This window comes from Clostridium sp. (genome assembly GCF_026168755.1).
Taxonomy (GTDB): domain Bacteria; phylum Bacillota; class Clostridia; order Clostridiales; family Clostridiaceae; genus Clostridium.
This window is the reverse complement of record NZ_JAPFDR010000013.1, coordinates 1-57,671: the sequence shown is the minus strand read 5'-3', so window position 1 is coordinate 57,671 and position 57,671 is coordinate 1. Positions and strand designations below refer to the sequence as shown.

The following is a 57,671-nucleotide window of genomic DNA, read 5'->3' as shown; positions in this document are numbered from 1 at the left end:
TGTTGGCTTTTCAACAAGTGTATAATAAAGTCCTACTTGATATATTTGACTCCCATTTTCCTCAACTAATTTTGGTGTTACAGTAATATTTTCTTTATTTCCATTTCTATCTACTACTAAATCTACTGAACCACCTTTTGACATTTGAATTCCCATTGAAACATCAGTAGTAGTAAATACCTTTGACCCATCTATACTTAATATTCTATCTCCAACCTCTAAACCTGATTCAATAGCTGCAGAGTTTTCAACTAATTTACTTATTACTGGTTCTGAATATCCCCTATTACTTATTATAATTGCAAATGCAATAATTGCAAATATAACGTTCATTGTAACACCAGCTATTATAACACTAATTCTTCTTAATGGTGATTTGCTAGAAAAACTTCTTTCATCATCACTAGCCTCTTCTTCACCAAGCATCTTTACATATCCTCCAATAGGAAATAACCTTAATGAATATTGAGTTTCCTTCCCTTTTTTAGAAAGAATCTCAGGTCCCATACCAATTGAAAACTCTTCTACTTTTATTCCATTAGCCTTAGCCATAATAAAGTGTCCTAATTCATGAACAATTATTAATAAACTAAAGCCCAATATTGCCATTATAATATACACTTACTTCACTCCTAACTCCAATTTAGTTCTTATATACTCTCTAACCTTTTTATCTAACTCTATAATATTATCTAAAGTTAATTCATCATAATAATTTTCTTTAAATACGCTCATACATTCTTCTATTATTTCTGCAATTTGTAAGAACTTTATTTTTTCTTTTAATAATAAGGCTACAGCTTCTTCATTTGCACCATTTAATATGGTAGGAGCAAGCCCTCCTATTTTACCTGCTTCATATGCAAATCTTAAACATTTAAATGTTCCTAAATCTGGTTTTTCAAATGTTAATGCACCTAATTCATAAAAGTTAACTTGCTTTGCTATCATACCTTTTCTTTCTGGATAGTTTAATGCATATTGAATAGGTAGTCTCATATCTGGAGAACCTAACTGTGCAATAACACTAGCATCTTTATATTCAACCATAGAATGAATTATACTTTGTGGATGAACAATAACTTCAATATTATCATAATCACAATCAAATAAAAAATGAGCTTCTATAACTTCTAAACCTTTATTCATTAATGTAGCTGAATCTATAGAAATTTTTTGCCCCATATTCCATTTTGGATGTTTAAGTGCTTCTTTAACTGTTACATCTTTTAAATCTTCAATAGTTTTCCCTCTAAATGGCCCCCCAGATGCAGTTAATAATATCTTATTTATATCTTTATTTTTATATCCACTTAAACTTTGAAATATAGCACTATGTTCTGAATCTACAGGCAATATTTTTACGTTATTTTCCTTTGCCTTATTCATAACAAGTTCTCCAGCAACAACTAATGTTTCCTTATTAGCTAAAGCTATATCCTTTTTTGCCTCTATTGCTGCTATTGTAGGTTTTAAACCTATCATTCCCACAACAGATGTAACTACAGTATCAATTTCTTCTAAGGTTGCAATTTTAACTAATCCATCTATACCACTAAAAACTTGTATATTAGGATATTCCTTATTACAAAACTCTTCAATAATCTTTGAAGAATTTTCATCCATCATTGCTACATATTTAGGCTCAAACTCTCCTATTATTTCTTTAATCTTATCAACTGAAGAATTTGCTGTAATTCCTATAAGATTAATTTTCTCATCTGAATTTCTTATTACATCTAGAGTCTGCGTTCCTATAGAACCCGTTGCCCCTAAAATCGAAATATTTTTCATTAATACCTCCTATAATGTTCCTTCATATATTATATCTTTTGCAATTAAACAGTATATAGGCCCTATTAATAACCCTATTATTCCAAATACTTCTGCACCTATATACATTGAAAGCATTACTACTAACGGGTGAATATCTAATTTAGAACTAAGAAACTTAAGTTCTAATATTTCTCTTATTACTTGCAATAACAAATATAACGCTATTAATCCAACTACTAGTAAGTATTCTTTCATTATTATATTGTATATTATAATTGGAATAAATACAATTATAGTTCCCACATATGGTAATATATCTAACATACCACATATAAATCCTAAAAATATAGCACTAGGAATTCTTAAAATTTTAAATCCTATAATAGTAATAATCATACACATAATTACCAATTGTAATTCAATTTTTACTACTTCTCTCAAATTATTCTTTTTCACCCTTATAGTATCTACAATATCATAAGGTAATAAACAATTTAATAATCTTAAAAACAATTTTTTATCAACTAAAACAAAATACACACAGATATTTGCAATTATATAAGACAAAATACTTTGTCCTGTTACTGCTAATCCACTTTTAAAAGTTAAAGAAGTTAAACTATGTGAATTATTTGTTATAATTTTTTCCATATCAATATTAAATACTTCACCAATATTTTCTATAAATTCTTTTATTCCATCTATATGCTCAACATAAAAACTTTGTACTAAGTCTATTATAGAGTTTCCAAAATAAAATATAAAACAAAATAATAATATATTTATTATTAAAATAGTTAGTGCTCCAGCAATCTCTTTTTTATTAACTATCTTTTTTATAATATCATATACTGGTGTTGATATAACTATCAAAACTAAAATAGTCATGAAAGGCTTAAAATAATTTTTTATTATAAATGTTAAAATTACAAATATTAATAATAAAAATAATAAATAAACTAATGTCTTATATTGATAATGTTTTTTATATCCATTATATAACCTCATTTTCCTCTCCTATTTTAAATTAATCTTTCAACATATTACATTATTAATTTATTAATATAACTTATAATTTAGACTATATTTCAATTATAAAGCAAAAAGGATACAACAGTTAAACTATTGTACCCTACTTATTAAATTCCTACTATAAATGTTAAGTAGTAAAAAACAACTACTGCATTAAACAAAATTGAATCAAATCTATCTAATATACCACCATGTCCTGGAATAAGATTACTGTAATCTTTTAATCCAACAAATCTTTTAATAGATGATGCAACTAAATCCCCAAATTGCCCCATTATTCCACATAATGCTCCTATTAAGAAGAAATGAATTATATTTACCTGTGGAACATATGCACTAACTGCAATCCCAAACAATCCACATCCAATAGTAGAACCTAAAAATCCCCCAATTGATCCTTCAATAGTTTTCTTAGGACTTACTTTTGGAGAAAGTTTATGCTTACCTAAAAATCTTCCAAAATAGTAAGCTACTGTATCAGAAAGCCATGATCCAATAAATATTAACCATACTAAATATTCTCCACCAACTTTTCTATTAACTAATGGAATAAAACTGAATAATATTACAACATAAATAAATCCTAAAAAGGTTATAGCTACATCTACAAAAGAATACTTCAAATCAATTATAGGTATTATTAATGCTATTACCATTGCTATAACTAAAATATACATCATCTTCTCAAAATCATTATTAAATGCATAATAAATAACAAGTAATATATAACTAATTATAGGAATACTTTTTATTTCCTTTGTCTTTAATGCATTATAAAACTCATATAATCCACATACAGATAATGCTATAGTAAATAACTTTAATGGTAATCCACCTAAAAGTACAAAAATCAATAATGGAGCAAGTACAACAGCTCCTAAATATCTACTATTTACTTTCAAACATCTAACCTCCTTTAACTATACTCCACCATATCTTCTATCTCTATTTTGATAATCATATATTGCCTGTTGTAAATCTTTTTCGCTAAAATCAGGCCAATTCACATTTGAATACCAAAATTCTGAATATGCACACTGCCATAATAAGAAGTTACTTATTCTTTGTTCGCCTGAAGGTCTTATTATTAAGTCTGGATCTGGGCAATTTTTTGTATATAAATATTCTGAAAATCTTTCCTTTGTAATATCATTCTTATTTATATTCCCATTTTCAATATCTGTAACTATATTTTTCACAGCTCTTACTATTTCATCTCTTCCTCCATAATTGAAGGCAACATTTAATACTAATCCTGTATTATTTTTTGTTAACTCTATAGAATCTTCAATTTCTTTTCTACATTCCTCTTGAAGTTCACTTATATCACCTAAAACCCTTAATATAACTCCATTCTTATGAAGTTCTCCAACTTCACTCTTTAAATACTGAACTAATAATTTCATTAAAGCATTAACCTCATCCTTTGGTCTTTTCCAATTTTCAGTTGAAAATGCATATAAGGTAATAAATTTTATTCCTAACCTATCAGCTTCCTTTACTATTCTTCTAATAGTTTCAACTCCAGCTTTATGTCCCATACTTCTAGGCATATTTCTTTTTTTTGCCCATCTTCCATTTCCATCCATAATTATTGCTACATGTTGAGGAATATTTTTTTCATCTAATTCTATATCTAATTCTTCATTATTTTTAGTAGCTTTAAAAAAACTAAACATTGTTTCCCTGCCTCCAATTTACTTTATATAAAACCCATATGCTAAAGTATTCTTTATTAATTAAAGTATTAGTTAAAATCTAATATTTGATTTAATAAAAAAACCTGCTAAATAGCAGGTTTTAAATTGACATAATCTCTTTTTCCTTAGCTACAACAAGTGAATCTATTTCTTTTACAAATTGATCTGTCTTCTTTTGAACAGCCTCTTCACCTTTTTTAACTTCATCTTCTGAAATATGTCCATCCTTTTTTAATGCCTTAATCTTTTCATTGGCATCTCTTCTTATAGATCTAATTGCTACCTTAGCATCTTCACCTAACTTTTTAACATTCTTTACAAGATTCTTTCTTGTTTCTTCTGTTAATTCAGGAACTAATAATCTGATTATAGATCCATCATTAGATGGATTAATTCCTAAGTCAGATTTTAAAATTGCTTTTTCAATCTCCTTTAATAATGACTTATCCCAAGGAGTTATAACTAACATTCTTGGCTCTGGAGCAGAAATATTACCAACTTGCTCAATTGGACATAATCCGCCATATGCTTCTACTTGTATTCTATCAAGCATCTTTGGATTAGCTCTACCAGCTTTTAATGTTGTTAAATCTGAAGTTAAAACAGAAATAGTCTTTTGCATTTTAGACTCTGCTGTATTTAATAATTCTTTTATCATATAATCCTCCTTATTATTTAGATACTATTGTACCTATTTTTTCTCCTTCCATTACTTTTTTGATATTACCTTCTTCACTAATACCAAAAACTAATATTGGAATGTTATTATCCATACATAATGTAGTTGCTGTTGTATCCATTACCTGTAATCCTTGTTCGATTACTTCCATATATGTTAGTTTATCATATTTTTTAGCATCTGAAAACTTATTTGGATCTTTATCATATACACCATCAACATTTTTAGCAAGTAAAATTACATCTGCTTCTATTTCAGCAGCTCTTAATGCTGCAGCTGTATCAGTTGAGAAATATGGATTTCCTGAACCAGCCCCGAAAATTACAACTCTTCCCTTTTCTAAGTGTCTAACAGCTCTTCTTCTTATAAAAGGTTCAGCTATTTCCTTCATTTCTATAGCAGTTTGTACTCTTGTTTTAACTCCTATACCTTCTAAAGCATCTTGAAGTGCTAATGCATTTATACAAGTAGCTAACATTCCCATATGATCTGCTGTAGTTCTGTCCATACCTTCACCAGTTCTACCTCTCCATATGTTTCCACCACCTACAACTAAACCAACTTCAACATCCATATCTACTAAAGTTTTAACTTCTCTTGCAATTCTTCCTACTATATCAAAGTCAAATCCAAATCCATTTGCCCCTGATAAAGCTTCACCTGATATCTTTAACATTACTCTCTTATATTCAATATTTGCCATTGTAATCCCTCCTGCTATATATGTACTCTTTTCCTTAAAAAAAGAGAACACCAAAGTGTTCTCTTGATATTACATACCCATAGTCTTAGCAACTTCTGCAGCGAAGTCTTCTTCAACTTTTTCGATACCTTCTCCTCTTTCGAATCTAGCGTATCTTGTAACAGTTATTGGAGAACCAACTTCTTTAGATTTTTCTTCTAAGAATTTAGATATTGACTTATCTCCATCTTTAACCCATGCTTGATCTAAAAGACAAACTTCTTTGTAGTACTTTTGAATTCTTCCCATTACCATTTTTTCAACGATATTTTCTGGTTTTCCTTCATTTAATGCTTGAACTCTGTATATTTCTTTTTCTTTTTCTAAAGCTTCATTATCTACTTGTTCTCTGCTTAAGAATAAAGGATTTGCTGCAGCAACTTGCATACAAACTTCTTTAGCAACTTCTTCTAAAGCAGCAACATCTGTAGATTCACTAGCAACTTCAACCATAACTCCAATTCTTCCGCCACCGTGGATGTAGCTAGCTATCGCTCCGTTTTCTATGTTGAATTTAACAAATCTTCTTACTGTCATGTTTTCGCCTAATTTTGCGATCAAAGCTGTTAAAGCTTCAGTTACAGTAGATTCACCATCAAATTTTTCAGCAACTAATTCTTCAACTGTTGTAGCTGAAGTGTTAGCAGCCATTTCTGCAACTTTTGTTGCGAATGAAACGAATTCTTCGTTAGCAGCAACGAAGTCAGTTTCACAGTTAACTTCTACCATAGCAGCAGTTTTCTTATCAGCTGAAACGAAAGTCTTAACGATACCTTCAGCAGCAACTCTACCAGCTTTTTTAGCAGCAGCAGCTAATCCCTTTTCTCTTAAAAATTCAACAGCTTTTTCTATATTTCCTTCAGTTTCAACTAAAGCCTTTTTGCAGTCCATCATTCCTGCACCAGTCATTTCTCTTAATTCTTTAACTGATTTAGCAGTTATCATTATTAAATTCCTCCTTAACATTAAATGTAAACCATATTTTAGGTTAAAAGGTAAATGAAGTTTCCCTCACCTACCTCTTAAAATTATTATTCAGCTAATTGTTCGCCTTGTCTTCCTTCGATAATTCCATCAGCTAATTTAGCAGTTATTAATTTAACAGCTCTGATAGCATCGTCGTTTCCTGGAATTACGTAATCAACTTCTTCTGGGTCACAGTTAGTATCAACGATAGCTACTACTGGGATTCCTAATATTTTAGCTTCTGATATAGCGTTCTTTTCTTTTCTTGGGTCAACTACAAACATAGCTCCGATATTGTTAACATCTAAGTTAGTGATACCTCCAAGGTTAGTTTGTAATTTTTCCATTTCGCCTTTTAACTTGATTACTTCTTTCTTAGGTAAAACATCAAATGTTCCATCTTGTTCCATTTGTTGTAATTCTTCTAATCTCTTAATTCTAGTTTTGATAGTTTTGAAGTTAGTTAACATACCACCTAACCATCTGTTGTTTACGAAATGCATGTTTGATCTTACAGCTTCTTCTTGAATAGCTTCTTGAGCTTGTTTCTTAGTTCCAACGAAAAGAATGTCTTTTCCTTCAGTTGATACTTCTCTAATGAAGTTATAAGCTTCTTCTACCTTCTTAACTGTCTTTTGAAGATCTATTATATATATTCCATTTCTTTCTGTGAATATATATGGAGCCATCTTAGGGTTCCATCTTCTTGTTTGGTGTCCAAAGTGAACGCCTGCTTCTAATAATTGTTTCATTGATATTACTGACATTTTGTTACCTCCTGGTTTTTCCTCCACAACCTTCATTCTTATAAAGCTTCCCAAAATTGGGCACCAACTTTATAAATTGGGCTGTGTGTGTATTTATTTACCTAGGTTAGTATATCATAAGCTTTATATCCTAGCAACATATTTTTTGTATATTTTATATTTAACGTCATAAAACTATAAATTTATTATATATTATTAAAATAAAAAACTCATTAAATACTAACACTTTTACATGATTCAAAATATTCACTATATATTATATCCTAATTTAAAAATATAAAACTAATTAAATTGTTGTTTATTTTATTTAGCTACTTCTTTTTATATTATAAATCTCTATTATACACAAAATAAGCTATACTTTTTGTATAGCTTATTTTTATCTTATCTTCTTTAATTCTTCTACTAATTTTTCATTTAAAATCTTAATATGAGTTCCCTTCATCCCTAAAGATCTTGACTCAATTACACCAGCACTTTCAAACTTTCTTAAAGCATTTACAATAACACTTCTTGTTATTCCAACCTTATCTGCAATCTTAGATGCAACTAATAATCCCTCATTTCCTTCTAGTTCATTGAATATATGCTCTACAGCCTCTAATTCTGAATAAGATAAAGTACCAATAGCTAATTGTACTACAGCCTTTTTTCTTGCTTCCTCTTCTAATTCATCTTGTTTAGCTCTTAACATTTCCATCCCAACTATAGTTGCGCTATGTTCTGCTAACACTAAATCTTCATCTGTAAATTCTTCTCCAAATCTTGCTAAAAGTAATGTTCCCATTCTTTCACGATTACCTATAATAGGTACTATAGTAGATATTTTATTAGAGACTTCACAAACGCCCTCTCCTTTAAATACACAATTACCATTGCTCTTAGAGTTTGCTAAAGTTTCTGTAATCTTTAATAAACCTTCATTATAACCTAATGGGAATCTCCCTTCTTCTAAAACATACTTTTTCATTATTCCACACTCAAAATCTATTGAAAAAGTATGTCCTAAAACTTTTCCCTTTCTACTAATTATATATACATTACATGCTAAAACTTCACTCAAAAGTTTGCATATATCATCAAATACTACTGGGTCTGCACCACCCTTTTGTAATATTTTATTTAATCTCCTAGTTTTATTTAATAATGATGACAACTAAATACTCCCCCCATCATAAGCTTTATCATTAAATTGTTAATTTTCAAAATTGTCAAAATTTTAAGATATCACTTCTTAATCTTATACTATCATATAAGACTTTTTTTTACAACAATTTTTACACTCTTTCGACAAAGCCCATGGGAAATATTCATTTACTTATCATCCTTCTTTTCAGTGTTATCTTTTAAAGGCATTGTATTTCCACATTCAGTATTTGAACATATAGCATATTTGCCTTTAGTTTTTGAATACTTAATAGTCATATAGTTACCACATTTTGAACATGGCTCTTTTATAGGCTCATTCCAACTTACAAAATCACAATTTGGATAATTAGAGCATCCAAAGAATTTCTTTCCTTTTTTGCTTCTCTTAGCTAATATTTTTCCTCCACACTTTGGACATGGAACATCTATCTCCTCAACAATCGGTTTAGCATTATGACATTCAGGATATCCTGGACATGCTAGGAAAGTTCCATATCTTCCACGTTTTATAACCATCATTCTCCCACATTTATCACATGGAACATCACTTACTTTATCTTCAATTACAACTTTTGAAATTTCTTTTTCAGCTTTATCTATAGCTACTTTAAGTGGTGCAAAGAATTCACCAACTACTTCTTTCCATTCTTCGCTCCCTTCTTCAATATAATCAAGCTTTCTTTCCATATCTGCTGTAAAATCTACATCCACTATTTGTTTAAAATAATCTGACATTATATTATTAACTATAAAACCTAATTCTGTAGGTATTAAATTTTTCTTTTCTCTTGAAACATAATCTCTACTTAATAATGTAGATATTGTTGGAACGTAAGTACTTGGTCTTCCTATTCCTTTTTCTTCAAGTAATTTTACAAATGATGCTTCTGTATATCTTGCTGGTGGCTGAGTAAAATGTTGCTTATCTTCTACAGATGCAGGTAATAATATTTCACCTTCATCTAACAATGGTAATGTTACATCATTATCATCATCTTCTGTTGTATAATCATAAACTTTCATAAAACCATCAAACTTAATAGTTGAACCAGATGCTTTAAATGAATATTCTCCATTTACTATATCAATACTATTTGTATTTAATGAACATGATGCCATTTGACTTGCAATAAATCTCTTCCATATTAAACTATATAACTTATATTGCTCTGCTGATAAACTTGCTTTTGCTATTTCTGGAGTTATTTCTATATGAGAAGGTCTTATAGCTTCATGAGCATCTTGTATATTTTTCTTTCCTTTATATACTCTCGGATTTTCTGGAACATACTCATTTCCGTAGCTTTCTTTTATAAAGTCAATAGCTTTTTCTTGTGCTTCTTCAGAAATTCTTACAGAGTCAGTTCTCATATAAGTTATTAAACCTACTGTACCATATCCTTTTATATCAACCCCTTCATAAAGAGCTTGAGCTATAGACATAGTTCTTTTAGTCATAAAATTAAGTTTTTTAGAAGCCTCTTGTTGCAAAGTACTTGTTGTAAATGGTGGCAATGGATTTTTCAATCTATTACCCTTTTTAACTTTATCTATTCTATAATCATTTTCTTCTAATTCACTTATTATTTTCTTAGCTTCTTCTTCTGTTGATATCTCTATTTTTTTATTTTTATACTTTGTTAATTTTATTGGGAATTTTTTTCTTTCCTTCTTTAAAACACAATCTACTGTCCAATATTCTTTTGGTTCAAAAGCTTTTATTTCTTCCTCTTTATCACAAATAAGCTTTAATGCAGCTGATTGAACTCTTCCAGCACTTAGTCCCCATTTAACATTTTTCCAAAGTATAGGACTTATTTCATATCCAACAAGTCTATCTAATACTCTTCTTGCCTGTTGCGCATCAACTAAATTTAAGTTTATTTTTCTTGCTCCTTTTATAGATTCTTTTACAGCACCTTTAGTTATTTCATTAAATACTATTCTACATGTTTCATTTTCTGAAATTTTTAATATATTTGCTAAGTGCCAAGATATAGCCTCTCCCTCTCTATCGGGGTCGGTTGCAAGATAAATTTTATCTGCTTTTTTAGCAGCTTTTTTTAATTTAGTTATTAATTCACCTTTGCCTCTAATAGTTATATATTTTGGATTAAAATTATCCTCTATATCAACACCTAATTTACTTTTAGGTAAATCTCTAACATGCCCCATTGAGGCTTCAACTGTATAATTTTTCCCTAAATATTTACTAATTGTCTTTGCTTTTGCAGGTGACTCTACAATAACAAGATTCTGACCCATACCATCAACTCCTATTTATCTCTTAGGAGCTTTTACCCCCCTAAAATTCTAACTAATCTTTACGTAATAATTGCCCGGTAGGCAAATAATTTCATTTTCATTTTGCATTTCAAATAATAACTCAAACAAAGCTATTCTGTCAATATTTACACTTCCAATTATTTTATCTATATGTATAGGTTCTTTACCTATTACATCTAACAAACATTTTTTAATACTATTTTTACTACTATTTTTACTATCTTTTTTAACTATATTAAGAAACTCATATAAATCATCTTTTCCTAAAAAAGGACGTGCACCTTGATGAATTAACAAGTTACATCCCTTGCTAGATTCATTAAAAATCGGACCCGGAACCACCATAACATCTTTAGATTGATTTAATGCATAATCAACAGTTATTAGTGATCCACTTCTACTTGATGCTTCTATAACAATTACCCCATTGCTTAAACCACTTATTATTCTATTTCTTCGTGGAAAATTATACGCCATTGGTTTTGTTCCAGGCAAAAACTCTGATATTAACAAACCTTTTTCAGAAATTTTATCATATAAATATCTATTAAATCTTGGATATATAATATCTATCCCACATCCTAAAACTCCTATTGTTTTTCCACCCCTACTTAAAATTTCTCTATGTGCTATTGAGTCTATTCCAGCAGCTACACCACTTACAACACCATATGAAATATTATATAATTCAGATGTTATAAACTTAGTAACCTGTTCTCCATAACTAGTATTTTTTCTTGATCCAACAATAGAGACCATATTATAATCTAATAATGATATATCTCCCTTATAAAATATAACATATGGTGGATTTGTAATACATTTTAACTTTTCAGGATACAAACTAGAAGAATATGTTACATAATTTATGTTGTTTTTAAATAAATATTCCTCTAATTTTTCTTCTTCTATATTATTTTTAACACTTAATTGCATTAGAAAATTTTTATACAGCAATTTATCTTTAACTATATTATCAATATTATTATAAATATTTTCTTCATTATTATACTTTTCTATTAGCTTTATCTTGGATGAATCAGATATTTTTAGTGATATAAACCATATTTTATACTTATCCATATCTTAAATCCTTTCTATATTATTTCGCCAAAAACATTTTTTCTAAATCCTATAGCTTCAATAATATGATAGTCCATAATTTCAACACTACACTCTAAATCTGCTATAGTTCTAGCTACTTTTATTATTTTAGTATATCCTCTAAGTGTTATATCATATCTACGATAATACTCTTCTAAAACTCTTTTTGCACTTTTATTGATATTACATAAATTCAATACATCCTTTCCTACAATCTCTGAGTTATATTTATATTTTGTTCCCTTAAATCTTTCTTTCTGAATTTCCCTTGCCAAAATTACATTATGTCGCATATTGTCAGAATTAATTTTATCCTTTTTCCCAACTATTTCATCTACTTTTATTCTTGGAACAAAATTTAATATATCAATTCTATCTAAAAGAGCTCTAGACATTCTATTTATGTATCTTCTCCTCTCTAATTCAGTACACGTGCAAGTTGATCCTGAATCATAATCAAGCATCTTTCCACAAGGACATGGATTAAAAGTTCCAACTAATATAAAATTACTGGGCAATGTATAGCTTTCCTTTAATCTTGAAATATTGATTTTCTTATCTTCCAAAGGCTGTCTTAAAAGTTCTAATACTTCTTTTTTAAATTCTAATATTTCATCTAAAAATAAAATACCATTATGAGCTAAAGTTATTTCTCCAGCTTTTACATCCTTTCCACCGCCAATTAATGCCGTTTTGGTTATAGTATTATGTGGTGATCTAAAGGGCCTTGATATATCATACCCATCACCCCACAATCCTGATACACTATATATTTTTGCTACCTCTTGTTGCTCTTCTATAGTCATAGGTGGTAATATAGATGGCAGAGCTTTTGCCAACATTGTTTTACCTGAACCTGGAGAACCAAATAACATTATATTATGATTACCAGCAGCTACAATTTCCATAGCCTTTTTCGATGTATATTGGCCCATTATATCTTCAAATCTATTAACAAATACCTCTTTATTTTTCTCCTTTTTTTCCCCCTTATATGGGAGTAAATCTTCATTTTGTATATATGATATTACTTGATTTAATGTTTTAAAAGGAAAAAAGTTTCCTAAGACAAAACTTCTCATTTCTTTCAAATTTTCAAGTGGAAAAATGAAATTTTGCTTTTTCTTATTATCACCCTCAAAAATAATTGGTACCGCCCCTTTAACCCCCTTTAATTCTCCATTTAAAGAAAGCTCTCCAAACACTATATAATCATCTAATGACTTTTCTTCAATTTGTCCTGATACCATCAATATTCCAAGTGCTATAGGTAGATCTAAAAGGCTGCCTATTTTTTTTACATCTGCCGGAGCTAAATTTATAGTAATTCTACCTAACGGAAATTCATATCCACTATTTACTATTGCTAATCTAACCCTTTCCTTAGATTCTTTAATTGATGTATCTGGCAATCCAACAATACTGAAACTGGGAATTCCCCTAGTTATATCAACTTCAACACTTATCAATACTCCATCCAAACCTCTATGTGTAGCACTAGTTATTTTTAAAGCCATTTCTTATATCAACCCTTTCCTTTTTTCCATATTTCCTTTTTCATTATTGACATAGATTTACTTCTTTAACCTAATATGAATAAAAAAAATCATAAAGTCTATCCTTATTATTAGAGGTGAAAATATGAAAAAGTATAATAAAGCAATTGGAAATTATGGTGAGACTCTTGCTAGTGATTTTCTTATTAATAATGAATATAATATTTTAGATATGAATTATAGAAATAGATATGGTGAAATAGATATAATATGTAGAAAAGATAATCTTATAATTTTTTGCGAAGTAAAAAGTAGGTATACAAACTCCTTTGGAAACCCAATAGAATCTGTTACCTACTATAAACAAAAACAAATTATAAAATTATCTCAAATTTATTTATTATATAAAAAATATCACAATTACAATGTTAGATATGATATTATTGAAGTTGTTTTCAATAACACAAATGCATCTTTTAAAGTAAATCACATAAAAGATGCATTCAGATTATATTAATTAAAATTAGTTATTTATGAGCTTCAAATTATCAACTTAAATTATTAATAACTACTAGTTGTTAGATAATATATTAGTTAAAAATGACATTCTATGTATTTCTGTAGTACCATATGCTTTTATTCCTTCTATATGTTTTGTGGTTCCATAGCCAACATTTTCTTCAAACCCATAATAAGGATATTTTTCAGCATATTCCTTCATTAAATTATCTCTATAAACTTTAGCTACTATAGATGCAGCTGCAATACATGCAGACTTTGTATCTCCTTTAATTACAGATTTATTAGGAATTTGTATCCCCTTTACTGTATATCCATCAGATAATACTAAATCAGGCTTTACTTTTAAGTTAGTACAAGCTTCAAAAAAAACTTCATTATTACAAACACCTATTCCTCTTTCATCAATCTCTTTAGAATCACGAGATGCTATATAATATGCTAATGCTTTTTCCTTTATTATAGACGCTAACTCTTCTCTTTTTCTTTCATTTAATTTTTTTGAATCATTAATCCATAAAATTAAATCTTCATCTATAACATTTAAATCTAATACTACTGCACATGAAACTATAGGCCCTGCTAAAGGCCCTCTTCCAACCTCATCTACACCTGCAATAATATTATAACCCTCAAATGATTTATCAAAGTTATACATATTTCTAACTCTTTTAATTTCATTTTCTATTTTCTCTTTAGATTTTTGAAGCTTATCACCTAAACTATTAATATTTTTTCTTTTATCACTTTTTAATATATTTATAATTTCAATTAACTCTTTAGAATTATAAGCTTCATTTATGTTTATTTCATCTACTTTTTCTTTAACAACTTTAAAACTTAAACTGCTAATATCTGTAGTTAATATATCCATTATCTTTTTTCCTTTTTCTTTTCGTTTCTCTTTTCTTTTCTTATTCTTCTTTTTCTTTCTTTTTCAGTTTCTTCCTTAACTATTACTTCTTCTTCATCAAAAACATCGTCTGGACGTTCTAAAGAAATTTTCCCAAGCTTTCCACCTCTAAATTCATCAATAAGCATAACAGCAATTCTATTATAATTAATTTCATTACGTGCCATTATACACCCTCTTTTTCTAGCAATAGCATCAAGGTTATCTAATGGATTCTCTTGTATTTCTTCAATTCCAAATCTTTCTATCAATCTATCTGGATAATATTCTTGAAGTCTTTCAACAAGCTTATATGCTAATTCTTCTATATCCATTATTTCATCCTTAATAGCACCTGTAAATGCTAGGTTTAAAGCTGTTCTCTCATCTTCAAATTTAGGCCATAATACTCCTGGAGTATCTAACATTTCCATATCAAATGATGTTTTTATCCATTGCTTACTCTTTGTAACTCCAGCTCTATCTCCAGTTTTAGCAATATTATTTCTTGCCATCTTATTTATAAATGTAGATTTACCACAGTTTGGAACACCAACTACCATTACTCTCATCATGAACTTAACTAATCCTTTTGCTTTAGCTCTATCATGTTTTTCTTTTAATAACTCTAATAGTGCTGGTTTTATTTGTTGTAATCCTTGACCTTTTAAACAATTAACTTCTAAAACTTTAACAGTTTCACTAGATAATGTATTTATCCAATCTTTAGTTACCTTAGCTTCTGTTAAATCACTTTTATTTAATAAAATCAATCGTGGCTTACCTGCACAAAGTTTATCTATATCTGGATTTGCAGAACTTCTAGGAATTCTAGCATCTCTAATTTCTATTACAGCATCAACAAGTTTTAAATTATCTTGTATTTCCCTTTTTGTTTTTTTCATATGCCCCGGGAACCAATTTATAGTAGCCATAATTCATCCTCCTTTTTACTTATATGTTATTTATCTTTACTAATTATTTTTATATGAAACAACTCTTCATAACTTCAGAGTTGTAAGTTCGGTTAACTAAATTAAAATTTAGAATCTCACTTATATTATTGCAAACAAAAAGGGACTTAATACTAAGTCCCTTAATATCTTTATTAACTTTAAATTATCTAGTTAATAATTCCTTAACTTTAGCAGCCTTACCTACTCTATCTCTTAAGTAGAATAACTTAGCTCTTCTTACTTTACCTCTTCTTGTAACTTCCATCTTTTCGATGATTGGTGAGTTAACTGGGAAAGTTCTTTCAACTCCAACACCGTAAGCAACTCTTCTTACTGTGAAAGTTTCTCTTAAACCACCGTTTTGTCTCTTAATAACAGTACCTTCGAACATTTGAATTCTTTCTCTGTTACCTTCTTTAACTTTAACGTGTAATTTAACGTTATCCCCAACATTGAAGTTTGGTAAGTCATTTCTCATTTGTTCTGCTTCTATAGCTCTTAATATTTCGTTCATTGTGCATTCCCTCCTAAATTGATAATTGACGCTCTTAACAAATTCTTTGACAGAGGAACGCCCGTACTAGCACAAAAGTTATTGTAACATAAGTTTTTTTATATTTCAAGTTATTATTTTTTGCCATTTAATAATTTCTTATCTTCTTTTGTAAGTACTATATCCTTATATAAATCCGGTCTTCTTTCCTTTGTTATCTCTAATGATTGAAGTCTTCTCCACTTTCTTATATTCTCATGATGTCCTGATAATAATACTGATGGAACACTTTCCCCCTCAAAAATTTCTGGTCGTGTATATTGAGGATATTCAAGTAATCCTTCAGAAAATGATTCATCTTCATGACTTTCAGATTTATTTAATACTCCTGGTACTAATCTTAAAATAGAATCAATAACAGGAATAGCCGCCATTTCCCCACCAGTCAATACAAAATCACCTAGAGAAATTTCCATATCAACTTCTTTAAAAGCTCTTTCATCTATACCTTCATAGTGTCCACAAAGAAAAATAAGATTTTCTTCTTTCGATAACTCTTCTGCCACTTTTTGATTAAAAGTTTTACCCTTTGGTCCTAAAAAAATCACTTTCCCATTATTTTTTTCTTTGCAAGCTCTTATAGAATCTACAACTGGTTGTGCTGCCATTACCATACCAGCACCACCACCATAAGGATAATCATCAACCTTTTTATGCTTATTTAATGTATAATCTCTTATGTTTAAAGTATCAATTGATATTAATCCCTTTTCTTGAGCTTTCCCTATTATACTATGATTAAAAATATCAAACATTCCTGGGAATAGAGTTAGAATACTAATCTTCATCCATCCATTCTCCTACTGGTCTTATTGTAATTTTTCTTTCATCTATATTTATATCCACTACTATACTCTTTAATACAGGTATTAATAGCTCTTTTGGTTTTCTAATCCAATATACATCATTATTTTTAGTCTGTATAACATCATAGATCTTACCAAGTTCTTTTCCTTCAGTATCAAAAACTGTACATTCTCTTAAATCAGCTAAGAAATAACAATCCTCTTCAAGTTCAACTGCATTTTCTCTTTCTACTTCCATAAACTTTTCTTTAAGTCTTTCTGCATCTTCTATTTTATCTACTCCTTTAAGCTTAACTATAACTCTATCTTTTTGATATTTACACTTTTCTATCTCAACTTCTTTATCTTCAATTAAAACATGCTCTAAATCATCAAATCTTCTCATATCATCCGTTAATGGGATAACCTTGACTTCACCTTTTAAACCATGAGTATTTACTATCTTACCTACTTTTAAATTTTTACTCACTAAATTCACCTCTTATGTTAGTTTAATTTTTTCCTATATTATTTATATCAAACTTTTTATATTTTAGCAAAATAATTATTACTTCTCTCCAGATTAATTCCAATATATGTATCTTCCCCGGAGGCACGCCAGTTTTTGTCGAAAAAAAGAGTTAGGAAAATCCTAACTCTTTACATCGATAATTTCAACTACTACTTTTTTATTTTCATTTAGTGCTGCGGCTTTTACTACGGTTCTAATAGCTTTCGCTACTCTACCTTGTTTACCGATTACCTTACCCATATCTTCAGGAGCAACCCTTAACTCAAGAATTAAGTCCTGCTCTCCTTGAATTTCATTTACATGAACTTCATCTGGATTATCCACTAAGGATTTAGCAATTATTTCAACTAAATCTTTCATAAGAGTCTGCAAATACTATGTACTAATTTGTATATGTATTTTGCAGAGTTCACCTCCTAAAAATTACTTGTTAAGTCCTACTGTGTTGAATAGTCTCTTAACTACGTCTGTAGGTTGTGCACCATTATTTATCCACTTTGTAGCTTTTTCTTCATCGATTTTGATTTCAGCTGGTTCAGTTATTGGATTGTAGTACCCGATTTCTTCGATGAATCTTCCATCTCTTGGGCTTCTAGAATCAGCAACAACAACTCTGTAGAAAGGAGCTTTCTTAGCACCCATTCTTCTTAATCTGATTTTTACTGCCATTAATTTCACCTCCTTTAAATGGTTATATATATAAACTCTTAAAAAGGTAATTTACCAAATAGACCTTTCTTGGACTTTTTAGTTAATGATTTCATTTGCTTCATTTGCTTTCTCATCATTTCATGTCCTTTTATGAGTTTGTTAACTTCTTGTAATGATGTACCAGAACCATTAGCTATTCTCTTCTTTCTTGAAGAAGAACCAACTATAAGTTTTGGATTTTTTCTCTCCTTAGGAGTCATTGAATAAATTATTGCCTTTACTCTTGCTAATTGTTTTTCACCAGCATCAAAGTCAATTTCCTTCATCTCCTTAGGTACTCCTGGTATCATGTCTATGATTTTACTTAGTGAGCCTAACTTTTTCATTTGCTCCATAGCTGTTAAGTAGTCATCATAAGTAAAGTCATTTTCCATCATCTTTTGACCTAACTCTTTAGCTTCTTTTTCATCAATTGCTTCCTGAGCCTTTTCGATTAATGAAAGTACATCACCCATACCTAGAATTCTACTAGCCATTCTATCCGGATGGAATACTTCAAAATCATTCATCTTTTCTCCAACACCAATAAATTTAATTGGTTTTTGAGTCATATGTCTAATTGATAAAGCAGCTCCACCTCTTGTATCTCCATCGAGCTTTGTTAATATAACTCCTGAGATATCAAGGGATTCATTAAATGTTTCTGCAACATTTACAGCATCTTGTCCTGTCATTGAATCAACAACAAGTAAGATTTCTGAAGGATTAACTTCAGCCTTTACATCTTTAAGTTCAGTCATTAGTTCTTCATCTATATGAAGTCTACCAGCTGTATCTATAATTACAACATTATTTCCGTTTTCCCTACCGTATTTTATACCTTCCTTGGCAATTTGTACAGGGCTAATTTTATCCCCCATTTGGAAAACCGGAATGTCAATTTGCTTTCCTACTACCTCTAATTGTTTAATTGCCGCTGGTCTATATATATCACAAGCAACTAAAAGAGGTCTCTTATTTTTATCTTTTCTTAATTGTAGTGCAAGTTTACCAGCCATTGTGGTTTTACCAGCTCCTTGAAGTCCAACTAACATAATAACAGTTGGTCCAACACTAGAGAAGTTGATTTTACTTTCACTACCTCCCATAAGATCTGTAAGCTCATCATTAACAATCTTGATGACTTGCTGAGCAGGCGTTAAGCTTTCTAAAACTTCACTACCAACACATTTTTCACTAACATTTTTAACAAAAGTTTTTACAACTTTAAAGTTAACGTCAGCTTCCAATAACGCAAGTTTTACTTCTCTCATGGCTTCTTTAATATCTTTTTCGCCTAATTTACCTTTGCCTCTAAGTTTCTTAAACGTTTCTTGTAACTTATCAGCTAAACCTTCAAAAGCCATGTTAACCCTCCTATGCCTATAAATTTTCTAGAGTTTCTTTGTAATTTATGTAGTCCTCATCCATCAAAGAATATTTCTCATTAACTTCATCTAAGAATTTTGAAATCTTCTTTTCTTTTTCTAAAGACTTTTCAAGTAAATTTAATTTACTTTCATAGGCTAGAAATTGTTTGTAGCATCTTTTTATTAGGTCATGAATCGCTTGGCGACTCGTATTGTTTAATTCAGCAATCTCAGCTAAGGATAAATCCTCATTGTAATATAGCTCCATGATACTCTTTTGTTTTTCCGTAAGTAATGGACCATAATAATCCATTAACAAGGAAATCTCAACTCTATCTTCCATGCATATCACCTTACCCACACCTGAGATTCTAACAGAATAATAATTAGGTGTCAAGTATTTTTACTTAACACTTTTAAATTATTTTTTAATCCCTAAATTTAAGGTGCTAAACTCTTACTATTCCTATTAAGTTTTAATATATCACTTGGGTATCTATAGATATTTTAATGACTAATATAAATTTTCGCAACAAATTTTTTAATTAATATTTATAAATTTTATAACTTATTACAATTTATTTTTATTACTTAAAAGTTAATAGTTAAGAACTAAATTCAATATATACCTAATTTACAATATATATTTTTTATAAACAACAACTCTCTCATTCCTAACTATTAACTACTAACTAAAATAACGCTTCTACAAAGCTTTCTGCATCAAACTCTTGTAAATCATCGATACCTTCTCCTACCCCTATATATTTAACCGGTATCTTAAGAGTATTCTTAATAGAAATTACAACTCCACCTTTAGCTGTTCCGTCAAGTTTAGTTAATACTATACCATCAATAGGACAAACCTCCATAAATTGCTTAGCTTGAATTACTGCATTTTGTCCAGTAGTTCCATCTAAGACTAATAATGTTTGCTTATTAGCATCACTAAGCTCTCTATCTATTATTCTATTAATCTTTCCTAATTCATCCATTAAATTTTTCTTGTTGTGTAATCTACCTGCTGTATCACAAATAAGTAAGTCTACACCTCTTGACTTTGAAGCATTAATTGCATCAAATACAACTGCTGCTGGATCTGACCCTTCTTCATGTTTAACTATATCAACCTTTGCCCTTTCACTCCAAACAACTAATTGATCTATAGCTCCAGCTCTAAATGTATCTGCAGCTGCTAGTAAAACTTTTTTCCCTTTTTCTTTATTCATAGCGGCTAATTTACCTATGCTGGTAGTTTTTCCAACTCCATTTACACCTATTACTAAAATAACTTCTTTTCCATTTTTCTCTTCATAACTTTCTTTAGTGTCATCTATCATCATTTCAGCAATTACACTCTTTAAAGCCGGTCTAACTAATTCAACATCATTGATTTTTTCTTTTCTAATCTTATCTTTTAATCTTTCAATTATCTCCATTGTAGTATCCATACCTATATCAGCCATAATAAGTATTTCTTCTAACTCTTCATATAAATCTTCATCAATTGTTACTGCTAAATTTAAAGCCTCATTTATTTTATCAGTTAATGCATTTCTTGTTTTTGTTAATCCACTCTTAAGATTATTAAATAATTTACCAAACATATTACTACCTCCTAATTCTCCGACAAGTCTACTGATACTACTTTAGATATCCCCTTTTCTTCCATGGTTATACCATACATTACATCACTAGCTTCCATTGTTCCTTTTCTATGTGTTATTACTATAAATTGAATATTTTCTGAGAAAGACTTTAAAAACTCTGCATACCTATAAACATTAGCATCATCTAGTGCCGCCTCTATTTCATCAAGTATACAGAATGGAGTTGGTTTCATTTTCAATATTGCAAATAATAAGGCAATTGCAGATAAAACCTTCTCTCCCCCAGACATTAAGTTTATATTTTGAAGCTTCTTACCTGGCGGTTCAACATTTATTATTATATTAGAACTTAAAACATCATCTCCACCTAAAATAAGCTCTGCACTTCCGCCCTTAAACAACTCTTTAAATGTTTCTCCAAAGTTTTCATTTAATATTTTAAAATTCTCTTTAAACAACTCTTGCATTTGAACAGTCATTTCATTTATAACTTCAATAAGCTCTTCTTTAGCTTTTTGTAAATCTAATTCTTGTGATGACATAAACTCATATTTTTCACATACTTCGTCATACTCTACTATTGCAGATAAATTTACAGTTCCTAAAGCTGCTATCTTTGATTTTAATATAGAAATTTCATCTTTAAGTATATTTATATTTTCAACACTAATAGCTATCTCCTTAGCTTCAGCAAGAGTTAAATTTAATTCACTATTTAATCTATTATAAAGAGCTTCTTGCTCACTTTCTATTTTAGCATGTTGTATTGCTCTTTTGTTTAACTCATTTTCTTCAACTCTTATTATTTCTATTATCTCACTAGTTATACTTTCCTTAGCTTTATGGCTTTCTTTAAGTTCAACCTTAATAACTTCATCTTCTCTAAAGGAATTTTCTAGCTCTAAAACTCTTTTTTCTATTTCTCTTAATATACTTTCTTTATTTCCAATACTTTCTGATAAAGAATTAATATTATTATGCTTAATAGAAATTTCGTTTTGTAAATGCTTTATCTTATTTTCTTTTTCCCTTATCTCTAAATTCTTAGAAGACAATTGTATTCTTTGCCCTTGAAGGCTTTCCTCTAAAGTTGCACTATTAACCTTTAAGTTAACTAACTTTTCTTTTAAAGAATCTCTTTCTTTATTATTGTTAGCAAGTTCTTCTTCAATTAATTTAACTTTTTCTTTTCTCTCTGCACTTTTAACATCTAATTTATTAAGTTCTTCTTTTTTATTTTCTAATTTTTCTAGTAATAATTTAATTATATTGTTATTTTCTTCTCTTTGCCTCTTAGAGTTTTCAATATTTTTGCTTAACTTATCTCCATCATTTACGAGATTTTTTATTTCACCTTCTAATACTGTTAACTCTATATTTTTACCATGAATTTCTTCTCTCTTATTTAATATCTCCTCATCTAATTGCTTTATTTTTAGCTTTATTTCATTAAATTTAGAGACTTCATTATTATACTCTTCTTTTAGTTTTAGTATATTTTGAGCTAATTCTTCAATTTCTCTTTTTCTCCCTAAAAGATTAGCATTTTTACCTTGGATGCTACCTCCAGTTAAGGCTCCTCCAGGATTAATTACTTCACCAGTCAAAGTTACTATTTTATAATTATGTCTACCAATTTTTGATATATTAAGTGCGCAATCCATATTTTCTGCAATTATAGTTCTACCTAAATTATATTCTATCACACATTTATATCTCACATCATATTTTAAAATCTCTGAAGCAATTCCAATATAACCATTAGCACTTTTAATATCATTAGGTACATCTAGCTTCTTCCCTCTAATAATATTTAAAGGTAAAAATGTAGCTCTACCTAACCCTCTACTTTTTAAGTATGAAATTAAATTTTTAGCATCAGTATCATTAACTGTTATTACATTAGATATTGATCCTCCTAAAGCTATTTCAATGGCAACTTCATATTTCTTTTCAACTTCAAAAATTTCCCCTAATACTTTTATATCTTTTATTCCTTGAACTCTTCCTTTTTCAACATGGTCCATTAAATTCTTGACAGTTCTATTATATCCTTCATAATGCTTTTCCAAATTTTCCAAAGTATTATGTGTAGCCTCTGATTCATTAATTTTTTTTGATAACATTTTAAGCTTATTATCTTGATTATTTAAAATAGAATGTGTTTTAGATAATTCTCTCCTTACTGATACTACTTCCTCTTCTAACTTGGAAATATTATCCTTTGTATGTATTAGTTTTAACTTAACTTCATCTATAGTACCTATATTAATAGCTAAGTTTCCTTCTAAAGTAACTATTGATTTATCTAAATTTTCTAATATATTATTTTTATCATTTATTTCTTTCTGCAAAGTTTGAATTCTATTATTAATATCAGAATTTTTAGATATAATTTCAAATTCATTATTTTTCAAAATATTAAGCTCTTTTTCTATTTTATCAATTTTTATATTTATCTCATCAATTAATTGCTCTACATTTCTAATTTCAGCGCCTTTATCTTTACTTTCCTCACTCTTTTCATTTAACTGATTTTCTAAATCTTTCTTTTCTAAGATAACTTTTTCTAAATTATCTCTTAAAATCTCTATTTCCTTTTCTTCTTTCTCAATTAACTCTTTAAAGTTATTAACTCTTTCTTTAAAAAGTTCAATATCTCTTATATGATTAGTAGCTTCTTCTTTTTTTGTATAATACTCTTCTTTTTCTAACTTATTTTTCTTTTCTATATTTTCTATTTTTCTTTGTAATTCATCTAGAACGTTTTTATGAGATTTAAGCTTCTCTCTTTTCTCATCTATTGACTCTTGTCTTTTTTCAATTTCATTTGATAAACCTTCTATATCCCTTGAAACTCTATCAATATGATTAACTAATATAGAAATTTCCTTAACATTTAATTCTTCTGCTAAAGCTTTATATTTTACTGCCTTTTCTTTTTCTATTCTTAATGGCTCAAGTCTCTCTTCATAAGTTGCTATTATATCTCTAATTCTAACTAAATTACTATCAGTATTATCCAACCTCTTTTCAGCTTCTTCTTTTCTAGACTTATATTTAACAATTCCTGCCGCTTCTTCTAATAAAGCTCTTCTTTCCTCTGGCTTACCACTTAATATTGCATCAATTTTACCTTGTCCAATTATAGAATATCCTTCCTTACCTATACCTGTATCCATAAATAATTCAGTAATATCCTTTAATCTACATTTTTGATTATTAATTAAGTACTCTGTTTCGCCAGATCTAAATATTCTTCTAGTTACCGTTACCTCATTGTAATCTGTTGATAATGTTCCATCTGAGTTATCTAAAGTAAGGGATACTTGTGCAAGCCCTAAAGGTTTTCTAAATTGTGTTCCTGCAAAAATAACATCTTCCATTTTACCCCCTCTAAGATTTTTGACGCTTTGTTCTCCAAGCACCCATCTTACCGAGTCAGAAACGTTACTTTTTCCGCTACCATTAGGTCCAACAACTGCAGTTACTCCTTTTTTAAACCTCAATTCAGTCTTATCTGCAAAAGATTTAAATCCACGTATCTCAAGCGACCTTAAAAACATAAATACACTCCTTATCTTTTTATATAAAAGCTGGTAATAAACTTATTAAAAATACTATAAGCATAAAAATAGTAATTCCATACATCATCTTTTCTCTTGTCTTTGCTTTCATAATAACTCACACTCCATTCTTTTTTTAGTTTATAGCAAAGCTAAAGAAATATCAATAAAACAATGACAAGATTCAAAGCTAATAAACAAGAATATTATTTATCTTGATACATAGCCTTTGCCCCTTGTCACCTAATTCTATATCTTTATTTTTTTAAATAACATAGTTTAAATTGCCACAATTATATTTTAAATTCTTCTCTCTTCTCAATAACTGTTAGCTTAATTTTTCCCTTTTTCACCTTATTATTAGTATTAACATATACCTTACCGGCTCTATTAGCTAAGAACGCTTTAAAATACTGCTTTTTATTAGTATATAATTTACTAACATCTTTTTCATTAATTTCAATTATAATATCCTTTTCCTTTGGACATTTTTTATCTAAAGTTTCACAAATTAAGTGCCCTTCTACTAACTCTCTAAAAGCTGGATGGAAAGGTCCATCTACTATATCCTTTCCTGTAGTAATAGTATCTGTAGGTTGTAATCCAATTCTAATTACTTTAATTTTAGCTTCATTATATAATTTAAGCATTTCACCACTAATATATACAGCTTCATTTAAAGAATATGGAACATAATCACCTCTATTATACATATCCTCCATAGGTGTATCCTTAATAACTAATGATGGATATATTCTACATATATCTGGTTTCATTTTAATGGATTTTTTAGTAGTCTCTATATCTATCTCAAAACTATCTCCTGGTAATCCTGGCATTATTTGATGACCTAAAGTAAATCCAGCTTCTTTAATAAGCCTAGATGCAACTATTACATCATTAACACTATGCCCTCTTCCAGCCTTTCTTAAAACTTCATCATCTAATGATTGAACTCCAAGCTCTATTATATCAACTTTATATTCTTTTAAATATCCTAAAATATAAGGTAATATAGCGTCTGGTCGTGTTGATAGTCTTATTTTATGTATTAACCCCTTTTGCTTATATTCTCTAGCAACGCCTAATAACTCCTTTTGCTTATTAACATCAATTGCAGTAAATGTTCCCCCAAAGAATGATACTTCTATAGTAGCTCCCTTGCTATTTATAGTTTCTAAATATTCATCTATAATTTTTCTAACATCACTAGCAAATACTTCTTCATATTTTCCCGCTATTCTATCTTGATTACAAAAAACACATTGATGTGGACAACCTTGATGAGAAATAAAAACAGGAATTATATAATAATTCTTACTCATTCCTTCCCTCCAAAACTTTTAAAGCTGCTTTTGCTGCATTTTGCTCTGATTCTTTCTTACTATAACCTTCTCCACAAGTTAACTCATTATTATCAATTATAAGTTTAGTATAGAATTTTCTTCTATGAGGAGGTCCTTCAAACTTAATAAGTTCATAAATTATAGATATCTCCCCATTTTTTTGAAGATATTCCTGCAATCTAGTTTTATAATCTAATATTATATCATTATTTATTGCACGTTTTATTATGTCCTCAAATCTACCTATAATATAATCTTTTGTAAACTCTAATCCTTTATCTAAATATATAGCAGCTATTAAAGCTTCTACAGCATCAGCTATTAAAGATACTCTTTCTCTTCCTCCAGTTAATTCTTCACCTTTACTCATTCTTAATAAGTAACCTAAGTTTAAAGATTTTCCTATTTCATATAAAGAATTTTCACAAACAATTAAACTACGAATCTTAGTTAATTCTCCTTCGCTTTTTTCCTTATAATTTAAAAATAAATATTCAGTAATACATACTTGAAGAATAGCATCTCCTAAAAATTCAAATCTTTCATTATACTCTTCATCTCTGTGTTGGTTAGCATAAGATGAATGAGTTAAAGCTGTAAGTAATAATTTAGGCTCATTAAACTTAATACCTATTATATCTTCAGCTTCTTTCTGATAGAAATTATTCATTATTTACACTCCTTCAAGTTTATTCTTCAACTTGCTTATATAAACAAATTCAAGAATAAACTATTCCCATTTTTAATTAAAGTATTTATAAATAAAATCCCGCAAATACTGCGGGATTTTATTTATTCCTCAACATGTGACTTTACAAAATTAACTACATCACCAACAGTTACAAAGTTTTCTGCATCTTCGTCTGGAATTTCCATATCTAACTCATCTTCTAAAGCCATTATAAGTTCAACTATATCTAAAGAATCTGCATTTAAGTCTTCTAAAAATGCTGAATCCATAGTTATTTCGTCTTCATTAATGCTTAGTTTATCAGCAATGATTTCTCTAATCTTTTCAAACATTCTTTCACCTCCTAAACACACCCATTTAGATAATAGTATATATTTTGATTGCCGTCAATATACATTACTTATATTTATTATCAAAACAACTAATAAATAAAAATTTTAATTTTACTTAATGTATAATAAAATATATTAAAAATTACAAGTAATTTTAAATACTAAGCTTTTAGTTCTAGTTCTTCCTTAATCTTATCTAAAACTTTGCTATCATAGAACTGTTTACTTTGTCTTATAGCATTTTTAAAGGCCTTTCCATCAGAACTACCATGAGCTTTAATACAAATTCCATCAACACCTAAAAAAGGTGCTCCACCATATTCTTTATAATCAAATTTTTTCTTTATACTTTTAAATACAGGTTTCAATAAAAGGGCTCCAACCTTTGCCTTAACACCAGAAGAAAGCATTTCATCTTTAATTATATTTAAAAGAGTAGATGCTGTACCTTCATACATTTTTAAAATTGTGTTACCAGCAAAACCATCACAAACAAGAACATTAGTATCCCCTGAAGTAACATCTCTCGGTTCTACATTACCTATAAAATTTAGTCTTTCTTCATTCTTTAATAATTGGTATGTATTTTTAGTTAATTCATTACCTTTCTCTTCTTCAGCACCAATATTGACCAATCCTATACTCGGATTTTCTACATTTAATACACCTTTATAATATTCTCTTCCCATATGAGCAAATTGAACTAAATACTCTGGTTTACAATCTACATTAGCCCCTGCATCCACAATCATAAATGGCGCATTTTTACCTGGCATAATAGGCGTTAAGGCTGGTCTCTTAACCCCTTTAATTCTTCCAATAATAAAATTACATCCTGCTAAAAAGGCTCCTGTGCTCCCAGCAGATAAAACCGCATCACACTTTTTCTCCTTAACTAGGTTTAAAGCTTTACACAAGCTTGAATCTTTCTTTTTTCTTATAGCCATAACTGGATGCTCATTAGTTGATATAACTTCTTTAGCATCTATTATAGTTATTTTATCACCTGTATAATTTTCTTTCCTTAATTGCTCTTTTATTACCTCTTCCGGTCCTGTTATATAAAACTCTAAATCATTAAATTCATTAAGAGCTTGCACTACCCCATTAATAACTGCTTGTGGTGCATTATCTCCACCCATACCATCTATAGCAATCCTCATTTCTTTCACCCCTTATTTCTTTATATACAAAGAAAAGAAAGTCATAAGACTTTCTTTTATTCTTCAGTTGAAGCAACTACTTCTTTACCTTTGTAGAATCCACAGTTCTTACAAACTCTGTGAGCCATCTTCATTTCGTGGCATTGTGGACATTCAACTATTCCTGGTAAGCTTAACTTAAAAGTTTGAGCTCTTCTAGAATCTCTTTTTGCTCTATATGTCTTTCTAGCTGGATTTCCCATTATTACACCTCCTTATTCCCCAAACAACTCTCTAAGCTTTGCAAGCCTAACATCAACATCATAATCTAAACAACTACAATTTTCAACATTTTTATTTATACCGCACTGAGAACATAGTCCCTTACAGTCTTCCTTGCAAAGTCTTTTGATAGGTAAGGTTGAAATAATACTATTTTCAATAATCTCGGTAATATCTAATGTATCACCATCTACAAACATAATTTCCTCACAGTCAAGTTCCTTATTGTTTGTAAACCTTTCTTCTATATCAATATCTATTGGATAGATAAAGGTATCTAAGCATCTAGAACAATTTAGCTTTAACTTAGTTTTTATAGAAGCATTTATTACTATGACATCATTTTCTGATATTGCAACACCTTCTACATAAACTTTTTCAACTGCCCTAATTTCTTCTCCTTCGAATTCAAATGGTTCTAACTCGAATGATAAAGATATTTGTTTTTTTCTGTTCTTTTTAGATAGTAAATCTGAAAAATTAATTACCATATCTTAAATTCTAAGCATACTGCTTATTATGTACATAGTATATTATACACTAAGTACAGCTTGAGCTAAAGCAGTATTTCACTCCTCGCTAAAATTTACTGAATTCAAACACAATTTATTATATAAAGGTCCACATTAAAAGTCAAGCTTTATTACATAAATTACTTTTGGATTAATTCTAACGTATCTCTAGCAATCATTAATTCTTCGTTAGTTGGTATAACAAAAGCCTTAACCTTGCATCCTTGCTTAGATATTTCTCTTATCTTACCTCTAACATTATTAGCTTCTCTATCTATTTCTACTCCTAAGAATTCTAATCCTTTTAAGCACTCTTCTCTAGTTTCTGGTCCATTTTCTCCTACACCAGCAGTAAATACTATAGCATCTACTCCACCCATTATAGCAGCATATGATCCGATTGTAGCTCTTACTTTGTATTCAAATACTTTTAGTGCTAATATCGCTCTTGGATCCTTATCTTTGAAAGCACCATCTTCGATATCTCTGAAATCTGAACTTATTCCTGATATTCCAAGAACACCTGACTTTTTATTCATTAAGTCATTAACTTCATCAACTGATAATCCTTCTTCTTTCATTAAGAATGTAACTATAGCAGGATCTATGTTACCACATCTTGTTCCCATTGCAACACCTTCAAGTGGAGTGAATCCCATTGAAGTATCAACAGATACACCATTTTTAACAGCACATAAACTTGCACCATTTCCTAAATGACAAGTGATTATCTTTAAATCTTTAATATCTCTTCCCATAACTTCAGCAACTTTTTGTGAAACATACTTATGTGAAGTTCCATGGAATCCATATTTTCTTATTCCGTGTTTCTTGTATAATTCATATGGTAAAGCATAAATATATGCTTCTTCTGGCATAGTTCCGTGGAAAGCAGTATCAAATACAGCTACCATTGGAGTATTTGGCATTAATTCTTCACAAGCATTAATTCCTATCATGTTTGCTGGGTTATGAAGTGGAGCTAATTTAAAGCATTCTTCTATATATGACTTAACCTCTGCATCAATTATAACAGACTTATTGTACTTTTCTCCACCATGTACAACTCTATGTCCTACTGCTGAAATTTCATCCATTGAAGAAATAACACCGTTTTTCTCATCAACTAACGCTTCTAAAACTAACTTTATTGCATCTTTATGATCTGCCATTGGTTGTTTTACTATATATTTATCTCTACCTTCAACCTTTTGAGTTAAAACAGAACCTTCAATTCCTATTCTTTCAACTAATCCTTGTGCTAGTGATTCTTCTGTTGTCATATCGATTAATTGATACTTAAGTGAAGAACTTCCACAGTTTATAACTAATACTTTCATCTTTGTACACCTCTTAAATTGTTTAATTTTACTTTTTTGTATTTTGTGCTTGTGCTTGCACTGCAGTTAATACTACAACATTAACAATATCTTCTGAGTTACATCCTCTTGATAAATCATTAATTGGTTTTGCAAAACCTTGACACATTGGTCCTATAGCCTCTGCTCCTGCAAATCTTTGAACTAATTTATATCCAATATTACCTGATTGTAAATCTGGGAATATTAATACATTTGCTTTACCAGCAACCTTACTATTTGGTGCTTTTTGTGCTGCAACACTTTCTACTATAGCTGCATCTAATTGTAATTCACCATCTATTAATAAGTCTGGTCTTAATTCTTTTGCAAGTTCTGTTGCTTTTCTAACCTTATCAACCATTTCATGATCAGCGCTTCCCATTGTTGAAAATGATAACATCGCAACTCTCGGCTCTACTTTACAAAGGTTACGCGCTGTATCAGCAGTTGCAATTGCAATAGCTGCTAATTGTTCATAATTCGGATTAGGGTTAACAGCACAATCTGAGAATAATAACATTCCATTTTCTCCATACTTAGATCCTGGTACCATCATTATAAAGAAACTTGATACAACAGATACTCCTGGTGCAGTTTTAATAATTTGTAAACCTGGTCTTAATAAATCTCCAGTTGTGTGAACAGCACCTGATACCATTCCATCAGCATCATCTAATTTAACCATCATTGTTCCAAAGTATAATGGATCTCTAACGATTTTGTCAGCCTTCTCTAAAGTCATACCTTTACTTTTTCTTGACTCATAAAATGCATTTATATAATCTTGAAGTCTATCTGATTTGTCTGGATTGATTATTTCAACACCAGTTAAATCAACTCCAAGTTCTTTAGCTTTTTCTAATATTTTTTCTTCGTTACCAACTAGGATTGGAAAAGCTAATCCTAACTTTTGAATTTTTTCAGTAGCAATGATAGTTCTTTCTTCATCACCTTCAGGTAAAACTATTCTTTGCTTATTTTCCTTAGCCGCATTCCATAATTTATCCATAAGTTCCATATTTAATTTCCCCTTTCGATTCTGTACGGTCTCATCTTCACTATTACTATACTCCTATGACTATATATTTTTCAATACCTAAATTATCAAAAAAATTAATTCTTTATATTATAAATTTTCTGAATTTTACTGTATATTTCATGTTATATAATATAAATATTATATAAACTCTTTTACATTTCCTCCTCTATGCTATAATATTTTTATATTTCCCAAAAAGGAGTTTAAATATGAATGTAACAGGAATAATTACTGAATATAATCCATTTCACAATGGACACCTTTATCATTTAAGTGAAGCTAAGAAAAACACTAATGCTGATGCTATTATTTGTGTAATGAGTGGTAACTTTGTTCAAAGAGGTGGTCCTGCAATAATTGATAAATGGCAAAGAACTGAAATGGCTTTAAATAATGGAGTTGATTTAATTATAGAACTTCCAACATACTACGCAGTTTCATCTGCTGAATTTTTCGCAAAAGGCGCTGTATCAATACTTCATCACCTTGGTGTAGTAAACAACTTATTTTTTGGTTCAGAGTGTGGAAATGTAGATAAATTAACTACAATTTCTAAGGCTTTAGTCAATGAAGATTCAAAATTAAAATCTCTTATAAAAGAACATTTAGCTAAGGGGGATACATTTGCAAAAGCTCGTGAAAAAAGCTTAATTGAATACTTAAAAGATGAGGATATAAACAAAATAATAACTTCATCAAATAATATTTTAGGTATTGAATACATAAAGTCTATTCTTAGATTAGACAGCAACATTACTCCTTCTACCCTTAAACGAGAAGGCTCTAATTACAACGATAAAAATATTTCTAATTCTTTTTCATCTGCTACATCAATTAGAGAATTATTAAAAAATAAAAATTCTTTAGAAAAATTAAAAAATATAATTCCAGAAGAATCTTTTGAAATATTTAGTAAATTGCAAGATAAAAATTATCCTTTTGTCTTTGATGAAGATATGTTTAAATTTATTAAATATAAAATCCAAACAAACTGTATAAATTTTAACAATCTTTACGAGATAATAGAAGGCATAGAAAATAAATTAATAAAAGAAATATCTTCATCAAATTCTTATGAGGATTTTATTTTAAAAGTAAAAAGCAAGCGATATACATACAGTAAAATTTCAAGAATTCTAACTCATATATATATTGGTCTTGATTCTAATAATTTTTTAAATATAAGTGATCAAAATAACCTTTACGCAAGAGTTTTAGGATTCAATAAAACAGGTAGAGAGGTTCTTTCATTAATAAAGGCAAACTCTTCTATTCCTCTTATTACTAAGGTACCTCGTTTTATCGATAACCCTTTATTAAAACTTGATATACAAGCTACAGCAGCTTACTCAAACTTAAATAATAAAATAGATCCTAATAGCGATTATATTATAAGCCCAATAATAAAATATTAATAATACCTTATGTATACCGCATATAAATACTATAGATGGGAGGGACTACCATGTATAGTATTATTTTTTTATTAATAATCATATTTTTTCTACTGTTAATATTATTTAAACTTTTCAACAAAAACCAAAATTATTTTATATGCATTTTAATAACTGGATTTATTTTTATTTTTGTATATAATCTAGAAAATTGTATAGATGCTGCACTAATTGGAGTAAACCTAGTTGTAAAGACAATTATTCCAACGATTTTTCCATTTTCGGTAATATGTAATCTTTTAATTTCTTACGATGGAGTTGGCTTATACTCAAAAATATTAGGTCCAATTCTTTGTAAACCTCTTAAGCTTTCAAAATCCTCTTCATTCCCTATAGTAGCTAGCTTTTTAAGTGGTTATCCTCTTGGTTGTAAATATTGTTGTGATCTTTACTCCCTAGGATACATAAATAGAAGAGAGTTTGAAAGACTTTTAAATATAGCTAGTAATGCTAGTCCTATGTTTATAATAGGATCAATTGGAGCTACAATGTTAGGTGATATAAGATTAGGTTTTATTTTACTTATTGGTAATTATTTATCTTCAATTATTGTAGGTATTTTAACAATGAATAATAGTAAAACTTCCTCAACTTTGAAAGAATTACCTAAAAATAATATCAATACGAACTTTGGTTCTGCTTTAAAATCAGCTTTAGATAATGGAATTAACACCACTTTACAAGTAGGTGCTTTTGTAGTTTTATTTTCCATAATTATAAGCATAATAAAAAACAATACTTATATAAGCATTGTTTTTTATAACATAGAAGAATTTTTAAATCTTCCTAAATATTCAATTTACGGACTCTTTTTAGGCAGTGTTGAATTTACTAATGGTTGCAAACTTATAACTACTTTACCTCTAACACTACCATTTAAATTAGCTATAATAAGCTTTATTTGTTCTTTTTCTGGGTTATCAGTAATAGCACAAATAAGCTCATTTGTCTATAAATATGATATTTCTATAGCAAAATATAGCTTTATAAAGTTTATCCAAGGAGTAATAAGCTTCATAATAACTTTTATCCTAAGCAGTGTTTTCTCACTACAATATACAGCTTATACATCCACTACTACTATTGATAATTACAATATTTCAATAATAATTTCATTATCTCTATCACTTTTACTAATAGGAACTTTAATAATTTTATTATTAAAAAAATTACATCGTTCTTAGCTCAGCTATATTTTCTTTAATTATTGTTCCTGTTTGAGTTAAATTATCATCTATTTCTTTTGCTACTTTTTCAAAAGACTCTTGCATAGATTTAATTAATTGAGCTTTTTGTTTTTCTATTTCAACATCTAACTGCATTAAAATTTCATTTGAATATTCTCTAGAACCTATTCTAATAGCTTTAGCATCTCTTTGTGCTAGAGCTATTATTTCACTTGCTCTCATTTTAGCTTCTCTAACAAGATCATGAGTTTCAACATTTTGTTTCATTATCTCAACTGTTTCTTTTTTAGCATTATCAAATTCCCTTTGAGCTTCTTTAAGAATTCTATCTTTTTCATTAACAACCCATTGCGCTTTTTTAAACTGATCTGGCAAATAATTAATTATTTGATCTATCACTTCATTAAATTCTTTCTTATCAATAATTGTCTTTCCTGTTATAGGCATTTTAGGCGAACTTTCCACCATATCTTGCAGATACTCTAACAATTCAATAACATTCAATTCTACTTTTTCCAAAATATCCTCTCCTATGTTTTATCACTTAATCTTTTTAATAACATCATCAATTATTTCATCTGGAACTAATCCTTTAATATCTCCTCCAAATTTAGCAACTTGCTTAACTGACGAAGAACTTAAAAAAGAATTAGCTGCTGATGTAGTCATAAATAAGGTCTCAACCTCTGAGTCTAACTGTGAATTCATTAATGCCATTTGAAACTCATACTCAAAGTCTGATACAGCCCTTAACCCTTTTAATATGACTTTTGCATTATTTCTTTTAGCCAATTCTACCAAAAGCCCATTAAAACTCACAACCTCAACATTTTCTAAATGGGATGTCACTCTTTTTATAAGCTCTACTCTCTCTTCAATAGAAAATAATCCTACCTTATCAATATTTACTAAAACACCAACTATAAGCTTATCAAAAATCTTTGACCCTCTTGTAATTATATCTAAATGTCCATTAGTAATAGGATCAAAGCTACCTGGATAAATTGCAACTCTCATAATTTTCTCCCTAAGTTATTCTCCTATATATTTATAGTAACAAACAGTTGTATTACCATATTTTTTACTTTTAAATAGCTTTATATCTTCATATCCATCATAAATTTCTTCTATTGAATCTATTTTAGTTATTATTATACCATCTTCAGCTAGCATATTATTTTCCTTAACAATTTTAATCGCTTCTGGAATCATTTCTTTACAATAAGGTGGGTCTATAAAAATAACATCCATAACCTTACCTTTCTTAGCTAAACTTCTAAGAACTTCATATGAATCCATGTTTAAAGGAAAACAATAATCTTCGAATTTTAAATTTTTTATGTTTTCTTTTAATAAAGGAAAAGTTACAGCACTCTTATCAACTAAATATACTTCCTTAGCTCCTCTACTTGCTGCTTCTAACCCCAGACTACCTGTTCCAGCAAATACATCAATTACTACTGCATCTAATAAATAGTTTTGTATTGTACTAAACATAGCTTCTTTAACTCTATCTAGAGTTGGTCTAGTTTCCATGGTTGCTGGAGGTATTAACTTACGTCCTCTTGCTTTTCCTGCTATAATCCTCATTTAATTTCCTCCTTTGTCATTAACATTATAATTCTAACATATAATTAATTTATTAACAATTTTTTTATTATTTTTATAGATGAAACTCATATTCATTTCATTCATAGGAGTAAGTTCATTTAACTAAATTAAAATTTTGGAATTCGATTAATTAAAACAAATATATTTACTCCATCTTTCTAAAGAATTTTTCACTTCATTACAAAACTTAACTTTTTCTTTGTCATCTGAATCTAACAATATTTTTGCTTCACTTTTAGCACATCTTAATATGTTCATATCATCATATATATTAGCTAAAATAAATTCTTCATCTCCGCTTTGTCTTCTTCCAAACATCTCACCTGATCCTCTTAACTTTAAATCTTCTTCAGATATATAAAATCCATCAGTTGAACTAGTCATAATTTCCATTCTCTTTTTAGTATTTTCAGTTTTTGCTTTAGCAATTAATATACAGTAGGATTCATAGCTTCCTCTTCCAACTCTTCCTCTTAACTGATGTAACTGTGCTAAACCAAATCTTTCTGCATTTTCAATTATCATAACAGATGCATTAGGAACATTAACCCCAACCTCTATTACAGTAGTTGAAATTATAGCCTTTGTTTCATTTTTCTTAAATCTACCTATAATCTCATCCTTTTCCTTTGGCTTCATTTTTCCATGTAAAATTTCTATAGGTATTCCTCTAAATACACCATCACTTAATTCATTATATAATTTTTCAACAGAATTTAGCTTCATATCCTCATCTTCTTCAATAAGTGGACATACTATATAAACTTGACGCCCTTTACCTATCTCCCCTAAAGCTAAATCATAAGCAGAAAATCTTTCACTTTCATTAAAAAATCTTGTATCAACCGGTTTTCTTCCTGGAGGTAATTGGTCTATAGCTGATATATCTAAATCTGAATATACATACAATGCTAAGGTTCTTGGAATTGGAGTTGCTGTCATTACCATAACATCTGGACGTCTTCCTTTATTTATAAGTCTACTTCTTTGTTCTACTCCAAACCTATGTTGCTCATCAGTAATAACCAATCCTAGATTTTTAAAATCTACATCTTCTTGAATTAAAGCATGAGTTCCTATTACTATTACAGGTTCCTCTGTAGTAATAAGTTCTTTTATACGTCTCTTCTCCTTTAAAGATGTGCTTCCTGTTAATAACTCAATATGTATATTAAAAGGCTCTAGTAATTTTTTAGCCTCTAAATAATGCTGATTTGCTAATATTTCGGTAGGAACCATCAAAGTTGCTTGATATCCATTTTTAATAACATTAAACATAGCAATTAGTGCAACTACTGTCTTTCCACTTCCAACATCACCTTGAACCAATCTGTTCATCGGCCATGGACTTTTTTGATCTCTTAAAATTTCTCTTACCACTCTTGTTTGTGCATCTGTTAAGCTATATGGCAATGCAGCCTTTAAATCTTTTAATTCTTCTACTAACTTAAACTCTATTCCATTCTTAGTTCTTAGATTCTTTTTAAGCATTAATAATTTCATAGAGTAGGTAAATAACTCTTGAAACTTTAATCTATTTATAGATAATTCAAGTTCTCTTTTCCCTGTTGGAAAATGAATATTTTTTATAGCAAAATCTAAGTTAATCATTTTATATTTTTCTAATAAGTATTGGGGCAAATTATCCTTTATAGTTATTTGTTCCAAACAATTACCTATAAGCTTTATTAATATTTTATCTGTTAAATCTCCTTTTAAACTATATTTAGGAACTATTTCATTTTCCTTAGCTAATTTAACTCCTATTATAGGATTAATAACCTCAAGTCTATTTGTAACTCTTTTAAATTTTCCCATTAAATCATAACTTTGCCCAATTCTAAATGTATTTTTTATAAATCCTTGATTAAACCATTTACCTAGTACTAAATTTCCTAAATAATTAAATCTTATAGTAGTTAATGTTTTTCCTGTTTTAGTTCTAACATCTCTATCTATACCAACACATACACAAGTTAACACCTGTTTATCCTCTTCATCTATTTCATTAAAGGAAATATTACTTCTTAAAAATTCATAATCTCTCGGAAAATATAAAAGTAAATCTAAAACAGTAAATATTCCACATCTATTTAGTTTTTCTAATAATTTAGGTCCAACACCCTTTAGATATTTTACATCTTGTGATATATCCATGTTACTTCTCCTAGCCTTTAAATAATAAGTATAATTTTATAATATTACATAAAAAAATAAAGCACAAGAAATTAAACTTCCTTGTGCCTCTAAAAACAACTATTCTACAGCCATTATAAAGTAGTATAAAGGTTGATCTCCTTTGTAGAATTGAACATCACACTCTTCATACTTTTCTTCTAATTTTTCTGTAAACTCTTCTATTTTACTTTCATCTACATCTTTACCATAGAATATAGTTATAAGTTCACTATCTTCATCAATCATAGACTCTAAAACTTCTTCTGCTACTTGGAAGTAATCTTCTCCAACCTTATTGATTTTTCCTTCAATAAGACCAAGCATATTACCTTCCTTAATTTCTATTCCATCCATTTCAGTATCTCTAACCGCATAAGTTACAGAGCCTGTCTTAACAAGTTCTAATGCTTCCATTAAAGCAGCTTCATTTTCATCAACTTCATGATCTGCATTAAACATAGTTATACAAGTAATACCTTGAGGAATACTCTTAGTTGGTATAACTCTAACATCTTTATCAGATATTTCTGCAGCTTGAGTAGCAGCCATAATTATATTCTTATTGTTAGGTAAAATAAATATGTGGTCAGCATTTAATTTAGATATACATTCCATCATATCTTGAGTTGATGGGTTCATTGTCTGACCACCTTCAATTACGTAGTCAACACCTAAATCCTTAAGAACATGAGTTATTCCTTCTCCCATAGCTACTGAAACAAATGCATATTTCTTCTTTTCTACAGATACTTCAGCTTCTACTTCTTCAGTTTGAGCTTTATCATATTCTTCTTTTGACATTAAAACTTCTCTATGCTCTTCTCTCATATTATCTATTTTAATTTTAGATAATTCACCAACAGCTACAGCTTTAGATAATACTAATCCTGGATCATTAGTATGAATATGTACTTTTATTACATCATCATACCCAACAACAATCATAGAATCACCAAGAGGTTCAATCTCATCTTGGAATGCTTTAGCTTTAGAAGCATCTCCTAATATTATAAATTCTGTACAGTATCCAAATTTAATATCTATATCTTCTATAGCTTGAGCGCTTGCTCCTGTTGAAGCTTTAGCAGATATATCTTTTATTTCTGCTTTTATTCCATCTTTTAATGCATCATACATTCCTTGTAATATAATATATAATCCCATACCACCTGAATCTACAACCTTAGCCTTTTTAAGTGCTGGTAAAAGATCTGGAGTTTTATCTAACATTATCTTTGCTTCAACTACTATTTCATTTAATAGTTCTACTATATCAGTTTTATTACTTTTTATGGCAGCTTCTGAAGCAGCTCTAATAACTGAAAGTATAGTGCCTTCCGTTGGTTTCATTACAGCTTTGTAAGCTGCCTTACTTCCTTCTACAAAAGCATTTGCAAATTCGACACTATCAACGCTTGTTTTTCCTTCTAATCCTTTAGAAATACCTCTAAGTATTTGAGATAAGATAACACCTGAGTTACCTCTTGCTCCCATTAAAGCACCTTTTGCTAATTTCTTGGAAGTTTCTCCAATTGATTCTGAATTTAAATTTTCTATTTCTTTTACAGCAGCCTTAAAAGTCATAGACATATTAGTTCCTGTGTCTCCATCTGGCACAGGAAAAACATTTAAAGCGTTAACGAAATCACTTTCCTCCAATAATCTATTACTAGCATTAACAACCATATTATAAAAATCATGGCCGTTTATTCTGTCATATTTCATCCTGTTACCTCCTAGACTCTTACCGCTTGAACATTAACTGTAACTGAAGCAACCTTTAGTCCAGTATAATTTTCAACACTATAACGCACCTTTTGAATTATATTATTAGCTATTACAGAAATTTTAGTTCCGTATTCAACCATTATTGATAATTCTATTATTAATTTATCTTCATCATTAAATTTTAATTTAACACCCTTACTTAAATTCTCAATTCTCATTAGCTCCCATAAACCTTCAGTAGCATTTTTAGAAACCATACCAACAACACCATAACACTCCATTGTTGATAATCCTACTATTTTCCCTAATACTTCTTCAGAGTAATTTATACTTCCAAGGTCATTTAAATATCCTACCATAGAAAATCCTCCTTTTTTATCTTTCCATATAGATTATTGTATATTAGTTACTATATTAATTCAAGTAAATTTATCCTATTCATTAGCCATTTAATAAAATAATATAAATTTTTTTAATATTTTTTTCAAATATCCTTGCATTTTTGATATGAACTATGTTAAAATCTATTTTGTCCTATTGAAGAGAAATTATCTTCAAACATAAGGAGGTGTTTTCAAGTGGCAAGAAGATGCGAAGTTTGTAATAAAGGTGTAGTATCTGGAACTCAATACTCACACTCACATCGTCAATCTAAGAGAACTTGGGCTCCTAACATAAAGAGAGTAAAGGCTTTAGTTAACGGAACACCAAAAACTGTTCACGTTTGTACAAGATGCCTTAGATCTGGTAAGGTTGAAAGAGCAATATAAGTTCAAATAGAAAAAGCAATTGATTGATTCAATTGCTTTTTTTATTATTAACATTTAATAATATATAAATTAAAGGTATACTATCCTTAATAGCATCTGCTATTTTTCTCCTATGTACTTATTTTTTCCTAGTAAAAAATTTAATTATAGATGATAAAAACTTTGGTAATTTAATAGCAACAATTTTCAAAATTAATCCCCCCATTCATTTCTATTCTTTGAATAATTTTAAATTTAAAATAAAAACACCACTCCTTACTATACATATTATGCAAGCAACTGCTAAGTGGTGATTACTTTTTTAAAATTTTTTTATTTTTTTATTTTAATCCTTTGAATATATTACCAAAATACTACCATTAGAAATTTCCAAACTTATTTCATCTGTTAAGAACTCATTAGATACAGTTCTAGAATCTCCAATTTCTAAAGTATATTTATCTAAATTATATTTAGCACCTTTTATACTAAATTCTTCTACTGTACTATTATATGCTAAAAAGGATATATATTTATATTCATTCTCTCTTTTAACAACAGTATTTTTATTAATTAAAAACATTTTATTTCTATCATCAACTATTTCTGAATATATTCCTGCATTTAAAGCTTTTAATAATAAACCTAAGTTACCTAATGCATGGTCAAACCTTTGTCCTGTAGCTCCTAAAAAAGTAATTCTTTTTACACTCTTAGAAATTGCTAATTCAAAAGCCTCCTCGGAATCAGTAAAATTTTTCTCACATTGATATTGATGTTTAACCACACCTTGTCTAACCATTTCATCTATAACCTCTAAATTAGAAGAATCAAAATCTCCCACAATATAATTCGGTTTTACTTTGGTCTTAAAAAGATAGTCACAGCCTTTATCTACTCCTACCACTAATTCACATTGTTCTGAATAATACTTTATAATTTTATCTTTAGGTTTAACTCCTCCAGCTACTATTAAACAATTCATTACTACCCTCTTAAAGCTTTTATATTTTCTGCTATATTTCCATCACCAAAAACAGCAGATCCTGCTACTATAACATTTGCACCAGCTTGGATAACATCTTTAACATTATTTTTATCTACTCCACCATCAACTTGAATTAAAATATTAAGATTATTAGCCTTTATTGCCATTTCCTTAACTTCTTTAATTTTATCTAGTGAATATGGAATAAATTTCTGTCCGCCAAATCCCGGATTCACAGACATTATTAAAACCATGTCCAAACTTGCAATTATATCTTTTAAAACAATTGTTGGTGTAGCTGGATTTAATGCAACTGCAGCCTTAACACCTTTTGATTTAATATATTGTATAGCTCTATCTAAGTGTCTTTCTGCTTCATAATGTAAAGTTATTATATCTGCTCCTGCTGCTATAAATTCATCAATATATCTTTGGGGATTATTTATCATTAAATGTACATCAAATACTTTATCTGTTTTTCCTCTTATAGCTTTTATTACAGGCATTCCAAATGTAATATTAGGTACAAATTCTCCATCCATTACATCAATATGAATGAAATCCGCTCCTGCATCATGTAGCTTTTCTACTTCCTCTCCTAATTTTGAAAAATCTGCTGATAATATAGACGGTGCTATTTTAACCATTAATACTTCCTCCCATTATTTATTTCTTCTAAAGTTCTTATATAAAATTCATATCTAAATTTATTGATTTCTCCCTCTTCAACTGCAGTTTTAACAGCACAACTAGGTTCTTTATGATGTAAGCAACCTCTAAATTTGCATTGATTATTATATTCTTCAAACTCTGGGAAACAATATTTCAAATCATCTTTTTCAATAAAAGTTACTTCTAACGTTGAAAAACCTGGGGTATCAACTATGTATCCATCTTCTACATCAATAAGTTCACTATGTCTGGTAGTATGTCTACCTCTTCCTATTTTATCAGAAACTTCACCTGTTTCCATATGATATTTTTCTGTTAGTGTATTAATTAATGTTGATTTCCCGGCTCCTGATGGTCCACATAAAACTGTTACATTGCCATTTAATCTCTTTTTTAATAATTCTACACCTAACCCCTTTTTAGCATTAATAAATAATACTTCATATCCAATATCATTTATTTTACTTTTAACAAATTCCTTTTCTTCATCTGATACTAAATCAACCTTATTTAAACACACTATTGCTTTAATATTATTGTGTTCACATAATACTAAAAATCTATTTAGTAAATCATAATTAATATCTGGATTCTTTATAGCAAAAACAACAAATGCTTGCGTTACATTAGCTACTGTAGGTCTAATAAGTTCAGACGTTCTTTCATGAATATCACAAATAACTCCTTTACCATTATCAATTAATATCTCTACATCATCTCCAACAAGAGGTTTCATATCTCTATGTCTAAATTTCCCTCTCGCTTTACATTCAATTAATCCATCAGTAGTTTTTACATAATAAAATCCACCAATTCCTTTGATTATTTTTCCTTTCATAGTACCTCCAAACTTTTTACTCTTCATATTTATAATAAACACTATTTTAAAATAAATGCAATATTTTCTTTTAGAAACTAAAAAAATAAGATTGCTTAAAATTAAGCAATCTTATTTTTTAGTTCTTTGTTGTATCATTTCCTTTATCTACATTAACATTTGTATTTGCAGCTTCTCCATTATTTGTATTTTGATCTGAATTTGAATCTGTATTTGTTTTATCATCTTCACCTTCATCTGGATCAGTGGTTTGAGTTTTTTCAACTTGAATCTTAACAGTTTCACCTTGCTTTATTTTATTTGTAAAGCCTTTTACAGTATATAAACTCATGTCACTTTCAGGTGGTGTTCCACCAGATATACTATATGATATTCCTGCTGTATTTAAAGAATTAATTGCATCTACTAACGACATACCAACACTTAAATACTGACTGATATCTATATTACTAGGCGCTGTATATTTTCCATAAGTTAAAGTAATTTCATTACCTTCAGAAATTTTACTACCACTTTTAATAGATTGTTTTAATACAACTCCATTTTCAGATTCATTATCAGTTGCTTGCTCTTGAAGTATAACTGTTAATCCTAAAGCTTCTAAGTCACTCTTTGCACTATCTACATTTTGACCTAAATAATTAGATACTGATACAAGCTTAACTTCTGGTCCTTTGCTTATAGTAAGTTCAATTATTGTTCCCTTTGTAACTTCTGTATCTCTTTCTGGATACTGGCTTATTAAATATCCTGATTTAATATTTTCACTATATTGTTCAGTAATATTCCACTCTAAACCTTTTTGAGTTAATAAGTCTTTTATATAATTTATTTCATAATCTCTTAAATCAGGAACCTTTATTTTAGCTATACCACCAGAAACTTTAACCTCTATAGTATCTCCTTTTTTAGCTTCTGTATTTCCTATAGGATTCATTTCTAATATTGTATTTTCTTCTTTATCACTTTCAACAGTTTCTATAACCTTAATATTTAAACCTAACTTTTCTAACTCTTTTTTAGCATTATCAAACGTCATACCAACTATATTAGGAACTGTAACCTTATTGCTACTTACTCCACTTCCACTTAATAACCCTGAGCCAAATGCTATTCCACTTAATAATGCAATTATCATAACTATAACTCCAAGAATTATCATAGTTTTATTATTTCGCTTACTTTTCTTTGATTTATTTTTTGATCCAAAGAAATCATCATCTTCATCCTCATCATCTTCTTCATAATCATTTTCGAAATCAGATTTAGAATATAAATTTTTGTTCGGTGTTACACTTGCATCTTTATTTACAATATTTTCAGTTCTAATAGGCTCCATCACTATAGTTCTACCATCATCATAATTAACTCTAGCACCAATAGGAGTATTAGGATTTTCTTTTATCTTTTGTAAATCATTTATCAATTCTCTACAATTTTGATATCTATTTACACTTTCTTTACTTATAGCCTTCATTATTAAATTATTTAGACTATCTGGTATAGAAGCATTATATTTTTTAGGTTCAATAGGTTCTGACTGAATATGCTTTAAAGCAATTGTAACTGGAGATTCACCATCAAAGGGAAGTAATCCTGTTACCATTTCATATAAAACTATTCCTAAAGAATAAATATCTGATCTTAAATCAATAAATGTACCTTTAGCTTGCTCTGGTGATAAATAATGTGCAGATCCCATTATTGTTGTTGTATTAGTTATGGTTGCTGATGTTGAACTTTTAGCTATCCCAAAATCAGTAACCTTTACTAATCCATTTTCAGTAACTAATATATTTTGGGGCTTTACATCTCTATGAATAATATTATTTCTATGAGCACATTCTAAAGCTTTTGCTATTTGAATTCCTATGCTAATGGCAACTGTATAATTTAGTTTCCCGTTTTCAACTATTAGATCTTTTAATGTCTTGCCATCAACATATTCCATAACAAAATAGTTTATATTTCCTTCTTCCTCATGCCCAACATCTAATACATTAACTATATTTGCATCTGAAAAATTTGCTACAGCTGTTGCTTCTTTTTTAAATTTATCTGAAATATCTTTATTATTGGCAAATTCTACTTTTAGAATTTTTACAGCTACTAGTCTACTTAACTTATTATCTCTAGCTTTGTAGACTATAGCCATCCCACCTTCACCTATTTTTTCTATCAGTTCATATCTATTTCCTAATACTTCACCGATCATCTCTACACCTCTCCTCCAAATAGCAAGACCGTAATATTATCTCTTCCCCCTCGATTCTTTGCTAATAAAACTAACTTGTCACAGGCAGTATTGTAGTCATTAATATCATTTATTTCCCTTAATATTTCTTCTTCTAAAACCTCATTAGATAATCCATCTGTACATAACAAATACTTATCATAAGTGTTAATATCCTTTTTAAATATATCAATCTTAACAACATTATTGGTTCCTAAGGCTCTAGTAATAACATTTTTTTTAGGATGATTTCTTCCCTCTTCTTCAGTTATACTTCCAGAATCTATAAGTTCTTGGACTAAAGAATGATCTTTTGTAATTTTAATGATATCACTACCAGTAATACCAAAACAACTACTATCTCCAACATTAGCAACAATAATATTATCTTCATACACTAAGGCAGCAACTAAAGTAGTTCCCATACCTTTATACTCCAAACCACATCTTGCTTTATCATATATTTTCTCATTTGCAAAAAGTATGGCATTTTCAAGTACACTACTACCTTCATTTTTATAATTTTCTTTAACATATGCTTTAACAGAATTTACAGCCATTTCGCTAGCTACTTCTCCAGCATTATGACCTCCCATACCATCAGCTACAACATATAACTTATACCCTTCTTCTTCAATGTACCCAGCATAATCCTCATTTAAATTTCTAACTATACCTACATCACTTTTTATACCCACCATTTCTCTTCTCCCCTTTATTTTTGAGTGTCTAGATAACTTCTTCTTAATTGCCCACAAGCAGCATTAATGTCTGTTCCCATTTCTCTTCTAACAGTAACTTCAATACCTTGCGATTTTAATATTTCTTCAAAACCTTCTATAGTCTTTCTCGATGGTCTTTTCAATTCATTTTCTTTGATTTCATTAACTGGAATTAAATTAACATGACAACTCATATTTTTTAATAGTTTTGCTAAAGACTTAGCATCTTCTTTTCCATCATTAACTCCAGATACTAGCGAATATTCATATGTAATTCTACGCCCTGTTTTATCCATATAGTATCTACAAGCTTCTAATATTTCATTAATACTATATTTATTAGCTATAGGCATTATTGTTTTTCTTTTCTCATCACTAAATGCATGTAATGAAATTGCTAATGTAATACTTAAACTTAAATCTGCTAATTCTTTTATTTTAGGTACTATCCCACATGTAGATAATGTTATATGTCTTTGACCTATATTTAATCCATATTCAGCATTTGCCAAATTTAAGAATTTAACTACATTGTCATAGTTATCTAATGGTTCTCCACTTCCCATTAAAACAACATTTGAAATTCTTTCTCCTAAGAATTTTTGTGCCACCATTATTTCTGAAAGTATTTCACCAGCACTTAAATTTCTTATTCTACCTCCGATTGTAGAGGCGCAAAATTTGCACCCCATTCTACAACCTACTTGAGTAGATACACAAATTGAATTTCCATGTTTATATTTCATAAGAACACATTCTATTAAATTATTATCTTTCATTGATAATAACATCTTTTTAGTGTCATCTACATTAGATTCATATACTTCTACAACTTTAGGAATTTCAATAGTGAAATTCTCCTTTAACTTTTCTTTCAAAGAACCTGGTATATTCTTCATATCTTCAAAGTTCCATACCTCTTTATAAATCCAGGAGAAAACTTGCTTTGCTCTAAAAGCACTTTCACCATTTTCCTTCATCCAATTTTGTAATTCTTCTAATGTAAAATCTAAAATATTATACATTTGTTCACCTACTACTTTTTAGAAATCTTAGCAATATAGAATCCATCCATATATTCATTTGGTAATATTGTTAAAGAACCATCATTGTTATAAATGAAATTATCCATATTTCCTAAGTATATCTTTTCTACTTTTGCATCTTTATATTTATTTAAAAACCATTCTACATTATCTTGATTTTCTTCAGTATTTAATGTACAAGTTGAATAAATCATAGTTCCACCATTCTTTAAATACGCCCAAGCATTTTCCATTATTTCCCTTTGCGTTGGTACTAAATCCTTAAGGGCTTTTCTTGATTTATTCCACTTAATTTCTGGTTTTTTTCTTATTATACCAAGTCCTGAACAAGGTACGTCTATCAATACTTTATCAGCACATGCTACATATTTAGAGTTTAGCTTTGTTGCATCCATAGCCTCTACTTCTACATTATTTAAACCTAATCTCTCTAAATTTTCATTAATTAAAGATAGCTTATTTTCATGTAAATCAAAAGAGTATACCTTTCCTTCATTTTCTAATAATTCAGCTATGTGAGTTGTTTTCCCACCAGGTGCAGCACAAAGATCTAAAGCAACATCTCCAGGATTTAAATCTAAAAGTGGTGATACAAGCATTGCACTTTCATCTTGAACTGTGATTAATCCTTCTCTAAATAGCTCGTTATTTTCGATAGAGCTTCCACCTTTTATTATTATAGCTTCAGGACAAGCATATCCTTCTTCTACATCGTATCCCATTTCTTCAAGTCTTTCAAAGACTTCATCATATTCGCCTTTGCTTGCATTAACTCTAACTGTCACCTTAGGTGTTGCATTTAAGCCAGCTAAAATCTTTCTTCCATTTTCTTCTCCATATTGCTTATATATCATTCTTATAAACCATGGCTCATAAGAATATTGATATACTAATCTATCAATTTTATCTTTTACATCCATATCATCAGGATTTTTAGTGTAACTTCTTAATATTCCATTAACTAATTTTGAATCTTGAACTGAAATTTGCTTTGCTAGTTCAACAGCCTCATTACAAGCTGCAAACTCTGGAACCTTATCTAAAAAGTGCATTTGATATATAGCCATTCTTAATATGTTTAATACTCTTTCATCCATTAAAGATATATCCTTAATATAATTAGAAATTATCATATCTAATGTTTTCTTTCTTCTTATAGTTCCATAAACAAGTTCTGTTACTAAAGCTCTATCTTTTTCATTTAAATCAGATTCATTTAATTCATTAGATAAAACTAAATTAGAATACGCTCCTTCAATTAAAACTCTGTTAATTATATTTAATGCTACTTCTCTACTATTCATACGCTACCTCTTAATCATTATTTCTATTGCTAATTGCAATTAATCTTATTAATTGTGAAATTGACATTAATGCCGCTGCTACATAGGTCATTGCTGCCGCACTTAATACACTTTTTGCCCCACTAACTTCATTACCATATAGTATATTTCTACTTTCTAATATATTTAATGCTCTTCTTGAAGCATTAAATTCTACCGGCAATGTTATTATTTGATAAATTACTGCTACTGTAAAAAATATAATTCCGATATTTGTTAGTAGTGGAATACTAAAAAGTAAACCTATCATAAATATAATAATTGATGCCTGGCTGCTAAAATTAACAGCTGAAGCTATAGATGTTCTCAATACTAAAGGCTTATATGCTTCTTTATGCTGTATTGCATGACCTACTTCATGAGCTGCTATTCCCGCTGATGCTATACTTGCTCCATGATATATATCACTAGATAATCTTACAACTCTACTTCTTGGATCATAGTGGTCTGTTAACTCTCCTCTGATTTCAACTACAGGCACATCATAAAGTCCTGCTGCATCAAGCATCATTCGTGCAACTTTTTCTCCTGTATATCCATTCATAGCCCTTATGGTTCTATACTTTCTATATGTTCCACTTACCTTTGATTGTGCCCAAAATGCAATTATTATTGCAGGTAGCAACAAAATCATAGTTCTGTCAAAATAAAATCCTGTATAAAACATAAAACTTCCCCTTTCATATTATACCAATTTACAACCAACCTCAATATCTTTACCATTTATATATTGTTCAATAGTTAATGGCTTTCCATTAGGGAATTGAACTTTTTTAACAAGTAAAACACCTTCATTACAACTAACTTTCATACCTGTTTTGTTAACACTTAATATAGTTCCAGGTTCTTTATTACTATTTTCATTTAAAACCTCAGATTCATATATCTTCATATTATCATCCTTATATGTAGTATGTGCAATTGGCCATGGGTTAAGACCTCTAATTAAATTATGTATTTCTATAGCGCTCTTATCCCAATATATTTTACCAGTATTTTTAGAAAGCATTTTTGCATAACAAGTTTCACCTTCTTGTTTTATACCTTTTATAGTATCCTTAGCAACACCTTCAATTGTTTCTATTAAAAGATTTCCACCTCTAACCATTAATATATCATGTAACTCTCCAGCTGTCATGTTTTCAGTTATTTCTACCTCATCTTTTAATAACATATCACCAGTATCTAATCCAACATCCATAAGCATAGTTGTATTACCTGATTTTTTCTCTCCATTAATTACAACCCAATTAAGTGGAGCTGCACCTCTATACATAGGAAGCAGTGATGCATGTAAATTTATACAACCATACTTAGGAATATCTAAAACCTCTTTAGTTAATATTTGCCCAAAAGCAACTACTATTATAAAATCTGGCTTAATATCCTTTAGATATTCTATAGCCTCTCTATCATCCTTTAATTTTTCTGGCTGAAACACTTTTATATCATGTTTTATAGCTACTTCTTTTACTGGAGAAAAGGCCATCTTTTTACCTCTTCCTTTAGGTCTATCAGGCTGCGTAAAAACAGCCTCCACTCCATACTTTTCTATTAAAGCTTCTAATGATGGAACAGCAAAATCAGGAGTTCCCATAAATACAATTTTCATTTATAAATACCTCCTACTTTACAAGATCTACATATAAAACACCATTTAAATGATCATTTTCATGTAATATAGCTCTTGCTAATAATCCTTCTCCCTCTAAAATAAACTCTTCACCCTTTTCATTTAGCGCCTTAACCTTTACATAATTAGGTCTTTCTACTTCACTAAACTCTCCAGGTACACTTAAGCATCCCTCTTCTCCACATTGAGTTCCACTAGTTTCTAAAATTTCTGGATTAATAAATACCATTGTTCCATTTTCATCATCAATATCTATAACAAATATTCTCTTAAGTATTCCAACTTGTGGTGCAGCTAATCCAACACCATTTGCTTCAAACATAGTATCTACCATATCATTAATAAGAGTTATTTCTCTCTTAGTTATCTCAGTAACCTCTTTACACTTCTTTCTTAAAACATCGTCTCCCTTAGTTCTAATAGTTCTAATTGCCATTTTATCTCCTCCTAGAATAAATTATTTGGATTTATATCCATACTTATTCGTATATCATTATATACGTTCTTGTTCTCATCATAAAGTAGTTCTTTAATTTTTTTAGCAAATTCTGATTTAAATTCACCTTTTATCACAATTTGCCATCTATAATTTTCTTTAACCTTAGATACTAAACATGGTATCGGTCCTAAAACATCAACCTCTAATTCCTTTTCAGCTAGTGATTTTATCATATTAAATATTTTATGCATAAAGTTTTTCAATAACTCCTCTTTTTTTGATATACCATTTATTAATAATATCTTACAAAAAGGTGGATATTTCATTAATGCTCTAACTGTAAATTCCTTCTCATAAAACCCTTCATAATCATAATTAACAGCATATTCTAAACTATAATGTTCTGGAGTATATGTTTGTATTACTACTTTACCTTGATTTTCTCCACGCCCTGCTCTTCCTGCAACTTGAGTAATTATCTGAAAAGTTCTTTCTGCTGCCCTATAGTCCGGTATGTTTATAGACATATCCGCTGCTAATATACCTACAAGAGTAACATTTTTAAAATCAAGACCTTTTGAAATCATTTGAGTTCCTATAAGAATGTCAGCTTTCCCATCTTTAAATGTATTATAAATCTTTTCATAAGAGTCTTTACCTCTTGTAGTATCAACATCCATTCTTAAAACTCTAACATCCTTAAAATATTTTTTTACTTCTTCCTCAACTCTTTGAGTTCCTGCCCCAAAAAACTTAACATATTTACTATCACATTTTGGACACTTTTGAGGCGCTCTTTTGGTTTTTCCACAATAATGACAAACAAGCAGCCCACTTCTATGATATGTCATAGAAATATCACATTCCTCACACTTAAATACATATCCACAACTTCTACAGGATACAAAAGTAGAAAATCCCCTTCTATTTAAGAATAATATTATCTGCTCTCCCTTAGAAAGTTTTTCTTGCATATCTCTAAAAAGTTCTCTACTAAATAAAGATATATTTCCACTTCTTAATTCATTTCTCATATCAACAATATTCATAGGAGGCATAGCTTTACCATCAACTCTTGAATTTAGCTCTAATAAATCCAACTCACCTATTAAAGCTCTATAATAGGTTTCTATAGTTGGGGTAGCTGATCCTAAAACTACCTTACACCCTTTTTGCTCACTTAAAAACTCTGCAACTTCTTTAGTTTGATATTTAGGATTTTGATCTGATTTATATGTATTTTCATGTTCCTCATCAATGATAATAAGACCCAGTTTTTTTGCAGGTAAAAAAATAGCACTTCTTGCTCCCACTACAAGTTTAGCTTTACCTTCCTTTACTCTAAACCATTCATCAAATCTTTCTCCATCAGATAACTTACTGTGAAACAAGGCAACATTTCTTCCGAATCTCCCCTTAAATCTCTCAATCATTTGAGGGGTTAGTGATATTTCTGGAACTAGAACAATGGCAGATTGATTTTTCTCTAAAGCTTCTTCAACCATTCTCATATATACTTCTGTTTTCCCTGAACCAGTAACACCTTTAAGTAAAAATAAATTATTATCAGAACTATTATATTCATCAAGAACATATTTTTGCTCAAATGTTAACTCTTTTTCATAATCTATATTGTAAGTTCTATTATTATACCTAAAAACAGTCTCTTCTTCTACTACTAATAAGCCTTTTTCTATTAATTTATTTAATTTATATTGAGATATTGAATTAGCATTAATAAGCTCACTTTTTGTATATTTACCTGAATTTTCTTTTAAAAAGTTAATAATTTCTACATATCCTTCTGGTTTTTGTATACAACTTAAATCATCACTTTTAAATACTATTACCTTTTTACTTTTACTTTTAGCACCTTTCATAATTCCAACAGGAATAAGCAATCTAAATGCATCAATGTATTTACACAAGTACTTTTCTCTTAAAAAATTAATAAGATTAATATCATCTTCATCTATAATAGGCTCATCTGTTATTATTGAAGAAATTTTTTTAACTCTAAAACTTATGTTAACTTCATTTTCTTCCTTTATTGAAAGCACAAAACCTTCTGATGTTTTATTGCCCATTCCAAATGGAACCTTTACTATTTGTCCTACCTGAACTTTTTCTTCAAGCTCTACTGGAATCTTATATGTAAAAGGTCTATCAATTTCTAGTGCTTCTGAATTTAATATTATTTCAGCATATAAATTCAATTTATCACCCTCACTCCACATTAATTGCTATACATAAAGTTAACAATTAAATTTAAACTCATAAGAGTTCATTGAATAATTACATTTTCTTAACATTCTTGTATATAAAGAAAAGCGCAATTAGCGCTTTTCTAAAATCATGTCAAATATATTACTTGCAACTTCTTTTTTACTCATTTTTTCTAGCTCTAACCTTTCATTATTTTTTGAAATAATAACTACTTTATTGTCTTCACTACCAAAACCAGTATCAGAAGATGTAATATCATTTGCAACTATAAAATCTAAATTCTTGTTTTTTAGTTTTTTCTCTGCATTCTTTAACACATCATTACTTTCTGCTGCAAATCCAACTAAAATTTGATGAGTTTTTATATCTCCTAAAGATTTTAATATATCATTATCTCTAGTTAAGCAAATATTTAAATCACCCTCACCCTTTTTGATTTTTTCTTTGCTATATTCTTTAGGCTTATAATCAGCAACAGCTGCTGATTTAATAACTATATCTGCCCATTCAAAGTTGTTAAAAATTTCATTTTTCATTTCTTCATTAGTTTTTATGTTTATTATTCTTACGTTCTTTGGTGGATTTAAGTTTGTAGGTCCTGAAACTAAAATAACTTCTGCACCTCTATCTCTAGCTTCTTCGGCTATAGCATAACCCATTTTCCCTGTTGATCTATTAGTCAAATATCTTACAGGATCAATAGGGGCAATAGTTGGTCCAGCGCTTACAAGTACCTTCTTCCCCTTTAAATCTTGTTCTTTATCACTTAACTCTGCTAATACTCTTTCTACAATTGTATTAACATCTGCAAGTTTTCCAATACCAATATCTCCACATGCTAATCTTCCACTAGCTGGTTCAATAAATTCATATCCATAACCTTTTAACTTTTCTATGTTTCCTTGAACTATTCTATTTTGATACATGTTAGTATTCATAGCTGGCGCAAATATTACCTTAGCCTTAGCTGCTGCCATTATAGTTGTAGATAACATATCATCTGCTATGCCATTTGCAACTTTTCCTATTATATTTGCTGTTGCTGGAGCTATTAACATTAAATCAGCCTTTTGAGCTAATGATATATGTTGAATTTCCCAAGCCTTTGGTTCTGCAAACATATCAGTAACAACCATGTTTTGACTAATAGATTGGAATGTTAATGGATTTACAAACTTAGATGCGCTTTCAGTCATGATAACATGAACTTCTATATCCTTTTTTCTTAAAGCGCTAATAACATCTAATGCCTTATAAACTGCAATCCCTCCAGTAACGCCAATAACAACACATTTACTCATGATTACTTTATACCTTCATTATTTTTATGATAACTAATTAATCCTTCATTAACCTCATTAATTGCCATTGTTAATGGTTTCTTTGAAGGATTTGATGTTAATGGTTCATTTCCGTCTATTATTTGTCTTGCTCTTCTTGATGTCACTATAACTAGTGAATATCTGTCTTCTACCTTTTTTAATAAGTCCACCACTGATGGATTAATCATAGAGTTGTTCATGAATTAAGCCCTCCTTAGAATCTAATATTGTATCCTTTATTCTATCTACTCTACATTTTTCTGCGGCAATTATTCCTTCTATTTTATTAACTGCCGTCTCAACTTCATCATTAACTACTGCATAATTATATTTAGAAACATAATTTATTTCTTGATATGCATTTTTAAATCTTGTCATTAATGACTTTTCTGTTTCACTACCTCTTTTAATTATTCTTTGTTTTAATTCTTCCATTGATGGAGGTAGTATAAATATAAATACTCCTTCGCTGAAGTTTTCTTTAACTTTTAAAGCACCTTGAATATCTATTTCTAAAATAACATTCTTACCTTCAGCTAACATTTCTTCTACTTTGAACTTTGGAGTTCCGTACATATTTCCATGTACTTCAGCGTACTCTAAAAAATCATTACTTTCTACTCTAGAAATAAAATCTTCTTTAGTTAAGAAGTGATAATTTATACCATCTACTTCTCCTGCTCTTGGACTTCTTGTTGTTGCAGAAACAGAAATAAATAAGTCATCACGCTTTTCTAAAAGTGCCTTACATATTGTTCCTTTTCCTGCTCCTGAAGGACCGGAAATTACAATTAATAGTCCTCTATTATTTTTCATTACTCATCAACCTCATCTACAGTTTCATCTTTAACTACTAATCTATGTGCAACAGTTTCTGGTTGAACTGCTGATAATATAACATGATCACTATCAGTTATTATAACTGCTCTTGTTCTTCTTCCATAAGTTGCATCAATAAGCATACCTCTATCTCTAGCTTCTTGGATTATTCTTTTAATCGGCGCTGATTCTGGACTAACTATTGCAACAAGTCTATTAGCTGAAACTATATTACCAAAACCAATGTTTATCAATTTTATTCCCATTACTATCCTCCTACTATTCTATGTTTTGTACTTGCTCTCTTATCTTCTCAAGTATATTTTTTATATCAATAACTATATTAGTCATTTGGATATCACTAGATTTTGAACCAATCGTGTTAGTTTCTCTATTCATTTCTTGAACTATAAAATCAAGCTTTCTACCTATTGGATCATTTAAATTTAATGTTTCCCTAACTTGGTTGATGTGACTTCTAAGTCTTATTATTTCTTCATCTATAGTTGCTTTATCTGCTAACATGCAAACTTCCATAGCAATTCTACTTTCATCTATATCAACATTTCCTAATAGCTCTTTTACTCTTTCTTCAAGCTTTACTTTAAAAGCTTTTGGGATAGTATCTGCAAATTCTTCAACTTTTGAAACTAACTCTTCTATAACAGAAGTTTTAAATAAAATATCTTCTTTTAACTTATTACCTTCAACTTCTCTCATTCCTATCATCATATCTAAAGAGTCACTTATAAGTGGTTTAAGTTCTTTCCAAACCTCTTCAATTTTATCCTCTTCTTCAACTACAGTAATAACTTCTGGAAATCTTGCAATTTGCATTACTGAAACATCATTTTTTACACCTAATTTTGTTTCTATTTCCTTAAGGCACTCTAAATATCCTTGAGCTAAGTTAATATCAACCTTTGGAGTTCCACTACCATCATTGTAATTCTTTAAATTAATAAATACATCAACTTTTCCTCTATTAAGTGAATTACTTATCATTTTTCTAATTTCTTCTTCTAAAGAAATTAAAGTTTTAGGCATTCTAATATTTATATCTAAATATCTGCTATTTACGCTTTTCATTTCAACAGTAAAAACTCTTTTTTCGCCTTCTTCACTGCTACTTCTTCCAAAGCTAGTCATGCTCCTTATCATATTATTCTCCTTACCTTATATGGATTATTAACTCTAATTTATATATATTAAATAAATTTCTTTTGCTATATCATAGTTTATAACCTTATTAGATTTACTGTCAATGTTTTGTTCACAAATTGTTAATATTTATTTTGTTATGTTATATTCCTACTATTAGAATTGTTTCTTAATTTCTTCTTTACTTATTGTACTATTTATTGCTAAAGCTAATTTTATTCTTGCCTTTTGCCCTGGAAGAGTATCTCCAAAAATTACCCCTAAATCTTTAAGCATCTTACCTCCACCTTCATAACCATAAGATTCATGAACTCTTCCTTCAAAACATCTAGAAACTACAACTACAGGTATTCCTTTATTTAAAGCTGATTTTATTCCATCTACCATTTTAGGAGGAACATTTCCTCTTCCTAATGCTTCAATAACGATTCCTCCATATCCCTTATCTATTACAAAATCAATAAATGAAGAATCCATATCTACAACACATTTTATTAATGCAACATCACTTTTTATTTCTTCTACATCATATTTTTCAGTACTTTTAGTTTCTCTGTAGAACATAACTTTATTATTATCAACTATTCCAATTGGCCCAAAATTAGGAGTTCTAAAAGCATTCAAAGCCATAGAATTTGCTTTTGTAACTTCTGATGCTGAATTTAACTCACCATTAAAGCAAACAAGCACTCCTCTTTTCTTTGCATCATCTGAAATAGCAGTACAAATTGATGCTGCTAAATTTGATGGTCCATCATAACCTAATTCTGATCCACTTCTCATAGCTCCAGTAATTACAACTGGCTTTTCACTTTTTATAGTTAAATCTAAAAGATATGCAGTTTCTTCTAAAGTATCAGTTCCATGAGTTATTACAACTCCATCAATATCATCTCTATCTAATAATTTTTTAGTAAATTTACTTAACTCTATCATAGTTTTAAAAGTCATATGTGGTGATGGAAGGCTTGAAAAACTATATGATTCTATATCTGCAAATTCCTCTATTCCTGTAACCATTGACATTATTTCTTCTCCAGTCAAAGTTGGTACAGCAGCTTTTATTCTTTCATCTACCTTCATTGATATTGTTCCACCATTAAATACTACTGCTATTTTCTTCATTTTTCTCCTCCAGTTTTTTATATTCCTCATCTACTATATCAATATTACTAAATTGTTCGTTAGAGCTTGAATGCCGTGATGACGAAAATTAATGATATTACTTCCAGGAATTGTGTAATTTTCGTTAAGAATTTATATTGTTTTTTCCAGAAAAAGAGCTAAAGCTTCGAAAGTCATTTCATTCCCTCAGCTTCTTAACGCTCTTTTTCTTCCAAAAACAATTAAATTCTAAAACTTAATTACAATATTCCTTCCAAAATATCATTAATTTTTCTTTATCACTGGCTTTAAAGCTAAAAGATACAATCTCCTACGCAATCAC

59 protein-coding genes (1 of these 59 running past the window's edge) are annotated in these 57,671 nt (G+C 29.1%); 4 read left to right on the top strand and 55 right to left on the bottom strand.

The features are described 5' to 3' along the window. From rseP to Q0Y03_RS07130, 13 genes are all read right to left on the bottom strand, one after another. On the bottom strand, positions 1-621 hold the 5' portion of the coding sequence (rseP, locus tag Q0Y03_RS07190; RefSeq protein ID WP_297713162.1) for an RIP metalloprotease RseP. Its footprint begins 399 nt before the window's first position; the window shows 621 of its 1,020 coding nt (coding positions 1-621); its start codon is at positions 619-621; its stop codon lies off the left edge, out of view. Further along, positions 622-1,794, bottom strand: a complete 1,173-nt coding sequence (locus tag Q0Y03_RS07185) for a 1-deoxy-D-xylulose-5-phosphate reductoisomerase (RefSeq protein WP_297713161.1) — start codon at positions 1,792-1,794, stop codon at positions 622-624. It lies immediately after the preceding gene. A 9-nt stretch (positions 1,795-1,803) separates the two neighbouring features. Then, positions 1,804-2,784 (bottom strand): AI-2E family transporter, encoded by a 981-nt coding sequence (locus Q0Y03_RS07180; RefSeq protein WP_297713160.1) that lies wholly within the window; start codon positions 2,782-2,784, stop codon positions 1,804-1,806. Positions 2,785-2,915: 131 nt separating this feature from the next. Continuing rightward, positions 2,916-3,710, bottom strand: a complete 795-nt coding sequence (locus Q0Y03_RS07175) for a phosphatidate cytidylyltransferase (protein WP_297713159.1) — start codon at positions 3,708-3,710, stop codon at positions 2,916-2,918. An 18-nt stretch (positions 3,711-3,728) separates the two neighbouring features. Beyond that, positions 3,729-4,487, bottom strand: a complete 759-nt coding sequence (locus tag Q0Y03_RS07170; protein WP_297713158.1) for an isoprenyl transferase — start codon at positions 4,485-4,487, stop codon at positions 3,729-3,731. A gap of 121 nt (positions 4,488-4,608) precedes the next feature. Beyond that, complete coding sequence (gene frr, locus Q0Y03_RS07165) at positions 4,609-5,166, bottom strand: ribosome recycling factor (RefSeq protein ID WP_297713157.1); 558 nt, start codon at positions 5,164-5,166, stop codon at positions 4,609-4,611. Between the two features lie 13 nt (positions 5,167-5,179). Further along, entirely contained in the window at positions 5,180-5,890 is a 711-nt protein-coding gene (gene pyrH, locus Q0Y03_RS07160) for a UMP kinase (RefSeq protein WP_297713156.1), read from the bottom strand. A 69-nt stretch (positions 5,891-5,959) separates the two neighbouring features. After that, on the bottom strand, positions 5,960-6,874 hold the full coding sequence (tsf, locus tag Q0Y03_RS07155; RefSeq protein WP_133014183.1) for a translation elongation factor Ts: 915 nt from the start codon (positions 6,872-6,874) through the stop codon (positions 5,960-5,962). 86 nt (positions 6,875-6,960) lie between these two features. Continuing rightward, a complete protein-coding gene (gene rpsB / locus Q0Y03_RS07150) occupies positions 6,961-7,662 on the bottom strand; it encodes a 30S ribosomal protein S2 (protein ID WP_133014184.1) in 702 nt (233 codons plus the stop codon). Between the two features lie 379 nt (positions 7,663-8,041). After that, the gene (codY, locus tag Q0Y03_RS07145) at positions 8,042-8,818 is read right to left on the bottom strand and encodes a GTP-sensing pleiotropic transcriptional regulator CodY (protein WP_297713155.1); all 777 of its coding nucleotides are present in this window, start codon (positions 8,816-8,818) and stop codon (positions 8,042-8,044) included. A 158-nt stretch (positions 8,819-8,976) separates the two neighbouring features. Further along, on the bottom strand, positions 8,977-11,076 hold the full coding sequence (topA, locus tag Q0Y03_RS07140) for a type I DNA topoisomerase (protein ID WP_297713154.1): 2,100 nt from the start codon (positions 11,074-11,076) through the stop codon (positions 8,977-8,979). A gap of 48 nt (positions 11,077-11,124) precedes the next feature. Beyond that, positions 11,125-12,180 (bottom strand): DNA-processing protein DprA, encoded by a 1,056-nt coding sequence (gene dprA, locus Q0Y03_RS07135; protein WP_297713153.1) that lies wholly within the window; start codon positions 12,178-12,180, stop codon positions 11,125-11,127. Between the two features lie 14 nt (positions 12,181-12,194). Next, positions 12,195-13,718 carry a YifB family Mg chelatase-like AAA ATPase gene (locus tag Q0Y03_RS07130; protein ID WP_297713152.1) on the bottom strand — a complete coding sequence of 508 codons (1,524 nt, stop codon included), beginning with the start codon at positions 13,716-13,718 and terminating at the stop codon, positions 12,195-12,197. Between the two features lie 124 nt (positions 13,719-13,842). On the opposite strand from Q0Y03_RS07130, the gene Q0Y03_RS07125 reads away from it, so the two are divergent. Further along, positions 13,843-14,214: a YraN family protein gene (locus Q0Y03_RS07125; protein WP_297713151.1), complete on the top strand. Its 372-nt coding sequence runs from the start codon at positions 13,843-13,845 to the stop codon at positions 14,212-14,214. A 54-nt stretch (positions 14,215-14,268) separates the two neighbouring features. Here Q0Y03_RS07125 and Q0Y03_RS07120 read toward each other — a convergent pair whose 3' ends face one another. From Q0Y03_RS07120 to pta, 19 genes are all read right to left on the bottom strand, one after another. Next, positions 14,269-15,090, bottom strand: coding sequence for a ribonuclease HII (locus Q0Y03_RS07120; protein WP_297713150.1), 822 nt, complete (start codon positions 15,088-15,090; stop codon positions 14,269-14,271). Then, positions 15,090-16,043 carry a ribosome biogenesis GTPase YlqF gene (gene ylqF, locus Q0Y03_RS07115; protein WP_297713149.1) on the bottom strand — a complete coding sequence of 318 codons (954 nt, stop codon included), beginning with the start codon at positions 16,041-16,043 and terminating at the stop codon, positions 15,090-15,092. The genes Q0Y03_RS07120 and ylqF overlap by 1 nt, the downstream gene beginning before the upstream one ends. A 184-nt stretch (positions 16,044-16,227) precedes the next feature. Next, the gene (gene rplS / locus Q0Y03_RS07110) at positions 16,228-16,578 is read right to left on the bottom strand and encodes a 50S ribosomal protein L19 (protein WP_133014192.1); all 351 of its coding nucleotides are present in this window, start codon (positions 16,576-16,578) and stop codon (positions 16,228-16,230) included. 113 nt (positions 16,579-16,691) lie between these two features. Next, on the bottom strand, positions 16,692-17,405 hold the full coding sequence (gene trmD, locus Q0Y03_RS07105; RefSeq protein ID WP_297713148.1) for a tRNA (guanosine(37)-N1)-methyltransferase TrmD: 714 nt from the start codon (positions 17,403-17,405) through the stop codon (positions 16,692-16,694). Continuing rightward, the gene (gene rimM, locus Q0Y03_RS07100) at positions 17,395-17,892 is read right to left on the bottom strand and encodes a ribosome maturation factor RimM (protein ID WP_297713147.1); all 498 of its coding nucleotides are present in this window, start codon (positions 17,890-17,892) and stop codon (positions 17,395-17,397) included. Before rimM ends, trmD begins: the two co-directional genes overlap by 11 nt. Before the next feature lie 162 nt (positions 17,893-18,054). Beyond that, positions 18,055-18,294, bottom strand: a complete 240-nt coding sequence (locus tag Q0Y03_RS07095) for a KH domain-containing protein (RefSeq protein WP_297713146.1) — start codon at positions 18,292-18,294, stop codon at positions 18,055-18,057. Positions 18,295-18,357: 63 nt separating this feature from the next. Then, entirely contained in the window at positions 18,358-18,603 is a 246-nt protein-coding gene (gene rpsP / locus Q0Y03_RS07090) for a 30S ribosomal protein S16 (RefSeq protein WP_042396852.1), read from the bottom strand. A 38-nt stretch (positions 18,604-18,641) separates the two neighbouring features. Beyond that, complete coding sequence (gene ffh, locus Q0Y03_RS07085) at positions 18,642-19,991, bottom strand: signal recognition particle protein (RefSeq protein WP_297713145.1); 1,350 nt, start codon at positions 19,989-19,991, stop codon at positions 18,642-18,644. A gap of 16 nt (positions 19,992-20,007) precedes the next feature. Beyond that, positions 20,008-20,337: a putative DNA-binding protein gene (locus tag Q0Y03_RS07080; RefSeq protein ID WP_133014197.1), complete on the bottom strand. Its 330-nt coding sequence runs from the start codon at positions 20,335-20,337 to the stop codon at positions 20,008-20,010. A 349-nt stretch (positions 20,338-20,686) separates the two neighbouring features. After that, positions 20,687-21,601 carry a signal recognition particle-docking protein FtsY gene (ftsY, locus tag Q0Y03_RS07075; RefSeq protein ID WP_297713144.1) on the bottom strand — a complete coding sequence of 305 codons (915 nt, stop codon included), beginning with the start codon at positions 21,599-21,601 and terminating at the stop codon, positions 20,687-20,689. An 11-nt stretch (positions 21,602-21,612) separates the two neighbouring features. Further along, positions 21,613-25,170, bottom strand: a complete 3,558-nt coding sequence (smc, locus tag Q0Y03_RS07070; protein ID WP_297713143.1) for a chromosome segregation protein SMC — start codon at positions 25,168-25,170, stop codon at positions 21,613-21,615. A 293-nt stretch (positions 25,171-25,463) separates the two neighbouring features. Continuing rightward, positions 25,464-26,495 carry a radical SAM protein gene (locus Q0Y03_RS07065; protein WP_297713142.1) on the bottom strand — a complete coding sequence of 344 codons (1,032 nt, stop codon included), beginning with the start codon at positions 26,493-26,495 and terminating at the stop codon, positions 25,464-25,466. Then, positions 26,488-27,186 carry a ribonuclease III gene (gene rnc / locus Q0Y03_RS07060; RefSeq protein WP_297713141.1) on the bottom strand — a complete coding sequence of 233 codons (699 nt, stop codon included), beginning with the start codon at positions 27,184-27,186 and terminating at the stop codon, positions 26,488-26,490. Before rnc ends, Q0Y03_RS07065 begins: the two co-directional genes overlap by 8 nt. A 122-nt stretch (positions 27,187-27,308) precedes the next feature. Beyond that, positions 27,309-27,539: an acyl carrier protein gene (acpP, locus tag Q0Y03_RS07055; RefSeq protein ID WP_291678010.1), complete on the bottom strand. Its 231-nt coding sequence runs from the start codon at positions 27,537-27,539 to the stop codon at positions 27,309-27,311. Between the two features lie 161 nt (positions 27,540-27,700). Next, complete coding sequence (plsX, locus tag Q0Y03_RS07050; RefSeq protein ID WP_297713140.1) at positions 27,701-28,702, bottom strand: phosphate acyltransferase PlsX; 1,002 nt, start codon at positions 28,700-28,702, stop codon at positions 27,701-27,703. A gap of 56 nt (positions 28,703-28,758) precedes the next feature. Beyond that, the gene (gene rpmF / locus Q0Y03_RS07045) at positions 28,759-28,944 is read right to left on the bottom strand and encodes a 50S ribosomal protein L32 (protein WP_005213472.1); all 186 of its coding nucleotides are present in this window, start codon (positions 28,942-28,944) and stop codon (positions 28,759-28,761) included. Positions 28,945-28,956: 12 nt separating this feature from the next. Next, positions 28,957-29,454: a DUF177 domain-containing protein gene (locus tag Q0Y03_RS07040; RefSeq protein WP_297713139.1), complete on the bottom strand. Its 498-nt coding sequence runs from the start codon at positions 29,452-29,454 to the stop codon at positions 28,957-28,959. Between the two features lie 161 nt (positions 29,455-29,615). Then, the gene (locus tag Q0Y03_RS07035; protein WP_297713138.1) at positions 29,616-30,815 is read right to left on the bottom strand and encodes an acetate kinase; all 1,200 of its coding nucleotides are present in this window, start codon (positions 30,813-30,815) and stop codon (positions 29,616-29,618) included. 28 nt (positions 30,816-30,843) lie between these two features. Beyond that, positions 30,844-31,854 carry a phosphate acetyltransferase gene (gene pta / locus Q0Y03_RS07030; protein ID WP_297713137.1) on the bottom strand — a complete coding sequence of 337 codons (1,011 nt, stop codon included), beginning with the start codon at positions 31,852-31,854 and terminating at the stop codon, positions 30,844-30,846. 230 nt (positions 31,855-32,084) lie between these two features. Here pta and Q0Y03_RS07025 point away from each other — a divergent pair, with 230 nt between their 5' ends. Both Q0Y03_RS07025 and ylbJ read left to right on the top strand, forming a co-directional pair. Further along, a complete protein-coding gene (locus Q0Y03_RS07025; protein WP_297713136.1) occupies positions 32,085-33,290 on the top strand; it encodes a nucleotidyltransferase in 1,206 nt (401 codons plus the stop codon). A gap of 50 nt (positions 33,291-33,340) precedes the next feature. Next, the gene (gene ylbJ / locus Q0Y03_RS07020; protein ID WP_297713135.1) at positions 33,341-34,513 is read left to right on the top strand and encodes a sporulation integral membrane protein YlbJ; all 1,173 of its coding nucleotides are present in this window, start codon (positions 33,341-33,343) and stop codon (positions 34,511-34,513) included. Here the strand turns inward: ylbJ and Q0Y03_RS07015 are convergent. The 6 genes from Q0Y03_RS07015 to Q0Y03_RS06990 all read right to left on the bottom strand — a co-directional run bounded on the left by Q0Y03_RS07015 (position 34,499) and on the right by Q0Y03_RS06990 (position 40,392). Further along, positions 34,499-35,035, bottom strand: coding sequence for an ATPase (locus tag Q0Y03_RS07015; RefSeq protein ID WP_195514764.1), 537 nt, complete (start codon positions 35,033-35,035; stop codon positions 34,499-34,501). The genes ylbJ and Q0Y03_RS07015 overlap by 15 nt on opposite strands. 21 nt (positions 35,036-35,056) lie before the next feature. Beyond that, positions 35,057-35,533 carry a pantetheine-phosphate adenylyltransferase gene (gene coaD / locus Q0Y03_RS07010; RefSeq protein ID WP_297713134.1) on the bottom strand — a complete coding sequence of 159 codons (477 nt, stop codon included), beginning with the start codon at positions 35,531-35,533 and terminating at the stop codon, positions 35,057-35,059. 15 nt (positions 35,534-35,548) lie between these two features. Continuing rightward, complete coding sequence (gene rsmD, locus Q0Y03_RS07005) at positions 35,549-36,106, bottom strand: 16S rRNA (guanine(966)-N(2))-methyltransferase RsmD (RefSeq protein ID WP_297713133.1); 558 nt, start codon at positions 36,104-36,106, stop codon at positions 35,549-35,551. A gap of 147 nt (positions 36,107-36,253) precedes the next feature. Further along, positions 36,254-38,284 (bottom strand): ATP-dependent DNA helicase RecG, encoded by a 2,031-nt coding sequence (recG, locus tag Q0Y03_RS07000; protein WP_297713132.1) that lies wholly within the window; start codon positions 38,282-38,284, stop codon positions 36,254-36,256. A 99-nt stretch (positions 38,285-38,383) separates the two neighbouring features. Continuing rightward, on the bottom strand, positions 38,384-40,030 hold the full coding sequence (locus Q0Y03_RS06995) for a DAK2 domain-containing protein (protein WP_297713131.1): 1,647 nt from the start codon (positions 40,028-40,030) through the stop codon (positions 38,384-38,386). A gap of 11 nt (positions 40,031-40,041) precedes the next feature. After that, complete coding sequence (locus Q0Y03_RS06990) at positions 40,042-40,392, bottom strand: Asp23/Gls24 family envelope stress response protein (protein WP_297713130.1); 351 nt, start codon at positions 40,390-40,392, stop codon at positions 40,042-40,044. A 219-nt stretch (positions 40,393-40,611) separates the two neighbouring features. Here Q0Y03_RS06990 and rpmB point away from each other — a divergent pair, with 219 nt between their 5' ends. Next, positions 40,612-40,803 carry a 50S ribosomal protein L28 gene (gene rpmB, locus Q0Y03_RS06985; protein ID WP_005213497.1) on the top strand — a complete coding sequence of 64 codons (192 nt, stop codon included), beginning with the start codon at positions 40,612-40,614 and terminating at the stop codon, positions 40,801-40,803. Between the two features lie 325 nt (positions 40,804-41,128). On the opposite strand, the gene Q0Y03_RS06980 is transcribed toward rpmB, so the two are convergent. The 17 genes from Q0Y03_RS06980 to Q0Y03_RS06900 all read right to left on the bottom strand — a co-directional run bounded on the left by Q0Y03_RS06980 (position 41,129) and on the right by Q0Y03_RS06900 (position 57,349). Continuing rightward, positions 41,129-41,767: a thiamine diphosphokinase gene (locus tag Q0Y03_RS06980; RefSeq protein ID WP_297713129.1), complete on the bottom strand. Its 639-nt coding sequence runs from the start codon at positions 41,765-41,767 to the stop codon at positions 41,129-41,131. A 2-nt stretch (positions 41,768-41,769) separates the two neighbouring features. Beyond that, entirely contained in the window at positions 41,770-42,417 is a 648-nt protein-coding gene (gene rpe / locus Q0Y03_RS06975; protein ID WP_297713128.1) for a ribulose-phosphate 3-epimerase, read from the bottom strand. After that, positions 42,417-43,280, bottom strand: coding sequence for a ribosome small subunit-dependent GTPase A (rsgA, locus tag Q0Y03_RS06970; RefSeq protein WP_297713127.1), 864 nt, complete (start codon positions 43,278-43,280; stop codon positions 42,417-42,419). Before rsgA ends, rpe begins: the two co-directional genes overlap by 1 nt. A gap of 118 nt (positions 43,281-43,398) precedes the next feature. Then, positions 43,399-45,495, bottom strand: coding sequence for a Stk1 family PASTA domain-containing Ser/Thr kinase (gene pknB / locus Q0Y03_RS06965; protein WP_297713126.1), 2,097 nt, complete (start codon positions 45,493-45,495; stop codon positions 43,399-43,401). A gap of 2 nt (positions 45,496-45,497) precedes the next feature. Continuing rightward, positions 45,498-46,214, bottom strand: a complete 717-nt coding sequence (locus tag Q0Y03_RS06960) for a Stp1/IreP family PP2C-type Ser/Thr phosphatase (RefSeq protein ID WP_297713125.1) — start codon at positions 46,212-46,214, stop codon at positions 45,498-45,500. A 14-nt stretch (positions 46,215-46,228) separates the two neighbouring features. Then, entirely contained in the window at positions 46,229-47,260 is a 1,032-nt protein-coding gene (gene rlmN, locus Q0Y03_RS06955) for a 23S rRNA (adenine(2503)-C(2))-methyltransferase RlmN (RefSeq protein WP_297713124.1), read from the bottom strand. Between the two features lie 11 nt (positions 47,261-47,271). After that, complete coding sequence (gene rsmB, locus Q0Y03_RS06950; RefSeq protein WP_297713123.1) at positions 47,272-48,585, bottom strand: 16S rRNA (cytosine(967)-C(5))-methyltransferase RsmB; 1,314 nt, start codon at positions 48,583-48,585, stop codon at positions 47,272-47,274. Between the two features lie 10 nt (positions 48,586-48,595). Continuing rightward, positions 48,596-49,291: a zinc metallopeptidase gene (locus tag Q0Y03_RS06945; protein WP_297713122.1), complete on the bottom strand. Its 696-nt coding sequence runs from the start codon at positions 49,289-49,291 to the stop codon at positions 48,596-48,598. Between the two features lie 18 nt (positions 49,292-49,309). Next, complete coding sequence (gene fmt, locus Q0Y03_RS06940) at positions 49,310-50,236, bottom strand: methionyl-tRNA formyltransferase (RefSeq protein WP_297713121.1); 927 nt, start codon at positions 50,234-50,236, stop codon at positions 49,310-49,312. Positions 50,237-50,249: 13 nt separating this feature from the next. Next, entirely contained in the window at positions 50,250-50,693 is a 444-nt protein-coding gene (gene def / locus Q0Y03_RS06935) for a peptide deformylase (protein WP_294139587.1), read from the bottom strand. 11 nt (positions 50,694-50,704) lie between these two features. Further along, positions 50,705-52,912: a primosomal protein N' gene (gene priA / locus Q0Y03_RS06930; RefSeq protein WP_297713120.1), complete on the bottom strand. Its 2,208-nt coding sequence runs from the start codon at positions 52,910-52,912 to the stop codon at positions 50,705-50,707. Between the two features lie 120 nt (positions 52,913-53,032). Next, positions 53,033-54,223 (bottom strand): bifunctional phosphopantothenoylcysteine decarboxylase/phosphopantothenate--cysteine ligase CoaBC, encoded by a 1,191-nt coding sequence (gene coaBC / locus Q0Y03_RS06925; RefSeq protein WP_297713119.1) that lies wholly within the window; start codon positions 54,221-54,223, stop codon positions 53,033-53,035. 2 nt (positions 54,224-54,225) lie between these two features. Next, on the bottom strand, positions 54,226-54,444 hold the full coding sequence (rpoZ, locus tag Q0Y03_RS06920) for a DNA-directed RNA polymerase subunit omega (protein ID WP_297713118.1): 219 nt from the start codon (positions 54,442-54,444) through the stop codon (positions 54,226-54,228). Continuing rightward, positions 54,425-55,060, bottom strand: coding sequence for a guanylate kinase (gene gmk, locus Q0Y03_RS06915; protein WP_297713117.1), 636 nt, complete (start codon positions 55,058-55,060; stop codon positions 54,425-54,427). The genes rpoZ and gmk overlap by 20 nt, the downstream gene beginning before the upstream one ends. Then, a complete protein-coding gene (gene remA / locus Q0Y03_RS06910) occupies positions 55,060-55,329 on the bottom strand; it encodes an extracellular matrix/biofilm regulator RemA (RefSeq protein WP_066893902.1) in 270 nt (89 codons plus the stop codon). Before remA ends, gmk begins: the two co-directional genes overlap by 1 nt. Before the next feature lie 13 nt (positions 55,330-55,342). Continuing rightward, positions 55,343-56,224 carry a YicC/YloC family endoribonuclease gene (locus Q0Y03_RS06905; protein ID WP_297713116.1) on the bottom strand — a complete coding sequence of 294 codons (882 nt, stop codon included), beginning with the start codon at positions 56,222-56,224 and terminating at the stop codon, positions 55,343-55,345. 156 nt (positions 56,225-56,380) lie between these two features. After that, the gene (locus tag Q0Y03_RS06900) at positions 56,381-57,349 is read right to left on the bottom strand and encodes an asparaginase (protein WP_297713115.1); all 969 of its coding nucleotides are present in this window, start codon (positions 57,347-57,349) and stop codon (positions 56,381-56,383) included. Positions 57,350-57,671 lie beyond the last annotated feature (322 nt).

Coding starts and splice junctions, on each gene's coding strand:
- Q0Y03_RS07185 (WP_297713161.1), bottom strand. CDS start 1,794: ATGAAAAATATTTCGATTTTAGGGGCAACGGGTTCTATAGGAACGCAG.
- Q0Y03_RS07180 (WP_297713160.1), bottom strand. CDS start 2,784: ATGAGGTTATATAATGGATATAAAAAACATTATCAATATAAGACATTA.
- Q0Y03_RS07170 (WP_297713158.1), bottom strand. CDS start 4,487: ATGTTTAGTTTTTTTAAAGCTACTAAAAATAATGAAGAATTAGATATA.
- frr (WP_297713157.1), bottom strand. CDS start 5,166: ATGATAAAAGAATTATTAAATACAGCAGAGTCTAAAATGCAAAAGACT.
- pyrH (WP_297713156.1), bottom strand. CDS start 5,890: ATGGCAAATATTGAATATAAGAGAGTAATGTTAAAGATATCAGGTGAA.
- tsf (WP_133014183.1), bottom strand. CDS start 6,874: ATGATAACTGCTAAATCAGTTAAAGAATTAAGAGAAATGACTGGTGCA.
- rpsB (WP_133014184.1), bottom strand. CDS start 7,662: ATGTCAGTAATATCAATGAAACAATTATTAGAAGCAGGCGTTCACTTT.
- topA (WP_297713154.1), bottom strand. CDS start 11,076: ATGGGTCAGAATCTTGTTATTGTAGAGTCACCTGCAAAAGCAAAGACA.
- dprA (WP_297713153.1), bottom strand. CDS start 12,180: ATGGATAAGTATAAAATATGGTTTATATCACTAAAAATATCTGATTCA.
- Q0Y03_RS07130 (WP_297713152.1), bottom strand. CDS start 13,718: ATGGCTTTAAAAATAACTAGTGCTACACATAGAGGTTTGGATGGAGTA.
- Q0Y03_RS07125 (WP_297713151.1), top strand. CDS start 13,843: ATGAAAAAGTATAATAAAGCAATTGGAAATTATGGTGAGACTCTTGCT.
- Q0Y03_RS07120 (WP_297713150.1), bottom strand. CDS start 15,090: ATGGATATATTAACTACAGATATTAGCAGTTTAAGTTTTAAAGTTGTT.
- ylqF (WP_297713149.1), bottom strand. CDS start 16,043: ATGGCTACTATAAATTGGTTCCCGGGGCATATGAAAAAAACAAAAAGG.
- rplS (WP_133014192.1), bottom strand. CDS start 16,578: ATGAACGAAATATTAAGAGCTATAGAAGCAGAACAAATGAGAAATGAC.
- trmD (WP_297713148.1), bottom strand. CDS start 17,405: ATGAAGATTAGTATTCTAACTCTATTCCCAGGAATGTTTGATATTTTT.
- Q0Y03_RS07095 (WP_297713146.1), bottom strand. CDS start 18,294: ATGAAAGATTTAGTTGAAATAATTGCTAAATCCTTAGTGGATAATCCA.
- rpsP (WP_042396852.1), bottom strand. CDS start 18,603: ATGGCAGTAAAAATCAGATTAAGAAGAATGGGTGCTAAGAAAGCTCCT.
- ffh (WP_297713145.1), bottom strand. CDS start 19,991: ATGGCTTTTGAAGGTTTAGCTGATAAGTTACAAGAAACGTTTAAGAAA.
- Q0Y03_RS07080 (WP_133014197.1), bottom strand. CDS start 20,337: ATGGAAGATAGAGTTGAGATTTCCTTGTTAATGGATTATTATGGTCCA.
- ftsY (WP_297713144.1), bottom strand. CDS start 21,601: ATGTTTGGTAAATTATTTAATAATCTTAAGAGTGGATTAACAAAAACA.
- smc (WP_297713143.1), bottom strand. CDS start 25,170: ATGTTTTTAAGGTCGCTTGAGATACGTGGATTTAAATCTTTTGCAGAT.
- Q0Y03_RS07065 (WP_297713142.1), bottom strand. CDS start 26,495: ATGAGTAAGAATTATTATATAATTCCTGTTTTTATTTCTCATCAAGGT.
- rnc (WP_297713141.1), bottom strand. CDS start 27,186: ATGAATAATTTCTATCAGAAAGAAGCTGAAGATATAATAGGTATTAAG.
- acpP (WP_291678010.1), bottom strand. CDS start 27,539: ATGTTTGAAAAGATTAGAGAAATCATTGCTGATAAACTAAGCATTAAT.
- plsX (WP_297713140.1), bottom strand. CDS start 28,702: ATGAGGATTGCTATAGATGGTATGGGTGGAGATAATGCACCACAAGCA.
- rpmF (WP_005213472.1), bottom strand. CDS start 28,944: ATGGGAAATCCAGCTAGAAAGACATATAGAGCAAAAAGAGATTCTAGA.
- Q0Y03_RS07040 (WP_297713139.1), bottom strand. CDS start 29,454: ATGGTAATTAATTTTTCAGATTTACTATCTAAAAAGAACAGAAAAAAA.
- Q0Y03_RS07035 (WP_297713138.1), bottom strand. CDS start 30,815: ATGAAAGTATTAGTTATAAACTGTGGAAGTTCTTCACTTAAGTATCAA.
- pta (WP_297713137.1), bottom strand. CDS start 31,854: ATGGAACTTATGGATAAATTATGGAATGCGGCTAAGGAAAATAAGCAA.
- Q0Y03_RS07025 (WP_297713136.1), top strand. CDS start 32,085: ATGAATGTAACAGGAATAATTACTGAATATAATCCATTTCACAATGGA.
- ylbJ (WP_297713135.1), top strand. CDS start 33,341: ATGTATAGTATTATTTTTTTATTAATAATCATATTTTTTCTACTGTTA.
- coaD (WP_297713134.1), bottom strand. CDS start 35,533: ATGAGAGTTGCAATTTATCCAGGTAGCTTTGATCCTATTACTAATGGA.
- rsmD (WP_297713133.1), bottom strand. CDS start 36,106: ATGAGGATTATAGCAGGAAAAGCAAGAGGACGTAAGTTAATACCTCCA.
- recG (WP_297713132.1), bottom strand. CDS start 38,284: ATGGATATATCACAAGATGTAAAATATCTAAAGGGTGTTGGACCTAAA.
- Q0Y03_RS06995 (WP_297713131.1), bottom strand. CDS start 40,030: ATGAAATATGACAGAATAAACGGCCATGATTTTTATAATATGGTTGTT.
- Q0Y03_RS06990 (WP_297713130.1), bottom strand. CDS start 40,392: ATGGTAGGATATTTAAATGACCTTGGAAGTATAAATTACTCTGAAGAA.
- Q0Y03_RS06980 (WP_297713129.1), bottom strand. CDS start 41,767: ATGAATTGTTTAATAGTAGCTGGAGGAGTTAAACCTAAAGATAAAATT.
- rpe (WP_297713128.1), bottom strand. CDS start 42,417: ATGGTTAAAATAGCACCGTCTATATTATCAGCAGATTTTTCAAAATTA.
- rsgA (WP_297713127.1), bottom strand. CDS start 43,280: ATGAAAGGAAAAATAATCAAAGGAATTGGTGGATTTTATTATGTAAAA.
- pknB (WP_297713126.1), bottom strand. CDS start 45,495: ATGATCGGTGAAGTATTAGGAAATAGATATGAACTGATAGAAAAAATA.
- Q0Y03_RS06960 (WP_297713125.1), bottom strand. CDS start 46,214: ATGGTGGGTATAAAAAGTGATGTAGGTATAGTTAGAAATTTAAATGAG.
- rlmN (WP_297713124.1), bottom strand. CDS start 47,260: ATGTATAATATTTTAGATTTTACATTAGAAGAATTACAAAATTGGATG.
- rsmB (WP_297713123.1), bottom strand. CDS start 48,585: ATGAATAGTAGAGAAGTAGCATTAAATATAATTAACAGAGTTTTAATT.
- Q0Y03_RS06945 (WP_297713122.1), bottom strand. CDS start 49,291: ATGTTTTATACAGGATTTTATTTTGACAGAACTATGATTTTGTTGCTA.
- fmt (WP_297713121.1), bottom strand. CDS start 50,236: ATGAAAATTGTATTTATGGGAACTCCTGATTTTGCTGTTCCATCATTA.
- def (WP_294139587.1), bottom strand. CDS start 50,693: ATGGCAATTAGAACTATTAGAACTAAGGGAGACGATGTTTTAAGAAAG.
- coaBC (WP_297713119.1), bottom strand. CDS start 54,223: ATGAGTAAATGTGTTGTTATTGGCGTTACTGGAGGGATTGCAGTTTAT.
- rpoZ (WP_297713118.1), bottom strand. CDS start 54,444: ATGAACAACTCTATGATTAATCCATCAGTGGTGGACTTATTAAAAAAG.
- gmk (WP_297713117.1), bottom strand. CDS start 55,060: ATGAAAAATAATAGAGGACTATTAATTGTAATTTCCGGTCCTTCAGGA.
- remA (WP_066893902.1), bottom strand. CDS start 55,329: ATGGGAATAAAATTGATAAACATTGGTTTTGGTAATATAGTTTCAGCT.
- Q0Y03_RS06905 (WP_297713116.1), bottom strand. CDS start 56,224: ATGATAAGGAGCATGACTAGCTTTGGAAGAAGTAGCAGTGAAGAAGGC.
- Q0Y03_RS06900 (WP_297713115.1), bottom strand. CDS start 57,349: ATGAAGAAAATAGCAGTAGTATTTAATGGTGGAACAATATCAATGAAG.